The organism is Maritimibacter sp. DP1N21-5, from assembly GCF_019218295.1.
GTDB lineage: Bacteria > Pseudomonadota > Alphaproteobacteria > Rhodobacterales > Rhodobacteraceae > Maritimibacter.
On the sequence record NZ_JAHUZF010000007.1, the window covers coordinates 54,965 to 110,490 of the forward strand.

At 63.6% G+C, this 55,526-nt stretch carries 58 protein-coding genes and 1 tRNA gene (2 of these 59 running past the window's edge); 31 read left to right on the top strand and 28 right to left on the bottom strand.

The genetic code is table 11. From position 1 onward, the window contains the following. Positions 1-588: the 5' portion of a phosphatase PAP2 family protein gene (locus tag KJP29_RS18250; protein WP_218465065.1), read on the bottom strand. It extends 141 nt beyond the left edge of the window; 588 of the gene's 729 nt are visible here — the first part of the coding sequence; its start codon is at positions 586-588; its stop codon lies off the left edge, out of view. 94 nt (positions 589-682) lie between these two features. Here KJP29_RS18250 and KJP29_RS18255 point away from each other — a divergent pair, with 94 nt between their 5' ends. The 4 genes from KJP29_RS18255 (at position 683) to modC (ending at position 3,617) form a co-directional block, all read left to right on the top strand. Further along, on the top strand, positions 683-1,051 hold the full coding sequence (locus tag KJP29_RS18255) for a winged helix-turn-helix domain-containing protein (protein WP_218465066.1): 369 nt from the start codon (positions 683-685) through the stop codon (positions 1,049-1,051). A gap of 63 nt (positions 1,052-1,114) precedes the next feature. Next, positions 1,115-1,870: a molybdate ABC transporter substrate-binding protein gene (gene modA, locus KJP29_RS18260; RefSeq protein ID WP_218465067.1), complete on the top strand. Its 756-nt coding sequence runs from the start codon at positions 1,115-1,117 to the stop codon at positions 1,868-1,870. Beyond that, positions 1,867-2,556, top strand: a complete 690-nt coding sequence (gene modB, locus KJP29_RS18265) for a molybdate ABC transporter permease subunit (protein WP_218465068.1) — start codon at positions 1,867-1,869, stop codon at positions 2,554-2,556. Before modA ends, modB begins: the two co-directional genes overlap by 4 nt. Then, positions 2,553-3,617: a molybdenum ABC transporter ATP-binding protein gene (modC, locus tag KJP29_RS18270; protein WP_218465069.1), complete on the top strand. Its 1,065-nt coding sequence runs from the start codon at positions 2,553-2,555 to the stop codon at positions 3,615-3,617. Before modB ends, modC begins: the two co-directional genes overlap by 4 nt. Positions 3,618-3,623: 6 nt before the next feature. On the opposite strand, the gene KJP29_RS18275 is transcribed toward modC, so the two are convergent. The 5 genes from KJP29_RS18275 to KJP29_RS18295 all read right to left on the bottom strand — a co-directional run bounded on the left by KJP29_RS18275 (position 3,624) and on the right by KJP29_RS18295 (position 13,262). Continuing rightward, positions 3,624-5,396 carry an SLC13 family permease gene (locus tag KJP29_RS18275; protein ID WP_218465070.1) on the bottom strand — a complete coding sequence of 591 codons (1,773 nt, stop codon included), beginning with the start codon at positions 5,394-5,396 and terminating at the stop codon, positions 3,624-3,626. A gap of 105 nt (positions 5,397-5,501) precedes the next feature. Continuing rightward, complete coding sequence (locus tag KJP29_RS18280; protein WP_218465071.1) at positions 5,502-6,395, bottom strand: 2-dehydro-3-deoxygalactonokinase; 894 nt, start codon at positions 6,393-6,395, stop codon at positions 5,502-5,504. Between the two features lie 33 nt (positions 6,396-6,428). Then, on the bottom strand, positions 6,429-10,745 hold the full coding sequence (locus KJP29_RS18285; protein WP_218465072.1) for a calcium-binding protein: 4,317 nt from the start codon (positions 10,743-10,745) through the stop codon (positions 6,429-6,431). A 247-nt stretch (positions 10,746-10,992) separates the two neighbouring features. Further along, the gene (locus KJP29_RS18290) at positions 10,993-11,871 is read right to left on the bottom strand and encodes a methylenetetrahydrofolate reductase (RefSeq protein ID WP_218465073.1); all 879 of its coding nucleotides are present in this window, start codon (positions 11,869-11,871) and stop codon (positions 10,993-10,995) included. Positions 11,872-11,885: 14 nt separating this feature from the next. Further along, positions 11,886-13,262 carry an aminomethyl transferase family protein gene (locus KJP29_RS18295; RefSeq protein ID WP_255553751.1) on the bottom strand — a complete coding sequence of 459 codons (1,377 nt, stop codon included), beginning with the start codon at positions 13,260-13,262 and terminating at the stop codon, positions 11,886-11,888. Between the two features lie 105 nt (positions 13,263-13,367). Between KJP29_RS18295 and KJP29_RS18300 the strand changes: the two genes are divergently transcribed. Continuing rightward, positions 13,368-14,570: a LysR family transcriptional regulator gene (locus KJP29_RS18300; protein ID WP_218465074.1), complete on the top strand. Its 1,203-nt coding sequence runs from the start codon at positions 13,368-13,370 to the stop codon at positions 14,568-14,570. A 5-nt stretch (positions 14,571-14,575) separates the two neighbouring features. Here KJP29_RS18300 and KJP29_RS18305 read toward each other — a convergent pair whose 3' ends face one another. From KJP29_RS18305 to KJP29_RS18340, 8 genes are all read right to left on the bottom strand, one after another. Then, positions 14,576-14,896, bottom strand: a complete 321-nt coding sequence (locus tag KJP29_RS18305; RefSeq protein WP_218465075.1) for a YciI family protein — start codon at positions 14,894-14,896, stop codon at positions 14,576-14,578. After that, positions 14,896-15,579, bottom strand: a complete 684-nt coding sequence (locus KJP29_RS18310) for an alpha/beta fold hydrolase (RefSeq protein WP_218465076.1) — start codon at positions 15,577-15,579, stop codon at positions 14,896-14,898. Before KJP29_RS18310 ends, KJP29_RS18305 begins: the two co-directional genes overlap by 1 nt. A gap of 3 nt (positions 15,580-15,582) precedes the next feature. Beyond that, positions 15,583-16,887, bottom strand: a complete 1,305-nt coding sequence (locus KJP29_RS18315; protein ID WP_218465077.1) for a TRAP transporter large permease — start codon at positions 16,885-16,887, stop codon at positions 15,583-15,585. After that, positions 16,884-17,402: a TRAP transporter small permease gene (locus KJP29_RS18320; RefSeq protein ID WP_218465078.1), complete on the bottom strand. Its 519-nt coding sequence runs from the start codon at positions 17,400-17,402 to the stop codon at positions 16,884-16,886. The genes KJP29_RS18315 and KJP29_RS18320 overlap by 4 nt, the downstream gene beginning before the upstream one ends. Positions 17,403-17,405: 3 nt before the next feature. Then, positions 17,406-18,386: a TRAP transporter substrate-binding protein gene (locus tag KJP29_RS18325; RefSeq protein WP_218465079.1), complete on the bottom strand. Its 981-nt coding sequence runs from the start codon at positions 18,384-18,386 to the stop codon at positions 17,406-17,408. A gap of 222 nt (positions 18,387-18,608) precedes the next feature. Next, positions 18,609-20,012, bottom strand: coding sequence for an aminomethyltransferase family protein (locus KJP29_RS18330; RefSeq protein ID WP_218465080.1), 1,404 nt, complete (start codon positions 20,010-20,012; stop codon positions 18,609-18,611). Positions 20,013-20,137: 125 nt separating this feature from the next. Beyond that, positions 20,138-20,860, bottom strand: coding sequence for a GntR family transcriptional regulator (locus KJP29_RS18335; protein ID WP_218465081.1), 723 nt, complete (start codon positions 20,858-20,860; stop codon positions 20,138-20,140). 111 nt (positions 20,861-20,971) lie between these two features. After that, the gene (locus KJP29_RS18340; RefSeq protein WP_218465082.1) at positions 20,972-22,789 is read right to left on the bottom strand and encodes a feruloyl-CoA synthase; all 1,818 of its coding nucleotides are present in this window, start codon (positions 22,787-22,789) and stop codon (positions 20,972-20,974) included. 144 nt (positions 22,790-22,933) lie between these two features. On the opposite strand from KJP29_RS18340, the gene KJP29_RS18345 reads away from it, so the two are divergent. The 13 genes from KJP29_RS18345 (at position 22,934) to KJP29_RS18405 (ending at position 34,765) form a co-directional block, all read left to right on the top strand. Continuing rightward, the gene (locus tag KJP29_RS18345) at positions 22,934-23,713 is read left to right on the top strand and encodes a crotonase/enoyl-CoA hydratase family protein (RefSeq protein WP_218465083.1); all 780 of its coding nucleotides are present in this window, start codon (positions 22,934-22,936) and stop codon (positions 23,711-23,713) included. After that, the gene (locus KJP29_RS18350; protein ID WP_218465084.1) at positions 23,710-24,177 is read left to right on the top strand and encodes a MarR family winged helix-turn-helix transcriptional regulator; all 468 of its coding nucleotides are present in this window, start codon (positions 23,710-23,712) and stop codon (positions 24,175-24,177) included. Before KJP29_RS18345 ends, KJP29_RS18350 begins: the two co-directional genes overlap by 4 nt. 1 nt (position 24,178) lies before the next feature. Further along, positions 24,179-25,060, top strand: a complete 882-nt coding sequence (locus KJP29_RS18355) for an amidohydrolase family protein (RefSeq protein ID WP_218465085.1) — start codon at positions 24,179-24,181, stop codon at positions 25,058-25,060. A gap of 23 nt (positions 25,061-25,083) precedes the next feature. Further along, complete coding sequence (gene dctP / locus KJP29_RS18360) at positions 25,084-26,172, top strand: TRAP transporter substrate-binding protein DctP (protein WP_218465086.1); 1,089 nt, start codon at positions 25,084-25,086, stop codon at positions 26,170-26,172. 59 nt (positions 26,173-26,231) lie between these two features. Next, entirely contained in the window at positions 26,232-26,756 is a 525-nt protein-coding gene (locus tag KJP29_RS18365; protein ID WP_218465087.1) for a TRAP transporter small permease, read from the top strand. Next, positions 26,746-28,044, top strand: coding sequence for a TRAP transporter large permease (locus tag KJP29_RS18370; protein WP_218465088.1), 1,299 nt, complete (start codon positions 26,746-26,748; stop codon positions 28,042-28,044). The genes KJP29_RS18365 and KJP29_RS18370 overlap by 11 nt, the downstream gene beginning before the upstream one ends. Positions 28,045-28,197: 153 nt before the next feature. Then, positions 28,198-29,457 carry an imelysin family protein gene (locus tag KJP29_RS18375; RefSeq protein ID WP_218465089.1) on the top strand — a complete coding sequence of 420 codons (1,260 nt, stop codon included), beginning with the start codon at positions 28,198-28,200 and terminating at the stop codon, positions 29,455-29,457. A gap of 13 nt (positions 29,458-29,470) precedes the next feature. Next, a complete protein-coding gene (locus tag KJP29_RS18380; protein ID WP_218465090.1) occupies positions 29,471-29,722 on the top strand; it encodes a bacterioferritin-associated ferredoxin in 252 nt (83 codons plus the stop codon). Beyond that, positions 29,706-30,191 carry a bacterioferritin gene (bfr, locus tag KJP29_RS18385; RefSeq protein ID WP_218465091.1) on the top strand — a complete coding sequence of 162 codons (486 nt, stop codon included), beginning with the start codon at positions 29,706-29,708 and terminating at the stop codon, positions 30,189-30,191. The genes KJP29_RS18380 and bfr overlap by 17 nt, the downstream gene beginning before the upstream one ends. Beyond that, the gene (locus tag KJP29_RS18390) at positions 30,151-31,689 is read left to right on the top strand and encodes a di-heme oxidoredictase family protein (protein ID WP_218465092.1); all 1,539 of its coding nucleotides are present in this window, start codon (positions 30,151-30,153) and stop codon (positions 31,687-31,689) included. Before bfr ends, KJP29_RS18390 begins: the two co-directional genes overlap by 41 nt. Further along, entirely contained in the window at positions 31,686-32,663 is a 978-nt protein-coding gene (locus tag KJP29_RS18395) for an imelysin family protein (RefSeq protein WP_218465093.1), read from the top strand. Before KJP29_RS18390 ends, KJP29_RS18395 begins: the two co-directional genes overlap by 4 nt. 1 nt (position 32,664) lies before the next feature. Beyond that, positions 32,665-33,735 (top strand): DUF1513 domain-containing protein, encoded by a 1,071-nt coding sequence (locus KJP29_RS18400; RefSeq protein ID WP_218465094.1) that lies wholly within the window; start codon positions 32,665-32,667, stop codon positions 33,733-33,735. A gap of 244 nt (positions 33,736-33,979) precedes the next feature. Then, positions 33,980-34,765: a hypothetical protein gene (locus tag KJP29_RS18405; RefSeq protein WP_218465095.1), complete on the top strand. Its 786-nt coding sequence runs from the start codon at positions 33,980-33,982 to the stop codon at positions 34,763-34,765. A gap of 79 nt (positions 34,766-34,844) precedes the next feature. Here KJP29_RS18405 and KJP29_RS18410 read toward each other — a convergent pair. The 4 genes from KJP29_RS18410 to KJP29_RS18425 form a co-directional block, all read right to left on the bottom strand. Continuing rightward, positions 34,845-34,920, bottom strand: a tRNA-Thr gene (locus tag KJP29_RS18410). A gap of 117 nt (positions 34,921-35,037) precedes the next feature. Continuing rightward, positions 35,038-36,552 (bottom strand): heme biosynthesis protein HemY, encoded by a 1,515-nt coding sequence (locus KJP29_RS18415; RefSeq protein WP_218465096.1) that lies wholly within the window; start codon positions 36,550-36,552, stop codon positions 35,038-35,040. 9 nt (positions 36,553-36,561) lie between these two features. Further along, positions 36,562-37,896 carry a COG4223 family protein gene (locus KJP29_RS18420; protein ID WP_218465097.1) on the bottom strand — a complete coding sequence of 445 codons (1,335 nt, stop codon included), beginning with the start codon at positions 37,894-37,896 and terminating at the stop codon, positions 36,562-36,564. Between the two features lie 72 nt (positions 37,897-37,968). Further along, on the bottom strand, positions 37,969-38,655 hold the full coding sequence (locus KJP29_RS18425) for a uroporphyrinogen-III synthase (protein WP_218465098.1): 687 nt from the start codon (positions 38,653-38,655) through the stop codon (positions 37,969-37,971). A 100-nt stretch (positions 38,656-38,755) separates the two neighbouring features. Here KJP29_RS18425 and tsaD point away from each other — a divergent pair, with 100 nt between their 5' ends. From tsaD to KJP29_RS18450, 5 genes are read left to right on the top strand one after another with little or no spacing between them, the layout of a single operon-like run. After that, positions 38,756-39,850, top strand: a complete 1,095-nt coding sequence (tsaD, locus tag KJP29_RS18430; RefSeq protein ID WP_218465261.1) for a tRNA (adenosine(37)-N6)-threonylcarbamoyltransferase complex transferase subunit TsaD — start codon at positions 38,756-38,758, stop codon at positions 39,848-39,850. Then, a complete protein-coding gene (locus tag KJP29_RS18435; RefSeq protein ID WP_218465099.1) occupies positions 39,847-40,791 on the top strand; it encodes an NAD(P)H-dependent glycerol-3-phosphate dehydrogenase in 945 nt (314 codons plus the stop codon). The genes tsaD and KJP29_RS18435 overlap by 4 nt, the downstream gene beginning before the upstream one ends. Beyond that, positions 40,792-41,061, top strand: a complete 270-nt coding sequence (locus KJP29_RS18440) for a YciI family protein (RefSeq protein ID WP_218465100.1) — start codon at positions 40,792-40,794, stop codon at positions 41,059-41,061. Next, positions 41,061-41,480, top strand: a complete 420-nt coding sequence (locus KJP29_RS18445) for an EVE domain-containing protein (protein ID WP_218465101.1) — start codon at positions 41,061-41,063, stop codon at positions 41,478-41,480. Before KJP29_RS18440 ends, KJP29_RS18445 begins: the two co-directional genes overlap by 1 nt. Before the next feature lie 59 nt (positions 41,481-41,539). After that, a complete protein-coding gene (locus tag KJP29_RS18450) occupies positions 41,540-41,932 on the top strand; it encodes a DUF1761 domain-containing protein (protein WP_218465102.1) in 393 nt (130 codons plus the stop codon). Positions 41,933-42,177: 245 nt separating this feature from the next. On the opposite strand, the gene KJP29_RS18455 is transcribed toward KJP29_RS18450, so the two are convergent. Further along, on the bottom strand, positions 42,178-42,519 hold the full coding sequence (locus KJP29_RS18455; RefSeq protein ID WP_218465103.1) for a DUF2853 family protein: 342 nt from the start codon (positions 42,517-42,519) through the stop codon (positions 42,178-42,180). Positions 42,520-42,675: 156 nt separating this feature from the next. On the opposite strand from KJP29_RS18455, the gene lysM reads away from it, so the two are divergent. Continuing rightward, positions 42,676-43,089, top strand: coding sequence for a peptidoglycan-binding protein LysM (gene lysM / locus KJP29_RS18460; RefSeq protein WP_218465104.1), 414 nt, complete (start codon positions 42,676-42,678; stop codon positions 43,087-43,089). Positions 43,090-43,141: 52 nt separating this feature from the next. Here the strand turns inward: lysM and KJP29_RS18465 are convergent, their stop codons facing one another. From KJP29_RS18465 to ahcY, 3 genes are all read right to left on the bottom strand, one after another. Then, a complete protein-coding gene (locus KJP29_RS18465) occupies positions 43,142-44,110 on the bottom strand; it encodes a ketopantoate reductase family protein (protein WP_218465105.1) in 969 nt (322 codons plus the stop codon). Between the two features lie 113 nt (positions 44,111-44,223). Beyond that, the gene (locus KJP29_RS18470; protein WP_218465106.1) at positions 44,224-44,958 is read right to left on the bottom strand and encodes a hypothetical protein; all 735 of its coding nucleotides are present in this window, start codon (positions 44,956-44,958) and stop codon (positions 44,224-44,226) included. A 252-nt stretch (positions 44,959-45,210) separates the two neighbouring features. Continuing rightward, positions 45,211-46,602, bottom strand: a complete 1,392-nt coding sequence (gene ahcY / locus KJP29_RS18475) for an adenosylhomocysteinase (RefSeq protein WP_218465107.1) — start codon at positions 46,600-46,602, stop codon at positions 45,211-45,213. Positions 46,603-46,722: 120 nt separating this feature from the next. On the opposite strand from ahcY, the gene KJP29_RS18480 reads away from it, so the two are divergent. Both KJP29_RS18480 and KJP29_RS18485 read left to right on the top strand, forming a co-directional pair. Beyond that, a complete protein-coding gene (locus KJP29_RS18480; RefSeq protein WP_218465108.1) occupies positions 46,723-47,406 on the top strand; it encodes an FkbM family methyltransferase in 684 nt (227 codons plus the stop codon). Next, positions 47,406-47,990, top strand: a complete 585-nt coding sequence (locus KJP29_RS18485; protein ID WP_255553752.1) for an HD family hydrolase — start codon at positions 47,406-47,408, stop codon at positions 47,988-47,990. The genes KJP29_RS18480 and KJP29_RS18485 overlap by 1 nt, the downstream gene beginning before the upstream one ends. A gap of 60 nt (positions 47,991-48,050) precedes the next feature. Here KJP29_RS18485 and KJP29_RS18490 read toward each other — a convergent pair whose 3' ends face one another. Continuing rightward, positions 48,051-48,215, bottom strand: a complete 165-nt coding sequence (locus KJP29_RS18490) for a hypothetical protein (protein ID WP_218465109.1) — start codon at positions 48,213-48,215, stop codon at positions 48,051-48,053. A gap of 9 nt (positions 48,216-48,224) precedes the next feature. Beyond that, entirely contained in the window at positions 48,225-48,383 is a 159-nt protein-coding gene (locus KJP29_RS18495) for a hypothetical protein (protein ID WP_218465110.1), read from the bottom strand. Between the two features lie 106 nt (positions 48,384-48,489). On the opposite strand from KJP29_RS18495, the gene KJP29_RS18500 reads away from it, so the two are divergent. Further along, entirely contained in the window at positions 48,490-49,365 is an 876-nt protein-coding gene (locus tag KJP29_RS18500) for a LysR family transcriptional regulator (protein WP_218465111.1), read from the top strand. 10 nt (positions 49,366-49,375) lie between these two features. On the opposite strand, the gene KJP29_RS18505 is transcribed toward KJP29_RS18500, so the two are convergent. The 4 genes from KJP29_RS18505 to KJP29_RS18520 form a co-directional block, all read right to left on the bottom strand. Then, on the bottom strand, positions 49,376-49,714 hold the full coding sequence (locus KJP29_RS18505) for a hypothetical protein (RefSeq protein WP_218465112.1): 339 nt from the start codon (positions 49,712-49,714) through the stop codon (positions 49,376-49,378). After that, complete coding sequence (locus tag KJP29_RS18510) at positions 49,711-50,265, bottom strand: ActR/PrrA/RegA family redox response regulator transcription factor (RefSeq protein WP_218465113.1); 555 nt, start codon at positions 50,263-50,265, stop codon at positions 49,711-49,713. The genes KJP29_RS18505 and KJP29_RS18510 overlap by 4 nt, the downstream gene beginning before the upstream one ends. Before the next feature lie 95 nt (positions 50,266-50,360). After that, the gene (locus KJP29_RS18515) at positions 50,361-51,035 is read right to left on the bottom strand and encodes a sulfotransferase family 2 domain-containing protein (RefSeq protein ID WP_370630898.1); all 675 of its coding nucleotides are present in this window, start codon (positions 51,033-51,035) and stop codon (positions 50,361-50,363) included. A 92-nt stretch (positions 51,036-51,127) separates the two neighbouring features. Next, positions 51,128-51,751 carry an SCO family protein gene (locus tag KJP29_RS18520; RefSeq protein ID WP_218465115.1) on the bottom strand — a complete coding sequence of 208 codons (624 nt, stop codon included), beginning with the start codon at positions 51,749-51,751 and terminating at the stop codon, positions 51,128-51,130. 92 nt (positions 51,752-51,843) lie between these two features. Here KJP29_RS18520 and regB point away from each other — a divergent pair, with 92 nt between their 5' ends. From regB to KJP29_RS18540, 4 genes are all read left to right on the top strand, one after another. Then, on the top strand, positions 51,844-53,217 hold the full coding sequence (gene regB, locus KJP29_RS18525; RefSeq protein WP_218465116.1) for a sensor histidine kinase RegB: 1,374 nt from the start codon (positions 51,844-51,846) through the stop codon (positions 53,215-53,217). Between the two features lie 79 nt (positions 53,218-53,296). Beyond that, entirely contained in the window at positions 53,297-54,877 is a 1,581-nt protein-coding gene (locus tag KJP29_RS18530) for a PAS domain-containing protein (protein WP_218465117.1), read from the top strand. 63 nt (positions 54,878-54,940) lie between these two features. After that, positions 54,941-55,438, top strand: coding sequence for a tRNA (adenosine(37)-N6)-threonylcarbamoyltransferase complex ATPase subunit type 1 TsaE (tsaE, locus tag KJP29_RS18535; protein WP_218465118.1), 498 nt, complete (start codon positions 54,941-54,943; stop codon positions 55,436-55,438). Then, on the top strand, positions 55,435-55,526 hold the beginning of the coding sequence (locus KJP29_RS18540; RefSeq protein ID WP_218465119.1) for an aminoglycoside phosphotransferase family protein. It continues 928 nt past the right edge of the window; 92 of the gene's 1,020 nt are visible here — the first part of the coding sequence; the start codon lies at positions 55,435-55,437; the stop codon falls past the right edge of the window. The genes tsaE and KJP29_RS18540 overlap by 4 nt, the downstream gene beginning before the upstream one ends.

Sequence of the window (55,526 nt, forward strand, 5' to 3'; positions counted from 1 at the left end):
GAGATAGACCCGGCTGACCCCCACGAGCCCGGCGAGCGTCGCGGCGACCACGACGTAGAACACCCGTAGCCGCACCCGATCCTCGACGCGCGCAAGAAGTACGGCAAGCGTCAGATAGGTCACTGTCGCCATCATCGAATGGCCCGAGGGGAACGAAGCTGTCGCCACCTCGACCCCATGCGGCACGAGATCCGGTCTGGGTCGGTCGAAGAACCCCTTGAAGAAATGCGACAGCACCTGTCCCCCGATCACCGCGACGGCAAGCAGGAGTGCGGAGCCACGACGCCGGCGTAACAGCAGAAAGACGAAGACGAACACGGCCAGAAGAACTTGGACCGTGATACCACCCAGCGCCGTAAGATCGCGCATCGCGGTTTCGACCTCGGTTCCGCCGATCGGATTGTTGAGGTCCCCAGACACCCGAAGAGCCATGAGCACCGCCTCGTCAAAGGCGTGAAGGTCACCCTCGGTCATCTCGCCGGCCAGCGCGAAGAACGCCCAGAGCGCGGCGGCCATCAGCATCAGGACGACCAGCGTGGCCGCTTCGATGCGCTCTGTGACGGCCGCGAGGGTCTGTTTGGGCTTCATGGGCGTTCCGGTGCGTGTCGGGTCACAACGCGCGAACCCTGCCCTTGTTGCACGCGCTTGCCAAGTCCGGCTGCGGCGTGGCAGGTCTTTGTCCATGACAGACGCTCCCTTTCCCCGCCTGCGCCTCAGGCTCTATTTCGCCCCGGGCGAGATGATGGGACCGGGCAAGGCCGAGCTTCTCGAACACATCAGGGACACGGGGTCGATTTCGGCCGCGGGCCGGGCCATGGGTATGAGCTACAAGCGTGCCTGGTCACTGGTCGAGGTGATGAACGCCATGTTCCGCGCCCCCGTCGTGGAAAGCAGCCGTGGCGGACCTAAGGGCGGCGGGGCGCATCTGACCGAAACGGGTGAGGCCGTCCTTGCCCATTACCGCGCGCTCGAAGCCGTCGCCCTGACCGGCGGCGCGCAGGAGATCGACGCAATGGAGCGACTATTGTCGGATATGGTCCACAGGAAATAACGCTTGCCAAACCGCGCGCCCCGCTGCGATATGTTTGGCGAAACATAACAGAACAGGGGTCCCATGCTTCGTCTTGCTCTTGCCTCCGTCGTTTTCCTCCTGCCCCTGACCGCCCGCGCGGGCGAGGTCACGGTGCTTGCCGCCGCCTCGCTCAAGACCGCGCTGGACGAGATTGCGCTGTCGTTCCAGGCTGCGACAGGACACGATGTCGTGGCGAGCTACGCGGGGTCCTCCGCGCTCGCGCGCCAGATCGAACAGGCTATCCCGGGCGACGTCTTCATCTCGGCCAGCCTCGAGTGGATGAACACCCTTGCCGACCAGACATTGATCGACCCTGACAGCCGCACCGACCTGCTGGAAAACGAGATCGTGCTGGTCGCGCACGAAGCACTGGACCCCGTCACTATTGATGGAAACCTCGACCTTGCAGGGATGCTTGGCAACGGCTTCCTCGCCATGGCGCTGGTCGATGCGGTTCCCGCCGGTCAATACGGCAAGGCCGCGTTAGAGACCCTTGGCCTGTGGTCGTCGCTCGAAGACCGCGTCGCGCAGGCCGACAACGTGCGCGCCGCGCTCGCCCTTGTCGCGACCGGCGAAGCGCCCTTCGGGATCGTCTATCGGACCGATGCCAGTGCCGAACCCGCCGTCACCGTGGTCGGCACCTTCCCGACCGACAGCCATCCCCGCATCGTCTACCCCGCCGCCGCGCTCGCATCGTCAGACAATCCGGTGACAGAAGAGTTCCTCGATTTCCTCGAGGGCCCCGAAGCCCGTCAGGTCTTCGAAGCGCAGGGGTTCAAGGTCATCGCCGGCGAATGACCTGGCTCGGCCCCGAGGAATGGCAGGCCGTCGCGCTCTCGTTGCGGGTCTCGGCGGTGGCCACGGTCGTTTCGCTTCCCATCGGTATCTTCATCGCCTATGCCCTCGCCCGCTGGCGGTTTCCCGGCAAGCAGGTGCTGAACGGCATCGTCCACCTGCCGCTGATCCTGCCGCCCGTGGTCACCGGGTACCTGCTCCTCCTGACCTTCGGGACGCAGGGCCCCATCGGCGCGCCTCTCGCCAAGATCGGCATCACCTTTGCCTTCTCATGGACCGGCGCGGCACTGGCCGCCGGCATCATGGCCTTCCCCCTCATGGTGCGCGCGATCCGGCTCTCTATCGAGGCTGTCGATCCCCGGCTGGAACAGGCCGCAGGCACCCTTGGCGCCTCCCGGCTCTGGTCCTTCGCGACGGTGACGCTGCCGCTTATCCTGCCGGGCATCCTGGCCGGCGCGATCCTCGCCTTTGCGAAGGCCATGGGAGAATTCGGCGCGACGATCACCTTCGTGTCGAACATTCCGGGAAGGACACAGACACTTCCCTCCGCAATCTATGCCTTCCTTCAGGTGCCGGACGGAGAAAACGCTGCGCTGCGTCTCGTCCTTGTCTCCGTCGCCATCGCCATGCTGGCCCTGATCGCGTCCGAGGTCCTCGCCCAACGTCTCGCGCGACGGATGCGCACATGAGCCTGTCGGTCGATATCGGCAAACGCCTTGGCGACTTCACCCTCGACGTGGCGTTCGAGGCTCCGGCGGGGATCACCGTGCTCTTCGGGCGCTCCGGGTCCGGCAAGACCAGTGTCATCAACGCGGTTGCGGGGCTTTCCACGCCGGACAAAGGGTCGATCACGGTCGACGGGCGGACGCTTTTCGATGCGGCGACCAACCTGCCGCCCCACACACGCCGGCTTGGCTATGTCTTTCAGGACGCCCGCCTTTTTCCGCATCTTACCGTGCGCCAGAACCTCGACTATGGGCGCTGGTTCCGACCGAAGGCCACGCGACAGGCCGACCCCGCCCGTATCATCGACATGCTGGGGATCGGCCCCTTGCTGTCCCGGCGCCCCGCCACCTTGTCGGGCGGCGAGAAACAACGTGTCGCCATTGGACGCGCGCTGTTGTCCGATCCTGCGATGATCCTCGCCGACGAACCGCTGGCCGCGCTCGATGCCGACCGCAAGGCCGAGATCCTGCCCTACTTCGAGCGCCTGCGCGACGAGTTGCAGATCCCCGTGCTCTATGTGAGCCATTCCGCAGCCGAGGTCGCCCGCCTTGCCACGACGGTCGTGGTCCTTGAAGAGGGCCGGGTCGTGCGCATCGGTCCCGCCGCAGATGTGCTCTCCGACCCGCAGGTCACGCCACTGGGCGTCTCCGAAGCCGGCGCCGTGCTCGACGCGACGGTGACGCGGCATCATGACGACGGGCTGACCGAGCTTGCCGCCGGGCCGCTGAGCCTGCTCCTGCCGCATATCCCCCGCGATCCCGGAACCTCGCTCCGGGTGCGGATCGAGGCGCAGGATGTCATGCTCGCCCTCACGAAGCCCGAGGGTATCTCGGCCCTCAACACCTTTCCGGCCAAGGTCCGGGCGATCCGGCAAGGCTCGGGTCCCGGCGCGCTTGTCCAGCTCGACGCGGGCGGCAACCTCCTGCTCGCGCGCATCACCCGCCGGTCGGCCGAGGCGCTCGCCCTGCGCCCCGGTCAGGATCTTTTCGCCGTTCTGAAAGCCGTCTCGGTCGCGCGCGACTGACAGCGCTCAGAACGGAAAGAAGATCGGGATCACGATGATCGCCATTACGGCGAAGAGGATATTGAGCGGCACGCCGACGACGAGGAAGTCGCGGAACTTGTAGCCCCCGGCGGAGTAGACGAAGGTATTCGTCTGATATCCGATGGGGGTCGCGAAACTGGCCGAGGCCGCGAACATGACCGCCATGATGAAGGGCCGCGGATCGTAACCAAGCTGGAGCGCAAGCGCGATGGCCAGAGGCCCGACCAGCACCGTCACGGCGTTGTTAGACACCATTTCGGTCAGAACCGAGGTCAGCACGTAGACCGCCGCCAAGATCGCGACCGGCCCCATCCAACTGACCCGCGCGACGACCCAATCCACGATCAGCGCGACGGTCCCCGTCGCCTCGAGCCCTTGGCTCAGGCCCAGCATGCCGAAGATGAGGAACAGAATCCGCCAGTCGATCGCCTCGAAGGCATCCTCCGGGTCCACGCAGCGGGTCATCATGACGACCACCGCCCCGATGACCGCGAGCCCGGCAATGGGCATCACGTCGAAGGCCGACAGAAGCATGACCGCAATAATCGCCGCGATGGCGATGGGCGCTTTGTTCCGGCGCAGGGGTTTGTCCGCGGGGGCGGTCAAGTTCACGATCCCGCCGTCTTCCATGAGCCGCTGGATCCCCTCCATGGGCCCTTCGAGAAGAAGCGTATCCGCGAACTGCAAACGGAGGTCCTGCAACTCTTGCGACAGATTCTGATCCTGCCGGTGAATCGCCATGAGGTAGACGCCGTATTTCCTTCGCAGCTTCAGGTCACGCACGAGCCGACCGCGCAGATGCGAATTGGGCCCGATGCTCGCCTCCATGGTGATGGTCTGATCGGCGGTCACGGGCTCGAACCCGGTTTCGTCAAGATCGTTGAACACCACCGCGCCGTCCTCGCGCAGGCCGAGGATTTCGCCGGTATCGGTCTTGATCACGATCCGGTCGCCCGGCTCCAGCACGGTATCCCGCAGCGTCCGACGCAGCGAAACCTCGCCCCGCACGACGTCGAGCACCCGTGCGTTCCCGTTGAAGGGGAGATCGGCGAGGGTCTTGCCCACGTATCGGCTGTCATGGGGGATCAGAAGCCGCGCGAGGAAACGCCGCTTCTGCTGTTGTCCGAGCATGGAGGACAGCGAAGCGCGATCCGGCAACAGAAACCGCCCCGCGAGGATCATGTAGACGACGCCGACACCGGCCATGATCAACCCGGGAAGGGTCATTTCGAACATGGAGATCGGCGGCTGCCCCGCTTCGGTGGCCACGCCGCTCATCAGGATGTTTGTTGAAGTTCCCACGAGCGTGAGCGTTCCGCCAAAGATCGCCGCGAAGGAGAGCGGGATGAGAAGCCGCGACGGTGCGACCCCGACCGACCCCGCGAGCGAGATCATGATCGGGGTGAGCAGAATCACCACCGGCGTATTGTTCATGAAGGCGGAGGCCCCGGCCGTGCCGACCATCATCAGAAGGAGCGATCGCAAGAGCGACCCTCGCGCCTGCTTCTTGAGGAACTCCCCGATCAGCTCGAGCACCCCGGTGCGCTCCAGCGCGGCCGAAAGGATGAACATCATGGCAATGGTGATCGGTGCCGAGTTCGAGAAGACCTTGAGGAAGTCATTCGTGCTGATCACGCCCGTGGCGATCAGAAGCGCCGAAGCGCCCAGCGCCGTGACCTCGGGCGGATAGATTTCGCGAAAGAAGCTGATGAACACCGCGGCCAGCACCAGCAGGACGAGGATTTGATCGAACGACATGATGCCCATGACTCCGCGCGCCGTCCCGGAAACGAGACGCCGCCATTAGGTCAGAATCGCTGCCAAAATCAATCGGGATCTTCGACTGCGAGACACGGGTTTCGATCAGGTCACGCGCGACGAACCCGCCATCACCGTTCGAAAGCCCGCCAGCAGCATTTCACCCTCGTCAAACACCTCTGCTGCGATACCCAACGACGACAGCGCGCCTTGATACAGGTCGCCACCGTCGACAAGCGCCACCCGCTGCCCGAGCCAGTAGGGTTTGGTCGCGGCCAGTTCAGCCCCGACGAAAACCCCCGCAATACGGGCGCGCGCCACGTCCGCTCCGAAGCGGTCCATCATCAGGCCCGCCTCGACCGCGCCGATCCGGGCGGCCATCGCCTGCGGTTTCGACAGCATGTCATCGAAAGCGGCCAGAAAATCATTCGGCGCCTGCGGACCCTGCGGGGAAATGCCCACGGCACGCGCCGTCATGTCCATGAGCTTCCCCGTCAGAACCTGCTGGAAACTCACGATCTCGCCTGCACTGACGTGCACCCAATGAGACACGGGACCAGGCTGGCAGACCACGCCATCGAACCCCGGCGATCCGGCAAGGAGACCCGCGACGCGAAGTGCGTCGGCAAACATGAGCGCGTCCGGCTTGTTCTGCCCGATGCCGCGCACAAGAGACACGCGAAGACGCTCGTCCCGGACCCGCGCTCGCGTCAGGTCACCCGGCCCCGGCGGTTTGCAGGGCACCGTGCGAAGATCGCCCCCACACCAGAGCCCTGGCATCGCCACCGGCCCCGCAATGATGACGTCCGTCTCGGCATCGTCTTGCAGATGACCCGCGATCAGCCGTGCCAACGTCGGCTCGAGGTCACCGGCTCCAAGACCGTCGCTGCCATCATCCGAGGAAAGCTCGTCGAGCACCGTGCCGTCCGCATTCATGATCCAGACGCGCAGTCGGGTTCTCCCCCAATCCACCGCCATCCACTCCGACCCGACACTCATGACACTTTCCCTTCTTGGCCTGCCTTGGCCCCCTTACCGCACGAAAAAGAGGTCGTGAATATCGAAGGTTTGGTCCACGAAGCCCTCGAGCAGGATCGAATCCGCCCCGAACTGGATGAGAGTGTCTTCCCCCTGAACCGAGATTCCCACCGAGCGCGAGGAGATGCTGTGCATGTAGAGCCTTTCGCCCAGTGCGAAATCGCGGATCACGTCGTTTCCATCACCCTTGTAGAAATGGAAATGGTCGGTCCCCTCTCCGCCAAGCAAGGTGTCGTCACCCCTGCCTCCGATGATGACGTCGAGTTCCGCGCCGCCGTCGATCGTGTCGGCATCGTCGCGGCCATAGATCCGGTCCTTGCCCGCGCCGCCAAACAGAAAGTCGGCGCCGCTGCCTCCGTCGATGGTGTCATTCCCGTCGTTCCCCGCGATGGAGTCTGCGCCGCTTTGCCCATAGAGCCGATCATGCCCGGTTCCACCGTAGATCGCGTCGCCCCCGTTTCCGCCGTAGATCAGGTCGTTCCCGTCTTCACCATGAAGGAAATCCATCCAGTCGCCGCCATAGAGACGATCATTGCCGGTCCCGCCATAGAGCGCGTCGCTGCCGGCCTCGCCATAGAGGATGTCGTTATGGTCGCCTCCCCAGATCTGGTCGTCGCCATCGCCGCCCCAGACGCGGTCATCCCAGCTTCCGGCATAGACGGTGTCGTTTCCCGAGCCCGCGGTGATGGTGTCCTTGCCCCATCCGCCCGAGATCAGGTCATCACCGTCACCGCCGTCGATTCTGTCATGCCCGCCTTCGCCATCGAGGGTGTCGTCTCCCGCGCCTCCGGACAGGCTGTCGTTCCCGATGCCGCCGAGAAGGGTGTCGTTTCCGTCATGTCCCGACAAGTAGTCGTTTCCGTCTCCCCCATTGAGCCTGTCATTGCCCAGGCGACCATAAAGCCGGTCGTTGCCGGTGCCACCGTCGAGACTGTCGTCACCCCCATCACCGTAGAGGTAATCGTTCCCGCTTTCCCCGAAGAGCGTGTTGGCCCCGGCCTCGCCATAGAGCCGGTCGTGGCCGCTTCCGCCGTAGAGAATGTCGTCACCGTCACCGCCGTAGAGATAATCATTGGCGCTTTCCCCTTTGAGCGTGTCGTTGCCGCTGCCGCCGTAGAGCTTGTCGTAACCGCTGCCACCGAAAAGGGTATCGTCGCCCTCGTCGCCGTAGAGGGTGTCGTTCTCGCTGTCGCCATAAATCGCGTCATCTCCGCTGCCACCGTAGATCACGTCGTTCGAGGATCCTCCGCGCAGCCTGTCGTTTCCGTCGCCGCCCCAGATCCGGTCCGATCCGCTGTCGCCATAGGCAATGTCGTTACCGGCCCCGCCCCGAAGCACGTCGTTGCCCCACTGGCCGCGCAGTTCGTCGTCGCCCTCGCCGCCGTCTAGGGTGTCGTTGTGCCGCCCCCCCCACATCCGGTCGTTTCCCGCGCCGCCGGAGAGGTAGTCGTGACCATTCTGCCCATGGAGCACGTCGTCCCCGTCATCACCCGCCAGCCGGTCATTGTGGTCACCGCCATAGAGGGTGTCGTTACCCTCCCCACCTGCAAGGTTGTCATAGCCCGATTGGCCATGGATGACATCGTTGCCGGCCCCGGCATGGACCCTGTCGTTGCCCTTGTCGGTCACGATCACGTCGTCGCCATCCTCTCCATGGATGACGTCGTTCCCGGTGCCACCATGCAGATAGTCGTTCCCGGCACCACCCCAGATCTCGTCGTCCCAGGACCCGCCATAGATCCTGTCGTCTCCGTCCCCACCTTCGAGCCTGTCCCGCCCGGAATCGCCGACGATCAAGTCGTTGCCTGCACCTCCGATGACATGGTCATGGCCGGTGCTTGCCCGCAACTCGTCGTCGCCATCACCGCCGTCGAGAAAATCGTTGCCCGACCCGCCGTCCAGATAGTCGTTGCCGATACCGCCATAGAGCCGATCGTTGCCGGAACCGCCCGAGAGTCGGTCCCAGCCCTCGTCGCCATAGATGACATCGTTACCACTTTCGCCCGAGAGCCGATCCGCCTCCGAGCCGCCGTAGATCGTGTCATTGCCGCTTCCCCCGGCGATGCGGTCCGCCCCGGCATCGCCATAGAGCAGGTCATTGCCACCGAGGGCGCGAATGTAATCGTTGCCGTCACCCCCATGCACTTCGTCGGTGTAGCGGTCTTTCTTGTCGTCGTAGAACTTGTCATTGCCCGCGCCGAGCCAGACCCGGTCGGCGCCCAGACCGCCATAGACGGTATCGGCGCCCGCTCCGGAGTGTATGACGTCGTCACCGCTTTCGCCGTAAACCCTATCCGCGCCCTCGCCGGTCTCGATCGTATCGTTTCCTCCCTGCCCGTGTATCTCGTCGCCGTCCGTCGACCCGCTCCCCGCGAGGTCACGGAAGACGTCGTTGCCATCTCCTAGCCAGACACGCTTGTAACCAGCCCCGCCATCGACGACATCGTCACCGGCGCCGGTCGAGACGACGTCCGACCCGGTGGACAGACGGATGCGTTCGGACCGCGAGGTTCCGATGATGCGGTCGTTGCCGGCGGTGTAGTATCTGTCGTAGGGCGGTTCCGGCTCCGGCTCTGGCTCGGTGCCTCCGCCTCCATCGGGATCGTCCGGATCGCCACCAGCGGTGTCGCCCGCGTCCCCGCCCGAGGCATCGCCTGTCCCGCCACCAGACTCACCCCCGGTTTCGCCCCCGGACTGATCCCCCGTACCACCCCCGGTTTCCCCGCCCGTACCACTTCCGCCTTCACCGCCTGTCTCTTCCTCAGGTTCGGACGGAGCAGGAATGGTGAAGTCAGCTAGGTCAATCGCTCGGGCGGGTCCATTGACCACAGCCGCACGGACCTGCGCGACGGACAGGGACCCGCCCGAGGCAGACTGCAGGATCAACACCTCGTCGCGAAACCGCACCTCGGCCCCGTTCGATGTCGGCGTAATCAAAAGTGATGCCGCATCGTAGAAGAAGGGCCAGGATGAAAGATCAAGCCTGTCCTGAGCCGGATCGAAATCGAGGATCCTGTCCTCGACCCTGTCAAACCGAAGGACGAAAACATCTGCACCGGACCCACCGGTCATGGTGTCGAGACCCTTTCCATCAATCAGGATGTCCCGGCCACCCCCGCCGATCAGATTGTCGTCTCCCGCGCCGCCCACAAGGATGTCGTCGAGCGCTGTGCCCGACAGGGCGCCCCCTCCGGCCGGTGCCTGAAGCTGCGCGCCCTGCGCACTCACGTCCCACGTCAGTTGCGACACCCCGGCTACATCGCCGCTCGACACGAAGAACCGCAGCTTGTTCCCGATCTCGGCCGCCGCGATCGCCACAACGTCGGCCAGAGCGGCCTGCCCGGAAGCGCCGGTCGTCCAATTGTCCGCAATCGTGGCGAGGTGCTGCAACTGCCCGCCCGGCACGAGAACGAACAGCGAGAACCCGTCGTCGGCCCCCCCGGCACCGAGATAGACCCGTCCGTCCACCTCGACCGTGGCCATCGCGGTGATCGCGCCGAACCGGGTTTCCTGCGTATCCATAATGTGGTCGGCCCGGGTCAGGCTGCCGTTTTCAGCGACATGCAGCACCGTAAGCGCACCATTGTCGCCCTGCGCCGATCCGATGATGGCATAGAATTGCCCCGCGACACTGACGATCTCCACCGCGGTCGGGTCCATGATACCGATTCCTCCCGCGAGGCTATCAGCCTGCTGAAGTCCACCGGGGCCGACGATGAAGCTCGTCACGCCGTCCTCACCAGCATCCCCGGCGATGAGAATCCGATGGCTTCCGACCGTCGCCGTGGCAACGGCTGTCACATGCGCCAAATGGTTCGTTGCAGTATCGGCATAGGTCACGACCGGTGTGATCGCGCCGTCAGTGCCCCTTACGGCGAAGCCGAGCGTGCCGTTGGTGTCGACCATGGCAAGGCCGAATCCCGTGTCGACATAGTCGAGAACCCGCCCGAACGCTGTTCCCAGACCGGCCCATGACGTGGCAGAGCCAATCTGTCCGTCGACCCCGAGGGAATAGCCGGTCAGCGCCCCGAGCGATGCGGACCCGACAAGGACCTCATAGCCCCCGCCTGGCCGATCCACGATCTCGATGTCGGACGCGGTACGCCCAACCCAGCTTTCGCCGAACACCACCGTATCGACCGCCGCAACGGAGCCGGCCGATCCCACGGTCCAGGTCGAAAGTCCGCCGTTCTGCCCGGACGAGGCGACCAGCGTGAGCGACCCGCCCCGGTCGATGATCTTGAACGCTCCAATATCGGTATCAAGGACCGGATCCCCGGTCAGGAAATGCCCCGCGATCTGAATGGCCATGACTTACCCCTGCATCGTTCCACGAGCAGGGGTAGGAAACCGCCGGGACGCCGAGGGGCATCAGAATGGGGCACATCAGGGAAGATCCCGGTCAATTGGACCGATGATCAACGCTTCGTAAACCAAGATTCTGGGGAGGTGGGGGAGGGTCAGGCGGATCCGGGAAATCCGCAAACCTGTGCTTCGCGCGTCAGCACAGCAAGTCATCGGCGACCTGAAACCGCCGATGTCCGTCTTTCACTTGCCATCAGGCCTTGGAGTGGTCCCGGATGTAGTCCGCGGACGCGTTGATGCCGCCCAGCGGGAACACGTGGATCTTGTCGATCAGGCTGTCCGGATGCTCGGATTTGTAAACCGCAAGGTCGGTGAGGACTTCGGTCGGCTCGAACGGTTTGAGGAGCTTCGTCAGATCCCGCGCGCGTTTTTGAAGGACCGTCAGGGACGGGCCCACGCCGCAGGCGATGGCGTATTTGATCAACGTCTGAAGCTTGGCCGGACCGGCAACACCCACATGGATCGGCATCGTGATCCCAAAAGCGGCCAGACGTTCGGCCCAGTCGGTCACGGGCTTGGCGGCAAAGGCGAACTGGGTCGCGATCGCCATCTTGGCGCCCGAACGGTCCTTGTAAGCCTGCTTCCAACGCAGCGCCTCGTCCACGTTCACGGTCGCGCCCTTGGCGTCGATGTCGTTGTTGCCTTCCGGGTGACCTGCGACATGCAGGCGTTTGAACCCGTCGAAGTAACCCGTCTCGATCAGTTGGATCGAGCTGTCCAGCGCACCGAGCGGCGTGGTCGGCGAACCACCCAGAAGCAGGGCCGACGAGACCCCCGCCTCGCTCACGTAACGGTCGATCCAGTCCTTAAGCTCGGCGTCGTTCTTCATGATCCGGGCCGGGAAGTGCGGCATGACCTCGAACCCGCCAGCGGCCAGACGTTTGGCGGTGTCGACCATCTCCTGGATCGGCGTGCCCTCGATATGGGCGATGTAGACCCGAGTGCCGGCAGGAAGGATGGCTGTGAAATCCTCGATCTTCGACGCGGTGCGCGGCATGACCTCGATGGACACGCCATCGAGCAGGGCCGCCATCGGCGCAGGGCTGTTCTTCATCATGGAAACCACGGACATCCTCTTTCCTCCGATTACTTCTGTTGACGATACGTCAGACGCGACGCTTCGTGAATGGGCCACGGGTGCACTTCCGCGCGAACATCGGCCTGCCGGTGCCGCTCGACCGTGGGTTTAGACGATCCGCCGTCCGGCTCACCCCACGTTACCGTCACTTCAGTGCCGATTTCCGCCACTTCGGGGTTCAGGATGGCGAGAGAGATCCATGCCTTTTCGTTGGCCGAATAGGCGGGCGCGATGGAAATACCGACCTGCTTGCCATCCTTGGTGACGAGGTCATGGGGATAGCTCGCGTAATGCGCCGCCGGGAAATCCATGTTCTTGGTCGGCAGGTCCTTGTGACCCAGTTGCCCGGCATAGATAGCCTGCACGTCGTCATGATCCCAGACCAGCGTCACCTTCTTGCGATGCGGGCCGTCGGCCATTTTTTCGAGCGCTTCACGACCGATGAAATCGTGGTCGAATTTCACCACGCGGCCATAGTCCACGTCCCAGGGTGTCAGGTAGTAGTCTTCGATGTTACCGGTCTTCATGGACCCGCCGAGGGTCGAAACCGCCTCGAACGACGTTGCCTTCAACCACTCGCGGTAGGGCTTCATCTTCTCGCCGGTGTAGATCGCGGGAAGGACCGAGGGGACCCAGCCGGATTCAGCGGCAGCGGAGGCATAGGCCCGCGAACCGACAAGACGCATGCCGAATTCCTTGCCAGCTTCGATCAGCGCGGCCTTCACCTTGTCGCCGTCATCGAAGGGACCGACGATCTCGAGCCCCTGAGCGCCGCCCATACCATGCGACAGCGTATAGGCCTTGGACCCCGCGATGGTGATCTCGCCCATGTTGAAGAACTTGGTGGTGAGCGACCCACCCTCGTTCACCTTGTTCAGCAGGTCGAGCGCCAGCGGTCCCTGCACCTCGAACCGATAGGTCAGGCGGCGGTTGTCGGGATCGTCGAGCTTGCGCTCGTCGCGGGTCACAGTGACGTCGTAGCCACCGGTCTCGGCGTTATACTGCACCCAGTTCGGGATGATCGGGCGACCAACGATGACGACCTCGTCCTCTTCGAGACCGAAGATGATCGAATCGCCGATCAGGTAGCCATCATAATTCACGCAGACGATCTGCTTGGCCTTGCCTTTGCCGAATTTGGCATATGAGTTCACCGAGACCGCTTCGAGCAGCTTCATCACGTCCGGACCTTTGACGTAAAGGTCGGTCATGTGGAAGCTCTGGTTCATCAGCGCGACGCCTTCGCGCCATGCCTTCTGTTCCTCGGCCCAGTGGGTGTATTCCGGCTCGATCGGGAACGGATAGCGGCCCATCTGGTTCTCGTAGAGCATTGCGAACGGACTGGCGTAATTCTTGAGCCGCTCTTCAAGCGTCTTGGCGCACATGACGCGTCCTCCCTCTGGGTGTCCTGGCATCCATATAGGGACTTGCAGACTGGCTTGCATATGCGCAGCTTGTATAACTCTGTTCATTCTACTTATATCTTTGCCATGCAAGAGCATCTGCCCCGTCTTTCGGCCCGCCACGTCAGGGTCATCCGCGCCTTGTCGGAGCGCCGGAGGCTGTCGGACGCCGCCGACGCGGTGGGCCTGTCACAACCCGCATTCTCCCGCGCGCTTCACGATGCGGAACAACGCCTTGACGCCGTCCTGTTCCAGCGCGGCTGGTCCGGGTCGGAACCCACCACGATGGGCGACATTCTCATCCACCGTTGCCAGCTCATCATGACCGAGGTCGAGACGGCGGAGCGGGGCGCCCTGGGCAATTCCGGGCCGCTGCGGCTGGTGAACTTTGTGCGATGGCGGCATCTCATCGCGCTTTCCGCCGTGGTCAGGCATGGCAGCGCTTCAGCGGCGGCCAAGGCGCTCGGCATCAGCCAGCCTGCGGTGAGCCAGTCGCTCCTTGCCTGTCAGGATCACGTGTCACCACAGCTCTTCACCCGCCGGCGCGCCGGACTGGAACCGACCGACGCGGCCCGTGCGCTTGCCGCGCTTTGGGACCGGATCGACGGCATGATCCGCGAGATCCCGGCCCTCATGGCCGCGACAGGCGATGCGCTGGTGGGGCGGGTATCGGTCGGGATGCTGCCGTTTTCCGGCCAATCCATGGTGCTCGACGCCTTCGGCGAGATCACCCGACGCCATCCGCTGGTGCATCTGGTGGCCGTGCCCGGGGGATACGAGACACTGGCAGAGGCGATGAAACGGGGGGAAATCGACCTCATCATCGGTGTGTTGCGTGACCCCACGCCCTATGCCGGCTTCGTGGAAGAGCATCTCTATCACGAACGCTACATGATGGTCGCGCGGGCGGATCACCCCGTTCATGAACGAGAGGTTACTGTGCGGGACCTTGCCCGTGAACAGTGGATCGTCGCGCCTCATGGCACCCCGATCCGATCGTTCTTCGACCGCGTGTTTCGTCAAGCGGGCGCGGTGCCGCCCGCCCAATCCGCCGAGATGTTCAGCTTTTCGAATGCCGAACAGATGATCGAAGCGAGCCAATCCATCGCGATGCTTTGCTACGGGCGATCCGGGCTCGCGCGGCTCAGGCCAGAGCTACGGCCCGTCGACATCAACCTTCCCGGGTCCGAAGTGTCCATCGGTGTGACGCGCATCGGTGAACCGGGACCGGCGGTGGTCGAATTTCTGCGGATACTGCGAGAGCGTATTGTGGTATCGGGCGAGGTTTAGGAAGATCAGCCCGAAACGGTCATCCGTTCGGAAATCCGCGACGCCTGGAACCCGTCCGCGAGCCGCGTGAGGTTGAGCTGCCGGACCACCCCTTCGGCATGGAAGGGGTCGCCTTCGGAAAAGGCTCGAGCATCCGCCTCCGTCTCTGCCTCCAGCACGCCCCAATGGCCGATCGCACCCCCGTCGGCATCCCAGAGCGCCGAGCCGATCAAAACCGAGCAAAGCCCCTCTCCCCCCGACTTGACCCAATCGCGATGCGTGGCGCGCAGGCGGTCGCGCTCGGCGTCCTTGTTCGGGTGATGCAGGTTTTCCATCAGAAAGAACATCAGGCGTCTCCTTTCAGAAATGACGCGACCATCGGCCCGACCACATCCGGCTGTTCCACCGGCGCGAAATGGCCCGCGTTCTCGACGATCTCCATCCGCGCATTGGGCAGGAGCGCCATGATCTCTTCATGCTGTTCCGGCGGCGACCATTGGTCCTGTCGCCCGACCACGACCAGTGTCGGACAGGCGATCCGCGGCAGATAGGCTTCCGCATCCGGCCGCGTCACGAGCGCGTGGATTTGCCGTTCGTGACGCTCGGGATTGGACCGGAGCACCATATCGGTGAGCGCCCCCATCAGCTCCGGCGTCTGGTTCGGCTCATGGACCATCGGCGGGAGCCACCGAGCGGCCAGCGCCTCCATCCCGTGTTCGTGTCCGAAAGCCACGATCTCGGCACGCTTTTCGACCTCGCCATCCTTCAAGGGTTTGAAGCCCGTGTCCATCAGGACCAGCCTCTGCACCCTATTCGGGGCGAGACGGGCCATTTCCATGGCGACCCTCGCCCCCATGGAATGCCCCGCGACCTCCAGAAGGCCCTCCGACAGCGCGAGGCAATCGGTGGCCATCTGGGTGATGCTGTCCTGCGAGCCGACATCAGCCACCGTCGCCTCGGACAGGTGATCAAGGACGGGTTCCCAGCAATAGCGGTCACAGAGCAGACCGGGGATCAGGACAATCGCCATGGATCAGTTGATCATCGTGTTGGGCAGGAACAGCGAGATCTGCGGGAAGGCCACGAGCAGCACCAGCGTGATGAACATGGCGATCCAGAACGGGATCACGCCCCGGAACATCCGGGCCAGGCTCACGTTCGGCGCGACACTTTTCACGATGAACACGTTCAGACCGACAGGGGGCGAGATCAGCCCCATCTCCAGCGTCAGCACCACGAGCACTCCGAACCAGATCGGATCGATGCCAAGTTGCATGACGACCGGGAAGAAGATCGGCATCGACAGAACCATCATCGCGAAACCTTCGAGGAAGCAGCCCAGGATGAGGTAGATCGCCAGCATGATGCAGAGCACGCCCAGGGTCGAAATGTCGGTCGCCTGAAGGAAACCGCCCAGCGCCTGCGGGATATGCGACAGCGCGAGGAAGGTCTTGATCATATAGGCCGAGATCAGGATCAGCATGACGGTCGCGGTGGTCACGACGCTGTCCTTGGACGCGCGCCAGAACTTCTCGAACGTCAGTTGCCGCATGACGATGCCGAACAGGATGATAAGACCGGCGCCGACGGCCGAGGCCTCGACCGGCGAGAAGATACCCGTATAGATCCCGCCGATGGTCAGGACGATAACCAGCAGGATCGGTGCCGCGCCGCCTGTCGAGCGCATCTTCTCCGAGAACGCCGTCTTGGGTCCCTTGGGTCCCATCTCGGGCTTCCACCAGGTGATGAGCGTGATGGTGAGAAGAAACATCGACAGGAGCAGGAGGCCTGGCAGAACGCCCGCAAGGAACAGCCGCCCGATGGATTGCTGGGTCAGCAGCGCGTAGATGACAAAGCCCGTCGAGGGCGGAATGAGGATGCCGAGCGTGCCGCCCGCGGCGACCACGCCGGTCGACAGGCGGTTGTCATACTTGAAACGCTCCATCTCGGACAGCGACACGCGACCGATGGTCAGGGCCGAGGCGACCGAGGACCCCGAGAGCGCCGCGAACCCGCCACAGGCTACGACCGTTGCCGACGCCAGACCGCCACGGATCGCGCCGATCCAGGCATAGGCGGCGTCATAGAGCTTGCGGCTCATGCCCGTTTCGGTCGCCACGTTCCCCATCAGGATGAAGAGCGGCACAACGACAAGGTCGATGCTCGCCGACAGCGAAAACGCGTCCGACGCGAGCTGGCTCATCGCCGCCGTGGGGCTGTTCAGGATCATGTTGCCGATGAAGCCGACCGCGAACATGGCAAAGGCCACGGGAATGCGCAGCCCCAAAAGGACGAAGAGGGCCAGAAGCCCCACGAGGCCGATCATTTCGTTGCTCATGAGTGCCCCTTGGACGCCTGCCCGTTGTCGCCTGTGGTGACCAGCGTGATCAGCCTGAGGAACATGCCGAGCGCCGTGATGATCGAGGCGACGATGATGAACCCTTTGAACCAGTCGAACTGCAGGTCGATGATGTTGGTCTTCTGAATGACGCCAAGCTGGAACCGCATGAGTTGCACCGAGGTCCAGGTCGTCCAGGCGATCCCCGCGAAAATGATCATCCCGATCAACGCCGAGGCGAAATCACCGGCCCAGATGAGCCAGCGCGGCATCATGCCCTCGAACAGGTCGACGTTCACATGGCCGCCGATCTTGTCGCAGAGCGCCATACCACCAAAGACGATGAGCACCATCGCCATCTGCGTCATGTCCTGCGCCCCCGTCAGCGGCGAGCCGAAGAACCGGCCTACCACGTCGACGAGGATCACGGTCACGGCGACCAGAAGGCCGATGGTGCCGAGCAGGGCAGACAGGCGGATAAGCCAGTCTGCCCCTTTGTTTACCGTTGCGAGCAAAGCTTACTGGCCCTGCATCGTGGCGAGGACTTCCGAGCCGCCCACTTCGCCCACGACTTCGTCGCGGATCGGATAGGTGAGGGCTTCGAAGGCCGCGCGCTCTTCGTCGGTGAGCGTGTAGACGGTGTTGTCGCCGGTGTTCGAGATTTCCTCGATCACCTGATCGGCACGGGCGTTCCAGCCCTCTTCCGCCGACTGGGACAGCGGACGGCCCTTGATCGCATCGAGCGCGGCTTTCTGCTCTTCCGGCAGCGCGTCATACTTCGCTTTGTTCATCACCACGTAGAACGAGATATGGCCGAGCGGCGCGTTGAGCGTGTAGCTGTTGGCCACTTCGTCCAGTTTGAAGTCGCCGATGGCCGAGGCCCCGGTGATCACGCCGTCGATGAGACCGGTCTGCAGCGAGTTGTAGATCTCGCCCGCGGGCATCTGAACCGGAGTCGCGCCCAGCGATTCCACGGCAGCGGCAGCCGCCGAACCCGACACGCGGATCTTCAGACCGGCAAGGTCTTCGGGCTTGCGGATGTCGTGGTCCTTCATGATGAACACGTTGGGTTCCGAAAGCCACAGGGCGAGCGGCACCGTGCCCGGAAATTCTCCGTCGAGCTGGCCGGCCTCATAGGCGTTCCACAGCATGTCGTAGCCGGTCATGCCCTCGGGCAGCGCGCCCGGAAGCTCGGAGATCATGGTCAGCGGGAACTGAGCCGACGTGTAGCCCTGAAGACCCCACACCATGTCAGCGACGCCCTGCACGACGCGGACGTATTGCTCGAGCGGCCCGGCACCGAGCTCGCCACCCGGATAGACCTCGATTTCGAGACCCGAGTCGGCCACGGCGGCCTGAAGCGGCTCGATGGTCGAGGCGGTCAGCGTATGTGCCGGCGGCACCCAATGAGCGAATTTCATGGGTTCAGCCATCGTGGCGCCAGCAGCGAGCGAAAGCGCGGCGGCGGCAACGGCGGAGCGTAGCATGGTCTTGATCATTCTGTTTGTCCTCCCAGAAAGTTTGATCGTTCCATTTGGCCCGGTTGGGCCGATGCGGGCAAGCTAGGATGTGCCCGGAAACGATCAAATCACATTCGCGTCCCTTGCCATAACCTGCGGCTATAGCCCGACCCGGCGACGCCCCGACGCGGGAGGGCGTAACGGGCAGAAAATGCGGCCACCTGCACAGGGCGGCCGCATTCAATTTTTCGTAAGCCGACCTTACTTCGTCCGCCAGCTGTCGGCGTAGTTGGTGCGGGCTTCGGTCGAGTAGGGCGTCGGCGACACGCGCACGCGGATCGTCGTCTGCTCATGCGGTTCGACCGAGGTCTTCTTGGAGCCGCCATCGGGTTCGCCCCAGACCATTTCGAGCACATCGCCGACTTCGACCGACTGATCCACGACGCCGAGCGACAAAAGGCAGCGCTCGTTGAAGGAATAGCCGTTGAACATCGACATGCCGACCATCTTGTCGCCCTGCATGACGCGGTCAGCGGTGGACGAGGCATAGTTCGGCTGCGGGAAGTCGATCCACTTGTAGTTCTTCTCGCCGGGCGCGAAGCACGACGAGATGACCTTCATCACGTCTTCGGCGTTCCACTCGAAGGTGACTTTCTTCCGGTTGGAGGACGCGCCCTTCATCTTGGTCAGGGCGTCCTTGCCGATGAAGTCGTCTTTCTTCCAGCCGATGTAGAAGCCGTAGCCCAGCTCGAAGGGGTTCACGTAGTAGTCTTCGATGTTGTCGGAGACGAACGAACCACCGATCGAACCCGCCGCTTCATAGGACTGTTCGGTCAGCCACTCGCGGTAGTCCTTCATCATGCCGTCGCCGGTGTAGATGCCGGGCAGCGGCGAGGGGATCCAGCCGGATTCGACGGTGTTGGTCGAATAGGCGCGCGAGCCCACGAAGTGCATCTCGACGCCGACTTTCTTCGCGGCTTCCGCGATGGTCGACTGGATGTAGGACTTGTCGGCGTAGGGGCCCCAGATTTCGAGACCCGGCGCACCGGCCATACCGTGACGCAAGGCCTGCACCTTGCGCGACCCGATGTTGATCGTGTCGACGTGGAAGAACTTGATCTCCGGAACCGGACCACCGTTGATCTCTTCAAAGATCTTGTCGGCGTCGGGACCCTGGATCTGGAAGCGATAATGCGTGCGGTAGATCGCCTTGCCGTCCGGGCGAGAGTCCGAGCGCGGATCGTAGGAGACCTTGACGTTCCACTTGCCGATCGCGGCCTGGAACATGATCCAGTTCGAGGTGGGCGCACGGCCGACGGTGACGTATTTGTTCTCGTCGAGGCGGAAGATGATGTGGTCGCCGATCACGTGGCCGGCGGGGGTCACGGGCACGAAGTGCTTCGCGCGGCCCATGTCGAAGTTGCCGAAGTCGTTGATGCCGACGTGGGCGAGGAACGCCTGCGCGTCCGGGCCTTCGACGGTGACTTCGTCCATGTGGTGGGACTGGTCGTAGACGACGACCGAGTCGCGCCATGCCATCTGCTCCGAACGCCAGTTCGTGAATTCCGGGGCGACGCCCGGATAGATGTACATGCCGATTTTGGAATTGCGCAGGTGGGTGACGATGTTCGTCTCCTGCATGATTTGCTCAAGGCTCTTCGCCATGACAACCTCCCTAAAGCCATTCGATGTATACATCTGTCGGATCACGGGGGTGGATTGCAAGGAAAAATCACTTCGTTCCCCGAAATCTTCGCCAGAATGTATGCGCCGCGGCTGTTTTTCGTCGCCTATTCCACGATGAGGGCCAGCGCCGGGTGCCCCTCTTCCGCTGATTTCGCCCGTGCCTCGAGGTTGGCCCGAGCGATTCGCGCATGTTCGCGGGCCAGAGCCTCGGCCCGAAATCCTTCCCGGGCCTCGATGGCGTCGATCATCGCATGATGTTGCGCCTGTGCGATGACCAGCGAGTTGATCATGGCGGGCGAATCCAGCCGCTTGAACACAAAGGCCGAGGGCGAGGCGAAGGGAAGCGACTTCACCCGATCCAGCTCGCGCCGGACGATCCCTGAGGGACAAAGCGCCGCCATTTCCTCATGAAACAAGGCATTCAGCTCGGCATAGGGGTCGAGCATCGCCACGTCACCGGTGGCCAGGGCGGTGTCGATCCGCGCCAGAACCTGCCGCGCATCGGTGATGGCCTTGTCGCTTGCCCCGGCTTCGGCGGCGAGCCGCAGCGCGGTGCCTTCGAGCACGCCGCGCAGCTCGATCGCGTCCACCACATCGGCTTGGGAAAATGACCGCACGACGAAGCCCCCGCCCCTGGCGCGCTCCAGCAGACCTTCTTCCGCAAGGCGGCTCATCGCCTCGCGCACCGGCGTCCGGGAAATGGCAAGCTCCTCGGCGAGCGCGACCTCGTAAAGGCGCGTTCCACCAGGCATTTCACCCTTTACGATCCGCTGGCGCAGGTCGTAAGCGGCCCTTTTCGCATGGGTGCTGCCCCGTTCTTCGCTCATGCGGTCCTCCATGTATACATAACGATGTATACATCCTGCAGGCGGGACGGCCAAGTGCAACGACGCGCGACGCCACGCTTCAGCCGTCCAGGCCCTGAGAACCGGGGCCGACTATCGGATCACGCGCGCATCGTCCGTGAAGAGCGCCTCGACCAACTCCGGACGTTCGCGCAGCACCGCGCGCTGGTTGACCGAGCCCTTGTCGGTGACCTCGCCCTTGTCCATGTCGAGCGGCTCTTCAAGGAACATCACGGCGGGAATCCGCATGGACGACCCGGTCGCATGAGCATTGTACCCCGCCAGCCGCTCGGAAATTGCCTTCCGCAGCGCGGGATGCGCGAAGAGGTCCGCGTCGCTCATGTCATGGCCGCCGGGCACGATGCGTTCCATCGCAGGGCGGAAAGGAACCAGCAGGGCACCAAGGCTGTCGTGCCCTTCGCCGGCCAGAACCACGTCCCGCGCAATCCCGCCCAGCGCGTCGGTCAGCTTGGCACGAAGCGCCCCGACGGACACCCATGTCCCGGTCCCGAGCTTGAAGTTTTCGGCGACGCGACCGTCGAAGAAGAACCCCTTGGACGGGTCACCCGGCACCGCGAACCGCAGCGCGTCGCCCAGCTTGTAGAAGCCTTCCTCGTCAAAGGCCTCTTCAGTCAGCTTGTCGTCACGCCAGTAACCCGGGGTCACGTTCGGGCCCTTCACCCGCGCCTCGAGCTTGCCTTCGTTCGGGACGAGCTTGAGCACAATGCCCTTGGCGGGCACACCGATGTTGCCGGGGTTTGCCTGCGGTTCGGTCTGAAACAGCGCGAAGGGTGCGGTTTCCGTGGCGCCGAGCCCGGTGGCGAGAAGAATCTCCTCGCCGGTCGCACGCACCGAGGCCTCTTTCAGCTCGTCCCATGTGTGCTGCCCCATGGCGGCACCGGCGTAATACATGATCTTCATCTTCTCGAAGAAGGTCTTGCCGAAGTCGGGGTCCTTTTCCATTTCGGCCATGATCATTTCGAACCCGGCGGGCACGTTCCAATACCAATTGGTCTGAACCTCGCGCAGGTTGCGGATCGTCTCGCCGATCATCGCCTTGGTGGGCCGCCCTGCATCGAGGTGCAAGGTGCCCCCGTTCCAGATCGCGAAGTTGAAGATCAGGTTGCCGGCCGCGACGTGGTTCCACGGCGCCCAGTCGAGGATGATCGGCGGCTCGTCACGCGCGAAGGCATAGCAATCGGTGACCTGCTCCATATTGGTGGCGAGCATCCCGTGGGTCTGGATCACCGCCTTTGGATTGCCGGTGGTGCCCGAGGTGAACATGAACTTGGCCACGTGATCCGGCGTGACCTGCGCATTGGCGTGGTCCACGGCGTCAGTCACCGGGGTGCGGACGACGCTGGCGAAGGTCAGCTCCCAATTTTTCGCGGCGATGACGGTGTTCTCGGGGAACACAGCGGACAGCGCTGGCAGGAATGGCTCGGCGTCATCGACATAGACCGCGCCCGGCGTGATCTGATCGCGCACGCCCTTGAGCTTGCCGTAGCCTTCGGAAATCAGGGAGTAGGCCGGGGCGATGGCGGCGCTCGCAATGCCGACATACTGGGCACTCAGCGCCATCAGCGCATGTTCGATGGAGTTTTCGGACAGAATCACCAACGGCCGATCCACGGAAAGTCCGAGATCCAGCAGGAATTGCCCGATGGAACGGACCTTTTCGCGCATCTCACCGTAGGTCACGCGATGCCACTCCGTCTCGCCGACCTCGCGCGATGCCATCCACACACGATCCGGGTCGACACTGGCCCAATGGTCGATTCGGTCGCTGATCTTTTCCGGATGCGGCGCCAGAGGGTCGTTCTGCCAGACGAGCATGCTGCCATCCTCGCGCTCGTCCCAATGCACATCGGCTTTCCACAGCGCCACAGGGCGCAGATTCGCGTTCGTCATATGATCCTCCCACGGGCGTTCCGGATGGCGCCCCTTCACGGTTCCTCGACGCCATTCAGAATTTAGTTTACGCGGAAACTAAATACATGGATAGTGGTTTCAACGACTCGTCAGACCATCGACCAGTCGGATGGGAGGATAGCTTTGGAATTGACGTACCTGACTTACGAAGTCCGGGGCGACGTCGCGATCTTGGGTCTCAACCGGCCCGAGAAACGCAACGCCATCTCCGATGCATTCGTGGAGGAACTGGCCACGCTCGTGCGCCGCGCGGAAGGCGAGGCGAAGGCGGCTGTGATCCATGGACACGGGCCGCATTTCTGTGCGGGCCTCGATCTTGCCGAACATGTCAAGAAGACGCCTTTCGAGGGCGTGCATGGCTCGCGTCGCTGGCACGAGGTTTTCGGCTGGATCCAGAAAGGCAAGCTGCCCTGGTTCGCGGCGCTGCACGGCGCGGTCGTCGGCGGCGGGCTGGAACTGGCCTCCTCCGTCCACGTGCGCGTGGCGGACAGCACCGCCTTCTTCGCGCTCCCCGAGGGCCAGCGTGGCATCTTTGTCGGCGGCGGCGCCTCGGTGCGATCCGCCCGCCTGATGGGTCTGGCGCGGATGACCGACATGATGCTCACGGGCCGGTCGGTGGACGTGGACACGGCCGAGCGCTGGAACCTCGTGCAGTATGTGGTGAAGGAAGGTCAGGCGCTCGAGAAGGCCGTCGCCCTCGCCGCCCATGCCGCGACCAACGCCGAAATCTCGAACTACGCAATCATCAACGCTCTGCCCCGCATTCAAGACATGGGCAGCGACGATGGCCTCTTCGTGGAAAGCTTCATCGCCTCTTTCACCGCCACCAGCCCGGAGGCGGAGGAACGGCTGAAGGCCTTCCTCACGAAAAAGGCCGGCAAGGTGACCAACCCGAACGCATGAAGCCGGAAGCGATCATAGAGCAGGCGGACGACGAGACCGTCGAATTGGGCGACATCACGAAGTCGCCCGGCTTCCTGCTGCGGATCGCGCAGGTGAAAGCATTCGAGAGCTTCTTCGAGCAGGTCAGCGGGCTCGGCATCAAGCCCGGCGAGTTTACCGTGCTCTGGGTGATCTCGCTGAATCCCGGGTTGAAACAGGGCACCATCGCCCGCACGCTGCACATCAAGCCCGCGCATATGACCAAGCTCGTATCGCGGCTGGCGGCGGAAAAACTGCTCGAACGGACGACGGATGCCACGGATCGCCGCGCGGTGCGCCTCGCCCTGACGGACAAAGGCGAAGATTTCGTTGCGCGAAACCGGAGCAAGTTCCTCGACACGGACCTTGCCCAGCGCGTCGCCCTGACCGCAGAAGAGGCAGAGACGCTGAACGCGCTCCTTAGAAAATTCACTGGACTGGACTGATATGCCCCTCAATGTAGACGACCTGATCGCCATCGACATCCACACCCACGCGGAAGAGCCCTGCAACCATTCGCGCGACGACGGATACAACGAATTCCAGCAGGGCATGGCGAAGTACTTCGGCAACCCCGCCGGGGCCGAGGGAATGCTGCCGACGGTGCAGCAGACCGCCGAGTATTTCCGTGAGCGCAAGATCGGTGCCGTGATCTTCCCTGTCGATGCCGAACGCGAGACCGGTTTCCACCGCTATTCGAACGAAGAAGTGGCCGAGCTTTGCGCCGCGAACGACGACATCCTCATTCCCTTCGCCTCGATCGACCCCTGGAAGGGCAAGATGGCCGCCCGAGAGGCGCGCCGCCTGATCCGCGATTTCGGCGTGCGCGGGTTCAAGTTTCACCCGACCATGCAGGGCTTCTGGCCCAACGACCGGATGGCCTATCCGTTCTATGAAGTGCTCGAGGAAGAAGGCGCGATCACGCTGTTCCACACCGGGCAAACGGGCGTCGGTTCGGGGATGCCCGGCGGTATGGGGATGCGGCTCAAGTATTCGCACCCGATGTCCATCGACGACGTGGCCGTGGATTTCCCGGATCTCAAGATCATCATGGCGCACCCCTCCTTCCCCTGGCAGGAAGAGGCGCTTGCCGTGGCCCAGCACAAGCCCAACGTCTACATCGACCTGTCGGGCTGGTCGCCGAAGTATTTCCCCGAGATCCTCGTGAAATACGCGAACTCGATGCTGAAGAAGAAAATGCTGTTCGGCTCCGACTGGCCCGCGATCACGCCGGACCGTTGGCTGGCCGACTTCGAAAAGGCACCATTCAAGGATGAGGTGCGTCCTCTCATCCTCAAGGAAAACGCGAAGCGTCTTCTGAACCTCTAGGACGTGACAAGGGAGGAGAACCCATGAAACTGTGGAAAGTCACCGGCGCGGCCACCGCTGTCGCGCTCACCATGGCAGGCGCAGCGGTTGCGCAAAGCTTCATCGCCGCGCCCGCCGCTCCACCGGTCCACCCGGCGGCCTATATGTACGACAAGTTCGTCGGCTTCCTCGACGAGGAATCGGGCGGCACGATGTCGGCCAACGTGGTCGGCCCTGAGGTCGTCTCGCTGCCGCAGATGAAGGACGCGCTTCAGACCGGCCTCGCCAGCGTCGGCAACTCGCTGCCCCTCTACTTCGCCGCCGACTTCCCGCAGACGGGCGTGGCCGGTGACCTCGCGCTCGCGGGCCGCAACCCGCATGCCATGGGCTGGGCGATGACCGAATTCGTTGTCAACTGCGCCCCCTGTCAGGAAGAATACAAAGCCTTCGGCGGCGTGTTCCTCGGCTCGGGTTCGTCGGACCCCTACGTGCTCATGACCACCAAACCGGTGACGACCATCGACGACCTCAAGGGTCTGCGACTTCGCTCGGGCGGTGCGCCCTACTCGCGTTGGGCCGAAAACTTCGGCGCGACCCCGGTGAACCTTCCGGTGGGCGAGACCTTCGAAGCGATGAGCCAGGGCACCATCGACGGCTCCATGGCCTCGATCGCCGACATGCTGTCCTATCGTCTCGTGGACGTGGCGAAACACGTCCTGCGCGTCCCGCTGGGCACCTATCACGTCACGTCGAACTTCACCGTGGCCGCCGATGCCTGGGCCGACATGACGACCGAACAGCGCGTTCAATTCGCCAAGGCTGCCAACCGGGGCGACCCGCAGCTGACCGACCGCTGGGCCGTTCAGATGCCGAACGAAGCGAACGAAGCCGTCGCCGCCGCCGGGATCGACGACCAGGAACCCTCCGCCGAGTTCCTCGCTGCCTCGGAAGAGTTCGCTGCCGCCGACGTCCAGTCGCGCGTGGATTCGAACCCGCTCGCAGCCGACTTCGCCGCGCTCGTGACCAAGTGGGAAGGCATCGTGGACGAGGTCGGCACCGACCCCGAAGCGCTCGCCGCCCGTGCCTGGGACGAGATCTGGTCGAAAGTCGATTTCGAGACCTACGGCATGTAATCGACATCGGTCCGGTCCCTTTTCGGGGCCGGACCGAACCATTTCGGGTGACTGGGGCAATGACTTCACTGATCGTGTTCGTGCAACGCATCGCACGGATCATGGGATACATCGGCGCGCTCGCCGTCATCGCGATGATGTTGCACATCTCGCTCGACGTGCTCCTGCGCAACCTCTTCCGCTACTCGATGAACACCGTCCCCGAGATCGTGGCACGTTACTACATGACCGCGGTGGCGTTCCTGCCCCTGGGCTGGCTCGAGTTCCGCCGGCAGATGATCTCGGTCGAGGTGATCGAATTCGCCCTCACGCCGCGCCTGCGCCGCTTCTCCGATGCGAGCGTCATGGCAATCGCCGCCGTGATCTATGGCTACCTCGCCTATACCAACTGGGACAAGGCGCTGTCCGAGACCCGCGTCGGCACGCTGGTCGAAATCGCGACCTACAAAATGCCGGTCTGGCATTCGTTCTATTTCGCCCCCGTCGGCTTCACCCTTGCAACCATCGTCTCCGTGCTGATGGCGCTGGGCTATCTTTTCAACACCACCGCCACTCAGATCCAAGAGGCCGAGAATGAGCATTGAAATCGGCTTCTATGCGGTCGGGATCCTTGCCCTTCTGCTGGTCCTGCGCGTGCCGGTGGCTCTTGCGCTGATCATGGTGAGCTTCGGCGGCATCTGGGCCATGATCGGCATTCGCCCGGCGCTGGGCATCCTCGAGAACACACCCTACAGCTTCGTCGCCTCCTGGACGATGAGCGCGGTGCCCATGTTCCTGCTCATGGGCTTCGTCGCCTATCACACGGGGCTCACGGCAGGGCTATTCGACGCGGCCAAGGTGTTCCTGGCACGGCTTCCCGGCGGGCTTGCGATTTCCTCGATCTTCGCCTGCTCGGGCTTCGCGGCTCTCTCCGGCAGCTCCATCGCGACCGCCGCCGCCATGGGCCGCATTGCCATCCCCGAGATGATCCGCGCGGGCTACAACCCCTCCATCGCGACCGGCTCAATCGCGGCCGGCGGTACCATCGGCGCGCTCATTCCACCCTCGATCCTCATGATCATCTACGGGATCATCGCGGAAACCTCGGTCACACAGGTCTTCATGGGCGGCATCTCCATCGGGATCGCCACCGCCATCGCCTATTCGCTCGTCGTGCTGATCATCAGCGTGACCCGCCCCGACATCATTCCACCGCGCGTCAAGGTCGATCCCGGTCAGGGGGCGAAGGTCTTCATCCAGCTCCTGCCGGTTCTCTTCCTGATCCTCGTCGTCTTCGGCGGGCTCTTCTCGGGCCTGTTCACCGCGACCGAAGCCGGGGCCATCGGCGCGCTCGGAACCTTCATCGTCGCGGGCCTGACCGGCAAGCTTACGCGCGTCGCCATCTCCCGTTCTCTCATCGAAACCGTGACGACGACCGGATCGCTCCTCATCATCGGCATCGGCGCGACGATGTTCACCCGCTTCCTGGGGCTCTCCGGTCTGCAAAGCTTCATCGCGAATACCGTGGCGGGGGCCGACATCGGCTATGTCCAGCTCATGATCATCATCGTGCTGATCTATCTGGTCCTCGGCATGTTCATGGAGCCCTTCGGCGCGATGCTGGTCACGCTTCCGGTGTTCCTGCCCGTGCTAGAGGCGCAGCAGGTCAGCCTCGTGTGGTTCGGCGTCTTCGTGGTCAAGATGCTGGAAATCGGGATGATCACGCCGCCAGTGGGCCTCAATGTCTTCGTGATCCGAAACGTCGCGAGCCAATACGCGACCGTAGTGCAGATCTTCAAGGGCGTGATCCCCTTCCTGATCGCCGACATGGCCGTCATCGCCTTGGTGATCGCGGTTCCGGCCATCGTACTGTGGCTTCCCGGATTCCTCTAGGCAGGCCTTCAGGTCCGGAACAGGGGCGGCTTCGGCCGCCCCTTTGCGTTCCAGGTGTCCGGGATCGGCGCAATTCCGACTATTTTGCTCGGTATTCTTGACTTACCCGAGTAATTCGCTCAGTTATCCATCAAACCGACAAAAGGGATGGATATGACTCGTACTTGCCTGACCGCTGCCGCGCTGATCCTTGGCACCGTTCCCGCCTTCGCCGCCGACAAGGCCGCGATCGTGGACACCTATGCCGACATCGCGCATGCCGCCTACTCCGACAGCCTGTCCACCGCCGAAACGCTGAAGAGCGCCATCGACGCGCTGGTCGCCGATCCGTCGCAGGAGACGCTGGACGCGGCGCGAGAGGCCTGGATCGCCGCCCGCGAGCCTTATCAACAGACCGAAGCCTATCGCTTTGGCAACGCGATCGTGGACGACTGGGAAGGCAAGGTGAACGCCTGGCCGCTCGACGAAGGCCTCATCGACTATGTCGACGCCTCCTATGGCGGTCCCACCGACGAAAACGAGCTGGCCGCGCTGAACGTGATCGGCAATCCGCAGGTGACCATCGCCGGGAGCGAGGTCGATGCCACCGAGATCACGCCGGCGCTCATCGCCGACACGCTCAACGAAGCGGACGGTATCGAGACCAACGTTGCCCGTGGCTACCACGCCATCGAGTTCTTGCTCTGGGGTCAGGACCTCAACGGGACCGAACCGGGCGCGGGCGACCGCCCCTACACCGACTTCGCCCAGGGCGACAATTGCACCAATGGCAACTGCGACCGCCGCGCGGATTACCTCGTCGCCGCAACCGACCTTCTGCTGACCGACCTTCAGGAAATGGTCGACGCCTGGGGCGAAGGTGGCGACGCTCGCGCAGAAGTGACCGCGAACCCTAACGCCGGGATCGTCGCCATGCTGACCGGTATGGGCAGCCTTTCCTACGGCGAACAGGCGGGCGAACGCATGCGCCTTGGCCTCATGCTGAACGACCCTGAAGAAGAGCACGATTGTTTCTCGGACAACACCCACCGGTCACATTACAACGACGGGCTGGGCGTTCAGAACGTTTACCTGGGCACCTATACCCGAGTGGACGGCTCGGTCGTCGAAGGGCCGTCGCTCTCCGATCTGGTGGCTGAAACCGATCCGGCGCTGGATGACGAGATGAAGGCCAGGCTCGACACCACCATGGCCGCGCTCACGGCCCTTTCGGACGCTGCCGAAGGCGGTTTCGCCTATGACCAGATGCTCGAAGCCGGCAACGCCGAAGGTGAAGCGCTTGTGATGGCCGGCGTCGACGGCCTGATCGACCAGACCCGGTCCATCGAGCGCATCGTCACGGCGCTCGAGCTCGACTCGATCCAGTTCGAAGGCTCCGACAGCCTCGACAACCCCGACGCCGTTTTCCAGTAAGGACCCCGAAGAGATGATCGTCTGCTCCTGCCAGAACATCACCGACCGCGACATTCATGCCGCCATCGACTGGATGCGGGCGGCAGATTCGGCGACGATCATCACGCCCGGGCGCGTCTATCACGCGCTCGGGAAGTCGGCCGACTGCGGCGGCTGTATGTCCCACTTCGTTGCAACCATGCGAAAAAACGATAACCTCCACGTACCCAGTGAGCTGCGCAACCTGCGCAAGGCAAAGGAGAATAGGCATGAAGGGCAACGATAAGGTTATTGAGTACCTTAACACGGCGCTGCGTCACGAACTGACCGCCGTGAGCCAGTACTGGCTTCACTACCGCCTGCAGGAAGACTGGGGCCTGAAGAACATGGCCGCCAAGAGCCGTGAGGAAAGCATCGAAGAGATGCAGCACGCCGACAAGTTGATCGAGCGTATCATCTTCCTCGAAGGGCACCCCAACCTTCAGAAACTGGACCCGCTCAAGATCGGGGAAACACCGCGCGAAACCCTTGAAGCCGACCTTGCCGCCGAACATTCTGCCGCCAAGCTCTATCGCGAGGCGCGTGGAGTGTGCCAAGAGGCCGGCGACTATGTCAGCATGAAGCTGTTCGAGGAACTCCTCGCCGATGAAGAAGGCCACATTGATTTTCTGGAAACCCAACTCGACCTCTACGACCGTATCGGCGAAGCGAATTATGCCCAGCTTAACGCGGGCAAGATGGACGATAGCGAGTAACCTCGTCGCGCTTTTTCTGGCCAGCTCGGCCTTCGGGTTCGAGCTGACCGACGACCACCTGCAGGCTACGCCCCGCACGGCGGAAGAAATCGCACGGATCGCCGCCGTCACGACCCCGACCGACGATTTTTCCGCACCCGAGGCCTTCGAGGAACGACCGGGCGGCGCAACCACCGTGCGCGCCCGCGCCAATGCTGATGCCTTCAGCCAGCCATCGGCCAACATCGGCTTCGACGGCGAGCTCGAATTCAAGGTCGGCAACGGCCTTTTCCGCAAGATCTGGGTGACGGCCCCCTCCTCCACCATCGCGTCGGACGGTCTGGGACCGCTCTACAACGCCCGCGGCTGCCAGAACTGCCATTTCAAGGACGGCCGCGGCCATGTGCCCGAAGGGCCCGACGACAATGCCGTTTCCATGTTCCTGCGCGTGTCCATTCCCGCCGACACGGCGCTGGAGCTTCAGCAGATCGAGGACTTCATCGGCACCGCGGAAGAACCGACATACGGTGGCCAGATTCAGGATTTCGCCACCTCCGGCCTCGACGCCGAGGCGCGCATGGTCATCCGCTACCGGAACATGCGGGTGAAACTGGATGACGGGACCGTCGTGACCCTGCGCAAGCCCCGTTATTCCCTCAAGGATCTGCGCTACGGCCCGCTGCACAAGGAGGCGATGCTCTCGCCCCGTGTCGCGCCGCAGATGATCGGTCTTGGCCTGCTCGAAGCCATCCCGGCAGAAGACATCCTGGCCCATGCCGACGAGGCGGACGAGGACGGGGACGGCATTTCCGGGCGCCCCAATCTGGTCTGGTCGATCGAGCATGAGAAGGTCATGCTGGGCCGCTTTGGACTGAAGGCCGGCACACCCACGATCCGCCATCAATCCGCCGCTGCCTTTTCCCGCGACATCGGCATCTCCAATTCCCTCTTCCCCGATCCCGGCGGCGACTGCACCGAAGCGCAGGTGGACTGTCACACCGCCGTTCACGGCGACGATGCGGAGCACGGCGGCTTTGAGGTGGATGACGCCGGGCTTGATCTCGTCACCTTCTATTCCCAGCACGTCGCGGTCCCGGCCCGGCGCGGCGTAGAGGATCCCGAGGTCCTGCGCGGCAAGGAGATGTTCTATGGCGCGCGCTGCACCGCCTGCCACGTGCCGAAGTTCGTCACGGCCCGCATGGAGGACCGCGAGTCGCAGTCGTTCCAGCTGATCTGGCCCTATACCGACATGCTGCTTCATGACATGGGCGAAGGGCTCGCCGACCACCGGCCCGAGGCCCGGGCGACCGGCACCGAATGGCGCACCGCGCCTCTGTGGGGCATCGGACTGACCGAGCTTGTGTCGGGTCACGAAAACTATCTGCACGACGGGCGCGCTCGCACGCTTGAGGAAGCGATCCTCTGGCATGGGGGCGAGGCGCAGGCCGCCCGCGACGCCTATGCCGCGATGCCGGCCACGGATCGTGCCGCCCTGATCAAGTTCCTGGAGTCCCTATGATCCGAACGACCCTCGCCGCCTTCCTGATCGCCACTTCCGCGCAAGCGGGGGTGGACGAAGCGCTGGACGAGGTCATCCACCCCGGCCTCGATAACTTCGCGGCCACCGCGCAGGAGTTCGCGGGGGCGGCGCAGGAAAGCTGCCTGCCGGCCAACCTCACGATTCCCTACGACGGCCTGATGCAGTCGTGGATGCGCGTGGGCGACCTTCGCATCGGGCCTTCGGAACACGGCGCCCTTTCCATCGCGTTCTGGCCCGACACGCGCGGGTTCACCGACAAGACGCTCTCGCGCCTCATCGCCGACGAGGACCCGGTGGTTAACGACCCCGCCGCGATGACGGACCTGTCCATCGCCGCCCGCGGGCTGTTCGCGCTCGACATGCTGCTCTTCGACCCGGAATTTTCGGACTATGACACCGGCAGCTACACCTGCCGGCTCGTGACCGCGCTCGCTGAAGATCTGTCGGCTCAGGCCGTCGCGCTTGCCGACGACTGGACATCCTTTGAAGACACGCTGCGCAGCGCTGGTGCCTCCGGAAACGTCACCTATCTGTCCGAAGACGAAGCCACGCGCGCCATCTATACCCAGATCCTGACCTCGCTCGAATTCACCGCCGACACCCGCCTCGGCCGACCCCTTGGCGAAGTCACCAGACCCCGGCCCGCCCGGGCCGAGGCGTGGCGGTCGAACCGCTCACTGCCCAATGTCGTAACCTCGGTGCAAGCTGCCGTCGCCCTGGCCGAGGCGCTGTCCGATGACCCCCTGCCCCAGACTCAGGCGGCGCTCGAGGGTTTTCTCGATGCTGCCTCCAAAGTGACAGACCCCGGCTTTCAGGACATCGACGACCCGTCCGCCCGGCTTCTCCTCGAAATAACCGAACAGCGCGTCGACGCGCTTCGCCAAGCGATCGAGGTCGAGGTCGGCGCACCCATGGGCCTCACCCCGGGTTTCAACTCCTCGGACGGCGATTGAGATGGCAACGCGGCGCGGTTTCCTCGCGGGTTTCCTCGCGGCATCAGCCACGCCTCGTCTCGGCTGGGCCTCGGTCGGCTCTCCATCCTTCCTCGCGGCCGCCGGGCGACCGGACGGGTCCTATTCGCTGCACGGTTTGACCTCGGCCGGATTGGAGACGTTTTCCATCCCGCTTCCGGCCCGTGGGCACGCCGCCTGCGGACACCCGACACGGGCCGAGGCCATCGGGTTTGCCCGGCGACCCGGCACCTTCGCGCTTGTTATCGATTGTCCGACCGGGAACGTGACGCATGAGCTTGCCACACCCAAGGGGCGGCAGTTCAACGGACACGGTGCCTACTCCGCCGACGGTGCGCTCCTTTTCACGTCCGAACAAATGGCCGAAGGGTCCAAAGGGCTTATCGGCGTCTGGGACACCAGGGATTTCGCCCGGATCGACGAGGTGCCCAGCCACGGAATCGGCCCGCACGAGATCCTGCTCATGCCGGACGGCAAGACGCTTGTCATCGCCAACGGCGGGATCGAAACCGACGGCTGGGACCGGGAGAAGCTCAACCTCGACAGGATGCGTCCGAACCTGACCTATCTCGGGACGGACGGACGGCATCTGGAAACGTTGGAGCTAGCGACGGAGCTGCACAAGAACTCGATCCGTCACATCGCCATCCGCAAGGACGGCCTCGTCGCCTTTGCCATGCAGTGGGAAGGCGAGCCGGGCGCAGCGACGCCACTTCTGGGCCTTCATCGGCGGGGCGAAACACCTCTGCTTGCCGAGGCTCCTCTCGCCGACGAACTGCTCATGCAGGGCTATGCGGGATCCATCGCCTTTGCGGGCAGTGGCGCGGAAGTCGCGATCACCTCACCCAAAGGCGGGCGTGTTCATCGGTTCTCGGTAGACGGCAGTTTCCTCGGCGCGGTCAGCCGCGCAGAAGTCTGCGGGCTCGCCCCGCTGGAAGAGGGCTTTCTCGCCACCGATGGACTGGGCGGCATGATCGCCCTCGGCCCCGACGGCCCCACCTTTCTCGGACGGTCCGATGTCGCCTGGGACAACCATCTGGTGTCCCTGGCCTGATCATCCGACCGCTGTCCTCAAATTAGTCTTCTGAAATCAGGATACGGGAACCGCAATATCCGAAGCTGTGGTAGACTTGGGTGGGACTCAGGACTCACCCGGTAACGCATCGGGCTCACCGCGGCTAGTTCTGTTGTTTCCATGAGATAGTTACCGATGGCCGTCTTGGGTTGACTGGCAGCAATCCACGTGGTCCGACCCTGCCATAGCAAATCCGCTTCTCTCTCCAAAGGGGGTAACGACAATGCTGAAGTCTATTCTCACCACCGCCCTGATTACTCTGGCTATGCCTGGAACGAGTGTTGCTGATGAAACGATGGACGCGCGGAACACGCCAATATCTTCGCTGGATTTCAAGGTGATGCAATCGAAGGACATCGCAAGATTGGCCGGTGATCTTACCGCATTCGCCAAGGGCGAACGGCGTGCCGCCCAAGATCTGGCTATGGAGACAATCACTCACGAACAGCGCTTTGGCGCGCCAGACCCAAAGGTACGGTTCGTTATTCTGGCCGACCTCCTCTGCGAGCATTGCACAACGCTCATGCGTACGTTGGTGACGCAATCCTCGGCCTTTGACGAATCTGGCATCCAGATCGTCCTGAGAGGCATTCCTGCTACCGAATGGGGTACGTTGCCGTTGAACGGTCTCCTCTACTGCCTCGCCGACGGTGATGGCACCCGTTACGCGCAGCTTTTCACCCATATCGGCGACAACATTGCTGATCTCGCAATTGGCGACAATCTGGCCCAGTTCTTTACGATGGCGGGGTTTTCCAGAGATCACTTGGAAAACTGTGCGGGTCACATCGGCTGGTATCAGAAGGCCGTTTCGGACATAGACAACTTCATCGCGGGTTGCGAGGCACTCGGCTGCAACCGCGTTTCTTCAGACGCCGCCTCCCTGCAAGTGCCTGTCATTATCCGCGACGACTCGCCAAGAGGCGTTGGCCCGATCCGTTTCTCCGCGGTCGGAATCGGTGCTGCCAGTTTCGATCAGCTGCTCGAGGAGTGGATGTCGAAACAGTAATGCGAGGTTCGCGCTCACATAACTGCGGCACCCCTCGGAGAGGTTTCCTGGCCGCAGAAACACTTGATTGACCCCGAAGTGGTGCCGGTGAAGGGACTCGAACCCCCGACCCCATCATTACGAATGACGTGCTCTACCAGCTGAGCTACACCGGCACACCGCTTCGGTGGGCGGGACATAGCACCGGCCAACGGGCGTGTGTAGACCAAAAATGACGTCCGCAGCGACGACGTGGCAATGGGCGGCAAGATCCCCTCGACAGGCGACCGGGATCAGCTTGCCCGTTTCGCCTCGGCGGATTCCTTGGGGTCCTGATCAAGGACTTCGACCGCCGCCGCCTGTGTCTCGGGCTGCATGTCGATCCCGGATTCGCCCGCGTGCAGGACATCGCCGGGCTCGGGCCCGATCTCGGGACCACCAACAAGAAGTGCGTCCATCTTCGCACCGCCGGGCATCTTCACGGCCTTCTCATCCGGTTCTTTCCACGACAGCGTGTCGAAGGCCCCGCAGTTCACGCAGACCGGCGTCCAGTCGCCGTGCACCTGGTGGCACTTGTCGCAAACCCACTGGAACCCGCGCGGCGCGACGACGGCGCGTGCGAGGATGGCACGCACTTCCGCGTCGGCAGTCCCCATGCCGCGTTCTGCGGCTGCCAGAAGCGACAGGTTCCGTTGCGTCGGGTGCACGTCCGGCAGATCGCCCAGCGCCTTCTTGGCCTCCACGAAATCCTCGGCGGCGAGGTGGAGCTCTGCTTTCAGCATCTTGGTTTCCGGATGGTCCGGATGCGCCTTGAAGAATGGGGCGAAGCGTTTGATCCGCGCCTCCGGGGTCTCGTTCGGCTCGATCTCGGCAAAGGCTTCGGCAATGTCGGGATGCGGATTGACTTTCCAGGTCTTGGTCAACACCCGTGCAGCATAGCGCGGGTTGTCCTGACCGAGGTAGGATTTCGACGCCAGAACCGCACCGGGAATGAGGTCGGGCGACTTCTTGTTCGCCTCGATCGCCGCCTCACGGGCCCGGATGGAATTGCCGTCCTCGAAGATCCCCTTGGCCTCCTGCAAAGCCAGCACTGCATCGCGCCGCTTGCCCACATCCTTCGGAAGCGCGCCGGTCTTCACCTTCTTCCCCAGTGTCTCCCGCGCGCCGTGCCAGTCGTTCTGTGTCGCTTGCAAGGCCAGAAGCACATCTCCCGTCTCGGCATGCTGCGGCTTCAACTGGAATGCCTTCTCGGCGAGCTTGAGCGCGGTGCCCGTGTCACCTTCTTCCAGTTTTTGCTTCATGAGTCCGCGCACCCCGACGAACCGGGTCCGTTCGTCCGCAAGCAACCGCTTGTAAACCTCGGTCGCCTTGCGCCGGTCGCCGGCCATTTCTGCGGCCTGAGCCGTGATGAGGTTGGTCAGTTCCGGACGACGCAGGTAACGCTCGGCCTTGGTCGCCTTGGTAATCGCGACGCGCTCTTCACCCGACGCGAGCGCCATCATTCCCTCCGCGAGCGCCTCGTAGCCCTTGCGTTCGCGGTTACGGTCGAAGGCCCGCGAAATCGCCGTCTCGTCCCCGTTCAGGAACCGTACGATGGCCACGATCAGGCTTGCGAGCTTCAGGAAAAGGTAGAGCACCACCACCAGAACGATCAGCGCAATCGCGGCCTGCAGGGCGCCGAGGTTGAACTCCTGCGCACCCACGTCGATGCGGATGCCGCCATCCGTCTCCAACAGGTAGACGGCGCCCATCGTGGCCGCGCCGATCAGGACGACGAACAGGACGATCTTGAAAAGGGACCAGAGCATCGCGTCCTCCTATTGATTGAGACTGTCGGCCAGCGCGGACCCGGCCGCGATGGCATCCCGACGGGTTTCCGCTAGGTCCACCCACTCCGCCATGGCGGGTTGCGCGGCATCGGGAAGCGTGGCGACTTCGGAAAGGGCTTCGTCCAACCGTCCGTTGTGCAGAGCGAACTCCGCACGCGACAGGATCGCGTCAGGGTCATCGCCTTCTTTCGGCTCGAGCGATCTGGTTCCGAACTGCACCCGGAAGAACGCTTCGCCGCGACCGATCGTTCCGTCCTCCACCGCTTGACGCAGCGCGGCATCCAGCGCGGCACGGGCGCTTTCCGGGAACTGCTCCTGAAGCGTTGCAAGCGTCGGGACGCCGTCACTCGCGACAGAAGCCAAGGCCTGTGGCGCTTCTTCACCGGTTGCCGTCGTCAGTTCGGACAGGGACTCGTTAAAGGGCTGGCCTGTGTCCAGCGCCGCCATGATACGCGACAATGCCGCACGGGCCGAAGCGGCCTGTGCATTGGCCGCGGCCTGCGCTTGGAGCTCTTCGGCCGCCGCCTGATTTTCCCGGATCGTGTTCAGTTCGCTATCGAGCATTGCCCGCATGTCGGCCAACTCGCGCTCATAAGCTGCGGCAGCCGCCTCGGCAGCCTCCGCACTGTCGCCCGGCGCCATCTTCTCGAGCGCGTCGAGCCGTCCGGCCATGGCATCGAGACGCTCGGACAGATCGGTCACACTGCCCTGCACAGCCTCTAGGTCGCCCCGCAGCGCCTCTCCCGCGTCCAACGCGCTGGTGTCCGCCTCCAGCGCCGCGATGGCGCTTTCCGCCTGCCCAAGCTGGGCCGTCAGGTCGTCGATCCGCCCCGCGTTCTGCGCGATGGCGTCGCCGGTCGGGTCCTGATCCGATCCGAAGGGCCAGCCGCCGTTCGCATATTGCGCCGCCCCGAAGCCGAGGATCCCGGCGATAAGCCCACCCGCGACGAGCCCGGCGAAACCACCCGTTGATTTCTGCTGCACGACGACGGGCGGCGGGGGGCTGACTTCGGAGTCTCGCTCGGCTTCGACGGAACCATCCTCGGTCTCCGCCTTCGACCACGGGGCCGTAGGCGGCGTGTCTGTGCCGTCGGCAATCCCGTCGGCACGACCAGCGGCGTCGTCGTGGGTGGGGTCCACTGTTTCCAGTCCGCTTGGCGTATCAGCCGCCTCGGGAATTGCTGTCTCTTCAGTATCCTTTGCGCTGTCTTCGACGATCTCGGCGTCCTCGATATCGTCCGGCAGCTTCGACTCGGTCCCATTCCCCTCGTCGACGGAGTTCTGATCGTCACTCTCCCGGCCGGGTTTCGGAGTTTTCGCCACAGCGTGCCCTTTCGATTCTCTGCGCCGGAAGGCGTCGAGTTTTCCTGACCTTAGCTAGGGGCCCTCCGGGTCTCAAGCAACCTCCCCGCTCAGCGCCGCGACAATCCGCGCGAACATCTCGTCCCCATCGGGTCGCGCGCAGACCTCGCAATCGCGGCCGGTCGCTTCAAGCCAGGCGCGCGCCACCGCCGGGGACAAGGCTATCACTTGAACACTTAACCCCAGAGCGGGCACTTGCGTTCCGACCAATGTCGCCGACCGAGGGGACCACAGCGGCAGCACGGCCGGCTCGTCACCCATGAGCGTCTCAACCGTGTGGGCGGACAGGTCCAGCGCGCGCTGGTCGTAGACGACGGCATCATGCGTCTCTATTCCAGCGGAACTAAGCCGTTTCGCGATGTCGCCGACCGTTACCGCACCATGCGGATGCAGGAGCGGTCCCTCGGCATCGAGCCGCGATACGAGGTCATCGGCGTCTTTCGCGATCAGACGCACATCGGCCCCGCATCCGGCCGCCGTCCGGGCCCCCACGACATAGGCCGGGACGCCCGCGAGCGAGGGCAGGAACGGCGCAGCGTTCTGCGAGGTCAGGATCACCCCGCGGTAGGCGCTCAGATCGACAGGCGCTCCCGTCGCCATGATCTCGAGGACCGGCGACGTCAGGATCCTTGCGGCCGGCAGAAGACGGGACACGCGGTCCGCGACCTGAGCGGACTGCGCTGCGGGCCGCGTCAGAACAAGGGTCGGGGCTTTTGTCATGGCGCGGAGCTACCTTGGCTGCGGTCGCGGCTGGGCCTCGGGATGGACGGCGACCAGTGTCGTTGCTATCCCGTCACTGACATTCACACAACTGGCCAGCATGACCGACACCCTGACCATCCTCGGACTGGAAAGCAGCTGCGACGATACCGCCGCCGCGATCGTCCGCGCGACGGGCGACGAGGCCGTGATCCTGTCGTCAGTGGTGGACGGACAGATCGACCTCCATGCGGATTTCGGCGGCGTGGTCCCGGAGATCGCGGCGCGCGCGCATACCGAGAAGCTCGATCTCTGTGTCGATGCCGCGCTGGAGCAGGCCGGTCTGACGCTCTCTGATATCGACGCCATCGCCGTGACGGCCGGGCCCGGCCTGATCGGCGGCGTGCTTGCGGGTGTCATGCTGGCAAAAGGACTGTCGGCCGCGACTGGCAAGCCGATGATCGGCGTGAACCACCTTGCCGGGCATGCCCTGACGCCGCGTCTGACGGAGGGGGCGGGGTTCCCCTACCTCATGCTGCTCGTGTCCGGTGGACATTGTCAGTTCCTGATCGCCAAGGGCGCGGACGACTTCGAGCGCCTTGGCGGCACGATTGACGATGCCCCCGGCGAGGCCTTCGACAAGACGGCGCGGCTCCTTGGGCTTGCTCAACCCGGCGGCCCCTCGGTCGAGGCCGAAGCGGCAAATGGCGATCCCAAGCGGTTCCGGTTGCCCCGCCCGCTTCTGGACCGTCCCGATTGCGACATGAGCTTCTCCGGCCTGAAGACCGCGCTCCTGCGGGAACGTGACCGGCTGATCGAGGCGCAGGGCGGGATCACGCGGCAGGACCGCGCCGATCTTTGCGCGGGCTTCCAATCCGCCGTGGCCGATGTCCTCGCCGCCAAGACGCGCCGCGCCCTCGCATCCTATCTCGCGCTTGCTCCCGCGACACCGATGCTCGCCGTCGCCGGTGGCGTGGCCGCGAACAAGCAGGTTCGCGCCGCGTTAGAGACTGTTTGCGCGAAGGCCGGCGTCACCTTCACGGCACCCCCGCTCGCGCTCTGCACCGACAATGCGGCGATGATCGCCTGGGCCGGCGCCGAGCTGTTCCGGCTTGGACGGCAAGACGACCTGACGCTCGCCGCCCGCCCGCGCTGGCCGCTGGACAGGGGGGCGATGCCGATGCTCGGGTCTGGAAAAAAAGGGGCAAAGGCATGAGTGTTTCAATCCTTGGCGCTGGCGCTTTCGGCACGTCCCTGGCCATCGCCATCGCGCGCAACGGGACCCCGGTCACGCTCTGGGCCCGCGATGCCGGCGACATGGCGACCCGCCGCGAAAACACGCGCCGGTTGCCGTCTTTTCCCTTTCCCGAGGGACTGACAGTTACCGAGGATCTGACCGAAGGCTTGGCCGACCTGGTGCTGCTCGCGGTGCCGATGCAACAGCTTCGCGGGTTCCTCGCCGAACACTGCGACGTCCTGGCAGGGCGCACGTTGATCGCCACTTGCAAGGGGATCGACCTGACCACCCACCAGGGTCCGGCGGAAATCATTGCCGAACGCTGCCCCACCGCGACGCCCGCACTTCTGTCCGGGCCCAGTTTTGCCGTCGATGTCGCTGCCGGGCTGCCGACCGCGCTGACCATCGCTGCTGCCGATCCCGAACCGCTGCAACGGCGGCTGAATGGCGGCAACTTGCGGCTCTATCGGTCGACCGATCTTGTCGGCGTGGAGACCGGTGGGGCGATGAAGAACGTCATCGCCATCGCCTGCGGTCTGGCCATTGGGGCCGGGCTTGGCGAAAGCGCGCGGGCCGCTCTCCTGACCCGGGGGTTCGCCGAGATGAACCGCTTCGCGATCTGGCGCGGCGCGGAACCCGACACGCTCGCGGGGCTGTCGGGTTTTGGCGATCTCGCCCTGACGTCGACCTCGGAGAAATCCCGTAACTATGCCTTCGGTCTGGCACTCGGGCGCGGTGAAACCCCCGGAAGTGCCGGCACCGTGGAAGGCCGCGCGACGGCCAGAGCGGTGTCGAACGCCGCCCGCGACGCAGGCATCGAGATGCCGATCACCGATATGGTCGTCGCCGTCATCGACGGAAAACTGTCCATCACCGAGGCGAGCGAGATGCTCCTGGCCCGCCCGCTCAAGGAGGAATGAATGTACGCTCTCATCTGCACCGACAAACCCGGCGCTCTCGACATCCGCAAAGCCAACCGGGACGCCCACCTTGCCTATATCGCCGATACTGGAGTCGTGTTTCAGGCGGGCCCGTTTCTGAACGCGGAAGGTGACATGTCCGGGTCTCTGGTGATCCTGAACGTCGAGGACCGGGACGCGGCGCAGAACTGGGCCGAGAACGACCCCTACGCCAAGGCCGGGCTATTCGACAAGGTCCGCATCGAGGCCTGGAAGAAGGTCGTCGGCTGATGCGCTACTGGCTGTTCAAATCCGAGCCCAACACATGGGGTTGGGACCATCAGGTCGCCAAGGGCGACGAGGGCCAGGAATGGGACGGCGTCCGCAATTACCAGGCGCGGAATTTCATGCGCGAGATGGCCGCCGGCGATCAGGGTTTCTTCTACCATTCGGTGGACGAGAAACGGGTTGTGGGCATCGTCGAGGTCTGTGCCGAAAGCCACCCTGACAGCACAACAGACGATGAGCGCTGGGACTGCGTCGATGTCCGCGCACTGCGACCCTTGGCGTCGCCCGTTACGCTGGACACGATCAAGTCGGACCCTCGGCTCGCCGAGATGGTGCTGGTCAAGAACTCCCGCCTGTCCGTGCAGCCGGTGACCGAGGACGAATGGAACGTCGTCCTCGAGCTCGCCGGTGAAAAGATATAGCCGCGACAACCTGACGCATGCCAGAATGATCCCAGGGTAACAACGAAGGGGGAAACCTCATGGGAATTCTGAGTGTGATCGTGGCTGCGGTGGCCGCCTGGGTCTTTGGCGCCGTATGGTACATGCTGCTGGCGACACCCTGGCAACGGGTGTCCGGTGCGAACATGAACAGGGAAGGCAAGCCCCTGGGCGGCGCGCTTCCGTTCATCCTGTCCTTCATCGCCATGATCGTGGTCGCGGGCTTCATGCGCCACATCTTCGCGATGTCCGGCATCGACACGGTGGGCAAGGGTCTGTTGTCCGGGCTTGGCGTCGGGCTGTTCTTCGTCAGCCCCTGGATCGTCATCAACAACGCATACCCGGATCGGCCGTTCCTGCTGTCTGCCATCGACAGCGGCTATGCCGTGGGCGGATGCACGATCATGGGCGTGGTTCTCATGCTCTTCGCATGAGGGAGGACGCCTGAAAAAACGAAGGGCCCGACCACCCCGATCGGACCCTTCTTCCACCCCACGTGCTCCCTCAGCACCGCACGTGTCTCTGAAATTTGGTCCGACCGTCCTGGCCGTGGTTTGGGTATAGCTTGCCGCGCTGGGCCGCTCAATCTTTCCTTGCTTCGACTTTTCGTCAAAACCGCGCGACCCATGCACAGAGGGCCGGCCCATATGCCAGCCCTCCTGCGTTCAAACCGGTGCCGTCAGACGTAGACCGCTTCCTTGCCGAAATGCTTCACGAGCATGTAGTAGACGACCGCCCGGTATTTGTTGCGGTTCGACGTGCCATAGGTCTCGATCACGGCGTTGATCGCGTCCATGAGCTGCGGCCCGTCGGTGAGACCGAGCTTTTTCACAAGGAAGTTGTCCTTGATCGTTTCGAGTTCGGAAGCCTGGCTTCCCGCGACCGTCGACGCGTCATCGTTATAGATCGCCGGCCCACAGCCGATGGTGACCTTCGTCAAAAGGTCCATATCGGCGGACATGCCGCATTTTTCCTTCAGATCGGCCGCATACTTGGCGATCAGATCGTCACGTTTTCCCATGATTGTCTCCCGTGCCATCAGAGGTCGAGCGCCTCCTGCAGGAACCCTAACCCGTGCTTGCTGAAATCCAAGCAATTAATTGAATGGTTAATGAGACTTGCCCTGTTCAAGGCCTCGCGTCACCATGTCAGGGCAGACAAACGACAGGAGGGGCCCATGGGTCTTTGGAGTTTCGTAAAAGGCGCCGGAAAATCGCTCTTTGCCGGTGAAGACGCAAAGAACGAAGATGCGCTCAGGAAAGAAGTCGAAGACCTTGGCGTCTCTACCGAAGGACTGGACATCAAGGTCGACGGCGACAAGGTCACCGTCAAGGGCGGCTCGATGACCACCGAAGAGAAAGAGAAGGTCATCCTCGCGGTCGGCAATGTGGAGGGAATCTCCGAAGTCGAAGCCGACGTGGAAACCGAGACCCTCTTCCACACCGTCGAAAAGGGCGACACGCTCTGGGCCGTCGCGCAAAAGACCCTCGGCGACGGGAAGCGCTACAACGAGATCTTCGAAGCGAACAAGCCGATGCTCAAGCACCCCGACAAGATTTATCCGGGTCAGGTCCTGCGCATTCCTTCGTGATCCTGAACCGATAGGGAAGACAGGCCGCCGATCATCCGGCGGCCTTCTGTTCTCAAGACGCGACTTCGCGCATCAGGTCGTCGAGAGTCAGGTCCCCCGGCTTCAGCCCTTCGCGCACCATCCGTGCACCGATCCGGGTGCAGGCGTCGTTTGCCGGTGTCGCGATCCCGTGCAGGCGCCCCAGAAGCGAAACCTCGCCATTCAGCCAGTCTGTTTCGAGACTTCCCGTGCCCCGGACGAGGCTTTGCGCGGTCGAGGTGCCGACCCCCTTGAACCCGGGCACGCTGCCCGGGCGCAGGTAGGTCTTCCGATCCGGATGGTCCGCACCGACCTCCTCCCACTCGATCCCAACGGCGCGAAACACGGCTTCGGCCTCGGCCCTCAGGTCCGACCGCAGGCTGCCAACGTCCGCCCCGGGACCGAGCGCAGCGCCAAGGATGTTGCCAAGGTTCAGGATAAGCTTGCCGTATTTCGACGCCATGACATTTTCGCGCGGGAAACAGGCGATGTTCGCTGCTGACAGGATGCTCGCGAGTGCTTCGTCTTCAGGCCCTGCCCCGCCGGGATAGCGCCCGGTGTAGAAGATCCCGAAGGCGGGCGAGGCTTCCACGACAACCTCGCCTGCGGTCACGAAGGTCGTCGGCATGATCACCGTCACTCCGTGCACATTGGGAAACAGGCGCAGCGCCTTGCCTTCGTTCGCCACGCCGTTCTGAAGGCAGAAGATCGGCTGGGTGGTCGCCCCCGCGTCCCGCAGTTGTTCGAGAGCGGCCTGCGTATGCTGGCCTTTCATGGTCAATAGGATCGCATCGTCGGGACCGATCTTCGCTTCTTCCGGAGACCCGACGACGTCGAACTGGATCACTTCATCCATCTCCGGCGTGCGAAGCCGCAATCCCCTCTCGCGGATCGCGTCAAGCTGGGTGCCGCGGGCGATGGCCGTCACATCCGCACCACTGCGCGCAAGCGCCGCCGCCACAGCACCCCCGATGGCACCTGTCCCGAATACGATCACCCGCATGTCCGCTCCCTCCGTTTCGCGGCGATCCTGTCGCGAGGAGCCGGGACATGCAACCGCACATGAAAAAGGGCGCGCCCGAGATGGACGCGCCCTGATTTCGGTGAAGGATCGACTTATTGAACGGTCGATTCTTCTTCGGTTTCAACCGGCTCTTCGGTTTCGGTGGCGACATCGGTGTCGAGCTCTTCTTCGCTCTCCGTCGCGGTGTCGTCCGACGCCATCGGCTCTTCTTCAGCCATCGGCGCTTCCTCGGTCGCATCGTCCGTCGCGGCCGGTGCTTCCTCGGTCACAGCCGGTTCTTCGACCGGCTCAGCCGCGGCCAGGAGCTGACTGATCGGCGTTTCATCCGGAAGGCCTTCGATATTGGCCTCGTCGATCTCCGGACGCTCCTTGAGCATCTCCTTGTCGGCGTTGAGCTGGAAGCTCATGCCGTCTTCACGAAGTTCGAAGTTCGACAGCGGCACACCGGCGGTGTGTTCACCAAGGCCGAGGAACCCGCCGATACCGAGAACGGCTTCCGCTTCCGCATCAGCCGACGCCTGGATCACATAGTCGATCTCGGCGATCCGGTTGCCTTCGGGGTCATAGGCGACAAAGCCCACGACATCGCCAACAGTCATCTCTTCGAGCGACGTGAAGGTCGGCTGCATCGCCTCGCCTTCAGCGGTCGGATCAGCCATCGGGTCGGCCGGGGAAGCCATGTCGTCCGCCATCGGTTCGGCCGGGGTCATCGGCTCTTCGGCCGCGACCGCGTCGTCTTCGGGTTCGACAGCGGTGTCTTGTGCGAACGCCCCGCCAGCCACAATAGCCGCGATACCAGCGCTCATGAGGAATTTATTAAGTTTCATAACGTGCCTCCTTCTCAGTCACGAATTGCAGGTCCAACGGCGCTGAAGCCCCCTTGGTTCCTGCGCTCATCGCTGAATTCGCGAGGCACCGACGCCGTTGGCGAAAGGGCGCCGGTGGAAGGTCCCCAACAGGCCGTTGTCCGCCAATGGCCGCAACCCTGGGAACCTTCTTGAGACTTCGTAAACCACTGATCTAAAATGAAAAAGGCCGGTCGATCGACCGGCCTTCCGCAACGACGGTATGGATTCCCATCAGTAGCGATAATGTTCGGGCTTGTAGGGCCCATCCACTGTCACGCCGATATAGCTCGCCTGTTCTGGCTTCAGCTCGGTCAGCTTCACGCCGATGCGACCGAGGTGCAGACGCGCGACCTTTTCGTCGAGGTGCTTGGGAAGAATATAGACCTCGTTCTTGTAGTCGTCGCCACGGGTCCAAAGCTCGATCTGCGCAAGCACCTGGTTGGTGAAGGAGGCCGACATAACGAAAGACGGATGCCCCGTGGCATTCCCGAGGTTCAGAAGGCGCCCTTCGGACAGAAGGATGATGCGGCTGCCCGAGGGCATCTCGATCATGTCCACCTGGTCCTTGATGTTGGTCCATTTGTGGTTCTTGAGCGCGGCGACCTGAATTTCGTTGTCGAAATGGCCGATGTTGCCGACGATCGCCATGTCCTTCATCTCGCGCATGTGCTCGATGCGGATGACGTCCTTGTTGCCGGTGGTGGTGATGAAGATATCCGCGCTCGCGACGACATCTTCCAGCGTCACGACCTCGAACCCGTCCATCGCCGCCTGAAGGGCACAGATCGGGTCGATCTCGGTGACTTTCACCCGCGCCCCGGCCCCGCGCAGGGACGCCGCCGAACCCTTGCCCACGTCGCCGTATCCGCAGACCACGGCCACCTTGCCAGCCATCATGGTGTCGGTTGCGCGGCGGATCCCGTCGACGAGCGATTCCTTACAGCCGTACTTGTTGTCGAACTTCGACTTCGTCACGCTGTCGTTCACGTTGATCGCCGGGAAGGGCAGAAGACCTTTCTTCATCAACTCGTAGAGACGGTGAACGCCCGTGGTCGTTTCTTCCGAGACACCCTTGATCTTGTCACGTTGCGCGGTGAACCAGCCCGGCGAGGCCGCCAGACGTTTCTTGATCTGGTTGAAGAGACAGACCTCTTCCTCGCTCGTGGGCGTTTCGATGATGTCGGTCTCGCCCGCTTCGACGCGCGCACCGATGAGGATATACATCGTTGCATCGCCGCCGTCGTCGAGGATCATGTTGGCGCCGTCTTCGAACTGGAAGATCTTGTCGGTATAGGTCCAGTATTCCTCGAGCGTTTCGCCTTTTACCGCGAACACCGGCGTGCCCCCGGCCGCAATCGCTGCAGCCGCGTGATCCTGCGTCGAGAAGATGTTGCACGACGCCCAGCGCACATCAGCGCCCAACGCGACAAGCGTTTCGATCAGGACGGCCGTCTGGATCGTCATGTGAAGCGACCCGGCGATCCGCGCCCCGGCAAGCGGCTGCGACGCGCCGAATTCCTCGCGCAGCGCCATGAGGCCGGGCATCTCGGTCTCGGCGATATCCAGCTCCTTGCGGCCGAAATCGGCGAGCGAAATGTCCTTCACGATATAGTCTTGCGTCACGGTCGTTCTCCGTCGAATTCAAAGTTGTCTGGTGACTAGCACCCGAAGGATAAGGGCGCAACGACGCCCGCGTTGACTTTGCCGGTCGTTGTCGCGACTTTGGCCCAAAAAGGCAGGGACATGGACCAGACAGAGATATTCCAGAACGAATATGGCCGCTATTCCGTGCCCGACGGGCTCGACGCCCGTCCCGCCGTGCGGCTCGTCAAGGCCGGGGACGTCTATGAACCCGGGACCATCGCCTTCATGCGCGAACACGCAGGTTCGGGTGACATCATCCACGCTGGCACGTTCTTTGGTGATTTCCTGCCCGGGCTGTCCTCGGCCATGGCACCCGACGCGCGGATATGGGCCTTTGAACCCAACCCCGCGAGCCACCGCCATGCCCGTGAAACCATCGCTCTGAACGACCTCTCGAACGTCACGCTGACGAATGCCGCCCTCTCCGACCGCAACGGGGCGATCCACTTCCGCACCCACAAGGAAGACGGCGAAGCGCTCGGGGGCCATTCCCATTTCGTCGAGGGTCCGGGTGCAGGCGTGGAAAAGGTCGAGGCGCTCATGCTCGACTTCGTGGTTCCGCTTGAGCGTCCGGTGTCGATCCTGCAACTCGATGTCGAGGGGCACGAAGGCGAGGCCTTGCTGGGCGCCTATCACATCATCAACAGGTGGAAGCCGATCATCATCCTTGAAGAATTCGATCGCCCCCGCTGGCTAAAGCGGAACTTCCCGCGCGTGAACTATGACCGGGTCAGCCGGATTCACGGCAACCTGGTCTACCTGCCCGAGGGGCGCTCGATCTGATGGCACGGGCCTGGCAGCGCATGTTGTCCGGTCGCAGGCTCGACCTGCTCGACCCGACGCCGATGGACATCGAGATCGAGGATATCGCCCATGGGCTCGCCTTTGTCGCGCGCTGGAACGGACAGACCAAGGGAGACTTCGCCTATTCGGTGGCGGAGCACTCACTTCTGGTGGAAGAGCTTTATGCGCGCATGAACCCCAATGCGCCCGTCAAATGGCGTCTGGCGGCGCTGCTTCACGACGCGCCCGAATACGTGATCGGCGACATGATCTCGCCGGTGAAGAACGCGGTCGGGCCGGGATACGGTGACCTCGACGACCGCCTGACAGCGGCAGTGCACCTGCGCTTCGGCCTGCCTGCCAAGATCCCTGCGCCGGTGAAGAAGGCGATCAAGAAAGCGGACCGCGTCTCGGCCTGGCTCGAGGCGACCCAGATCGCCGGGTTCACCATGGCCGAGAGCGACAAGTTCTTCGGTCACCCTGACGAGGGCCTGATTGCGGACCTCCGGATCGTGCTGCGCCCGCCTGTCGAGGTCCGGCACGACTTCGTCGCACGACACAATACGCTTCTCGCCGCCCTGTAAAAAAACCCGCCGCGCGGTGAACGGCGGCGGGTCAGTCGGGGAGTGTCCTGTGGCGCTCGATCACAGATTGATCCGGCGCCGAAGCTGGCGGTGAAGCTCTGCTTCCGCATCTCGGCGACGGACGAGGTCTTCGTGGCGGATGTGATACTCCCGCTCGAAATGCGTCTCTATTCCGGCCGAAAGATGCGATCCGGTGTGCAGAAGACGGTTCAGGATCCGGGTCATGCTCGCCTCCTATCCCTTGTATTGGTCGCGGAAATCCCGCATGGACCGCCGCGCAGCGTCACGCTCGCGTTCCTCGAACGCGATCCGGCGCTGGCGCTGCGCGAAGCTCTCTTCCCGGCGGTAGCCACCGGTGGCGATACGACAAACGTCGCCGAAAATGCCCAACATGGTGTTTCTCCTTCAGGTCAAAGGTCCTGCCGTCAACATGCGTCACAGGACCGAGTCGGGCCAGTTTCTAATGTTTCAGAAATGTAAGCTGTGCTAACAGTCATCCATGGACTGGTCCCGCCTCCCCTCCCTCGCTGCCCTGCGCGCCTTCGATGCACTCGCCCGACACGGGTCGCAGTCCGCCGCCGCCCGTGACCTGAACGTGACGCATGCCGCCATTGCCCAGCATTTGCGCAAGCTGGAGGAACACTTCGGAGAAAGCCTTGCGTCGCGAGAAGGGCACCAGATGCGCCTGACGGAAGCCGGGACGGAATTGGCCAGCGCGCTCGCCGAAGGGTTCGACAGGATCGGCGAGGGTGTGACCACGCTCCTTGACCGCAACCGGCTCCGCCCCGTCACCGTGACGATGACGCCGAGTTTCGCCGAAACATGGCTGATCCCGCGGATGGGGCGGTTCTGGGCCGAGCATCCAGAGGTCGAACTGCGGCTGGTGCCGTCGATGACCCTTTCCGATCTTCGCCGCGACGGCATCGACATCGCGATCCGCTTCGGTGACGGGAACTGGCCCGGCCACGACGTGGAACCTCTCGCGGTGTCGCAATTCGTGCTTATCAGCGCACCGGGCTACACCAAGGCGCGGCGGATCGAGGACCTGCGCGACCTGTCGCAATGGGATTGGTTCTTTTCCCAGGCCGCACGGGAACAGCGCATCTGGGGCAAGACCATCGGCGTCGATTTCTCCAAGGTCGGGGCGCAGGAGATGCCCAACAACTCGATGGTGCTCTCCGCCGTTCGCGCCGGTCTTGGCCTGTCGATCCAGTCGCGGGCGCTCGTCGAGCCGGATCTCGCGAATGGTCAGCTCGTGTCGCTGTTCGAGGGTGACGCCGAAGGGCTGGGCTATCACCTTGTCACGCGACCCACGGTCCTGTCCCCGGGCGCCAAGACATTCCGGACGTGGCTGCGTCGCACCGCCAACCCGTAACAGTCTCTATTCAGGCGCAAGTCTGCCCGGCGGAAGCATCGTCTTGGCGCCAGCCGACGAACCGTTCGTCGCTGAACGAAAGCTCGAGACCGGCATAATCCACGACGCGCACTACGCCACTCGGGCAATTGGCCAAGGGCTTGTCCCGGCCCTGCCCCACCTCGCGCTCCATCACGGGGATGACGCCGCTGGGCGAACGGCCGAAGTCGATCCGGGTGCTGCGTCCGGCGACGCCCAGTCCGTTCGCATCCGGCACGAAGGTGACGCCCTGCCGCGCCGGCGTCGTCGGCACCGTTCCTGCCGCTCCGCAGCCTGCGAGCAGGAGCAACGCGAAAGCGGCCAACCTCACTTCGGTGACCGTTTGGCGAGGATACGTTGCAGGGTCCGCCGGTGCATGCCAAGCCGCCGCGCCGTTTCCGACACGTTGCGGTCGCAAAGCTCATAGACCCGTTGGATGTGTTCCCACCGCACCCGGTCCGCGCTCATCGGATTGTCGGGCGGCTCGGGCAGCTCGTCGCCCTTGGCGAGCAACGCCTTGATCAGGTCGTCGGCATCCGCAGGCTTCGACAGGTAATCGGTCGCCCCGATCTTCACCGCCGCGACCGCCGTCGCAATGGCGCCATAGCCAGTCAGCACAACGATCCGCGCATCGGGCCGCCGTTCACGCAGCACTTCGACCACGTCGAGCCCGTTGCCGTCGCCGAGCCGCAAATCCACCACCGCGTAGGCGGGCGGCCGCGCGGTGGCGATGGCCTTGCCACCAGCGACGGTATCGGCCATCTCGACCGAGAAGCCGCGCTTTTCCATCGCGCGCGCAAGACGTTTCAGAAACGGCTCGTCATCATCGACAAGCAAGAGCGAGACATCCGGACCAAGGTCCAGTGTGGCTTCATCCGACATGGGGCACCTTGATCACTGTTCGCATTCGCAAGACCTTATGCATCACCGTTAATCTGGTCAAATTGATGCATGTCAAAAGGCCGCAGCAAATCGTCTCAGGCGGCACCGTAAACTTGCCGCTCGAAGGGATTGTCAAAATACCCGTCAAGTTCAGCGTATTCCGGGGCGAGCCTGTCACGAAGCGCATCGACCGTTTCGGGCTTCAAGGTGTCCAGCGTCAGCCGCTCGCCACTGGTGTTGAGTTTGGGCAGCACGACCTCCTGCCCGGTCCTGTCCGCGAGGTCATGGGCAAACGCGGACAATTCGTCGACGCGGTAGACCCGGTCGAATTGCAGGGGGGCAGGACCGGTGAACAGATAGGTCGGCAGGGCGTGGTGTTTTATGACGGAGGAGTTGTCGATATAGGCTTGGAGATTCTGGAAGAAAAAGTCTGGATCGGGATCGACGGGCAGCGCATCGGCCTCCCGCACCCGAGGGGAGTTTTCCAGTTCGTTGAAGTCACGCACCCGGTTTGAGTAGACCGACAGGAGCCGGCGCAACGGATCGCGCACCACGGTGAAGCGCCACCATTCGCCCCCGGCGTATTTTTCCCAGCGATGCGGGCGGAACCGGCGCGTCGGATAAAGGGCATGCACGTAGGTCTGCGAACGCCGCGCCCGCCGCCAGCGGTAGGTCACATCGGGATCGACCTGAGCCAGTGCCGCCTTGACCGACGAACAGGCGGCCTTGGGCACCGGCATATAGGCGATCTTCAGTTTTTCCAGTGCCACGCTCAACGATGGCTCCGTTTCTGCCCGCATTTACCTCGCAGGAATCATTCCGAAGCGAGCCGCCCCTGTCAAACGGTCCGGGTCATCGAACCCTAACTTGATGCGTCAATGAAACAGGACGTCGTCTCGGCGATCTTTTCGGCACTGTCGTCGCGCTTGAAGAACTCGACGAACCCAACCTCGGGAAGAACGAGATAGGTGAAGGTCGAGTGATCCACGAGGTAGTATTCCGGATCACCCTCCTGCTTGCGGTAATAGGTCTTGTAGGCCTGCGAGGCGGCCCGAACCTGTTCCGGCGAGCCGGTCAGACCGATCATGTCGTCATGCAGATAGGAGGTGAAGTCCTTCATCTGCTCGGGCGTGTCGCGCTCCGGGTCAATGGAAATCATCGCCATCTGCGCATCGCGCCCCTGCTCCTGCAAGAGATCGAGCGCTTCCGCATTGCGCGCATTGTCGAGCGGGCAGACGTCGGGGCAGAAGGTATAGCCGAAATAAAGCAGGGTCGGCTTGGTGAACACGTCCTGATCCGTGACGGTTTCGCCATCCTCACTGACCAATGTAAACGGCCCGCCAATGCTCCCCGGACCTGTCGCGACCGCCGATCCCCGACAGGCCGCGAACTGATCGTCCGACTGGTTCGCCACGACATAGACGGCGGTCCCGCCGATCACCAGGGCCAGCAGGGCGACCCCGCCAAGAGCTATCGTTCGTGTCATTTCGGTCTCCTGTCCTTCGCGCCGCATTGATCGGCCAACCGCCCCCCTCTAACAAGGGGTGAAATCGTCGCAACCTTTCACGAACGGGACAGATGTCGGACACCAGCGAGCTTTTCGCGAAGAACCCGAGCCGCCACTGGGTGCGTCTCCAGACACTGACCCTGCTCCGGTGGGTCGCCGTCGCCGGACAGGCCGGGGCCATCGCGGTTGCGGTATGGGTCTTCAAGTTGCAGGTCGAAATCGGGTTCGCGGCCATCATCGTCGGTCTGTCCATCATCGCCAACCTTGCCATCCACGCGGTCTTTCCCAAGAACAGGCGGTTGTCCGAACGGGAAGCGGCTTCGATGCTGCTGTTCGATACGCTGCAATTGTGCCTGCTCATCACGGTGACAGGCGGGCTGAACAATCCCTTCGCCGTGCTTGTCGCCGCCCCGGTCACGGTGTCGGCGACCGCCCTGTCCCTGCGGTCCACCATGCTCATCGGAGGTGCCGCGATCCTGAGCGTCACCCTGTCGACCGTCTTTCACATTCCGCTTCTCACACAATCAGGCGAGGTGCTGCGCCTGCCAGACGTCTATCTTTTTGGCATGTGGGTCGCGATCGTGGTCGCCATCGCCTTCATCGCCGGCTACGCCCGGCAGATCGCGAAGGAAACCCAGACGATGAGCCAGGCGCTCCTCGCCACCCAGATGGCCTTGGCGCGGGAGCAGAAGCTGACCGACCTTGGCGGGGTGGTCGCCGCTGCGGCACATGAACTTGGCACCCCCCTCGCGACCATCAAGCTCGTGTCCTCCGAAATGGTCTCCGAACTGCCTGAGGGCAGCGACCTTCGGGACGATGCCGCGTTGATCCGGGATCAGGCGAATCGCTGTCGCGACATCCTGCATTCCATGGGCCGGACCGGAAAAGACGACCTCCACTTGCGCACCGCACCGCTGTCGGCCGTGATTGCCGAGGCCGCCGCCCCCCACATCGGACGCGGCAAGACGATCCTGCAGGACGAGGGCGACGAAGACGAACCGACGATCCTGCGCCAACCCGAATTGATCCACGGGTTGCGCAACCTGATCCAGAACGCCGTCGATTTCGCGAGCGAGACGGTCTGGATCGAAACGGCCTGGTCCGATCACGGCGTGTCCGTGCGGATCCTGGACGACGGCACCGGCTATCCCCCGGCCCTTCTGGGGCGCATCGGCGACCCTTTCATCCGCCGACGCCGCAACCGGCGGGACGACCAGAGACCGGGCTACGAGGGCATGGGCCTTGGCCTCTTCATCGCCAAGACACTTCTGGAGCGGACCGGCGCCGAACTGACCTTTGCCAATGGCAGCGAGCCCTTCGACGGCTCTTCGCATCCGGGACGTCCCGAAGGTGCGATCGTTGAGGTCGTCTGGCCGCGCCCGAACCGGATCGAGAGCACGCAAGGATCGACCGCCCTGCCCGAGAACACGCGCTTCGACGCCTGAGCGCATTAAGCGTTCGTTAACCAAACGTCCCTATCGCTGGTACACGCTTACAGTCGTTCACGCACGCGGGTCCGCCAGCATGACATTGATCCTCGCCGTCGGCATTGTCCTGACCGCCTTCATGATCGCCTTCTCGGCGCTCATGCTCGCGGGTTGGCTTCGTGAACGTCTCCCCTCGAAGCTCTCACTGGCATCCGATGCCGAAGCCGACGCCATCGTCTTTCTCTTCCGCAACGAACGGCTCCTTGATGCCAGCCCTTCGGCGCGAGCCTTCATAGGGCGCGATCCGGGCTGGGGATCGGACTGGCTGCGTCTGGAAACGCGGCTGTCGCGGGATTTTCCCGATCTGAAACGTTGGTTCTCCGACCTCGCCTCGGCCGGGGAGAAAGACCGGCTCTCCGAGGATGGCGCCACGATGCTTCATGCAAGGTGGCGCGAAGGACTGGCACGGATCTCGCTCCTGCCGGTCGAACCGGAGGCGGCGGTGCAGGGCCCGGATCGCCACGCCTATGCGGCGCTGGAACAAGAGGTCGACGGTCTGCGCCGTGTGGCAGACCACGCCCCGCTCCCGATCTGGCGGGAAGCGGCCGATGGCACCGTCGAATGGTGCAACCTTGCCTATCTCGACATGGTCGAGCGGCTGGCGCAGGACGCCCGTCCGAGCTGGCCACCCGCGCGCCTCTTCGATCTCGCCCCCGCCATGGACGGTGGCGCCCCGGCGACGACCCGCCATTCTGTCGCCTTCCCCGACCGGGAGACGCGCAATTGGTTTGACGTCGACGTGGTCGCGGACCTTTCAGGACAGCTCTGCGTCGCGCGGCCCATCGACGACCTCGTTCGCGCGGAACGGTCGCAAAGCGAATTCGTCGTCACCATGTCCAAGACCTTCGCCTCCCTCCCGATCGGACTGGCCATTTTCAACCGCAGTCGGGGATTGACCATGTTCAACCCGGCGCTGCTCGACCTGACCGGCATCCGCCCGGATTTCCTCGTCACTCATCCGACCGTGGGGGCGTTCTTCGACCGTCTGCGCGAAATGAAGGTGATGCCCGAACCCAAGGATTACCGGGAATGGCGTCAGCGGATTTCCGATCTCACGACACAGGCAGAGGACGGGACATTCGAGGAAACCTGGACCCTGCCGCATGGAGAAACCTACCGGGTGACGGGCCATCCGCACCCCGATGGGGCCATCGCCTTTCTCTTCGAGGACATTTCCGACGAGATCACCGTCGAACGCCGCTTCAGAACTGACATGGAAACCGTGCGGGCCGTTCTCGACGTCATGACCAGTGCGATCGTCGTCCTGTCCGACAGCGGCAACATCTTGCTCGCCAACGAAGCGCACCGTGCACTCTGGGCCGAAGATCGCAGCGAGACCGAACAACCGGGCGACATTTCCCAGCTCGTGAGAACCTGGCAAGACGCCTGCGCCCCCTCCGCCCTCTGGTCGGACCTCGAATCCTTCGTGCTTCATCAAGCCTCCCGGGACCCCTGGAGCGCGCCGGTGGCACGCCTCGACGGACGACGCCTCGGGCTCAACGCCATTCCCCTGCTGCGCGGCGCCACGATGGTCGAATTCGTTCCGCTTTTCACGGGCGAGGGCCGCATGACGGAGCTGTCGGAACTGGATGAACTCCCTGCCATCGCGGCACAGTAAACGAACCGTCGTCGCGCCCGAAATCATGCTTGCCGCCCGGAGTCGGGCCGTTACAAGAGACCCATGATCTCCCACGCGCCCGACATCCTGCTCGACCTCGCGTCTCCCGACGAAACGCGCGCATTGGCCGACGCCGTGGCGCCAGTCCTGCGGCCCGGGACCGTTCTGCTTCTCTCCGGGGCGATCGGCGCCGGAAAAACCCATTTCGCGCGTTCGGTCATTCAGACCTTGCTGGCCGCTGCGGGCAAACCGCCGGAAGACATCCCCTCGCCCACCTTCACGCTGGTCCAGACCTACGACGCGGGCACCCTCGAGATCTGGCACGCGGACCTTTACCGGCTCACCAGCCCGGACGAGATCGAGGAACTTGGCCTGATCGACGCATTCGATACCGCGCTTTGCCTTGTCGAATGGCCCGACCGTCTTGGCGACCTCGCACCGGAGCATGCCGTTCAACTTAATTTCACGGCGACAGGTGACGACGGACGGAGCCTTGTGATCACAGGTGCGCCGCCCGATCTTCGGACAATCCTTCAAGCCTTCGGCAGTGAGCGCCCATGACAGAACGCGAAGTGGCCATAACGGCCTTCCTCGACACCCACGGCTGGTCAGACGCCACGCAAACCCACCTTGCGGGCGACGCATCCAA

Excerpts from the sequence above, each read along its gene's own strand:
- KJP29_RS18255 (WP_218465066.1), top strand. The coding sequence starts at position 683 with ATGACAGACGCTCCCTTTCCCCGCCTGCGCCTCAGGCTCTATTTCGCC.
- modA (WP_218465067.1), top strand. The coding sequence starts at position 1,115 with ATGCTTCGTCTTGCTCTTGCCTCCGTCGTTTTCCTCCTGCCCCTGACC.
- modB (WP_218465068.1), top strand. The coding sequence starts at position 1,867 with ATGACCTGGCTCGGCCCCGAGGAATGGCAGGCCGTCGCGCTCTCGTTG.
- modC (WP_218465069.1), top strand. The coding sequence starts at position 2,553 with ATGAGCCTGTCGGTCGATATCGGCAAACGCCTTGGCGACTTCACCCTC.
- KJP29_RS18275 (WP_218465070.1), bottom strand. The coding sequence starts at position 5,396 with ATGTCGTTCGATCAAATCCTCGTCCTGCTGGTGCTGGCCGCGGTGTTC.
- KJP29_RS18280 (WP_218465071.1), bottom strand. The coding sequence starts at position 6,395 with ATGAGTGTCGGGTCGGAGTGGATGGCGGTGGATTGGGGGAGAACCCGA.
- KJP29_RS18285 (WP_218465072.1), bottom strand. The coding sequence starts at position 10,745 with ATGGCCATTCAGATCGCGGGGCATTTCCTGACCGGGGATCCGGTCCTT.
- KJP29_RS18290 (WP_218465073.1), bottom strand. The coding sequence starts at position 11,871 with ATGTCCGTGGTTTCCATGATGAAGAACAGCCCTGCGCCGATGGCGGCC.
- KJP29_RS18295 (WP_255553751.1), bottom strand. The coding sequence starts at position 13,262 with ATGTGCGCCAAGACGCTTGAAGAGCGGCTCAAGAATTACGCCAGTCCG.
- KJP29_RS18300 (WP_218465074.1), top strand. The coding sequence starts at position 13,368 with ATGCAAGAGCATCTGCCCCGTCTTTCGGCCCGCCACGTCAGGGTCATC.
- KJP29_RS18305 (WP_218465075.1), bottom strand. The coding sequence starts at position 14,896 with ATGTTCTTTCTGATGGAAAACCTGCATCACCCGAACAAGGACGCCGAG.
- KJP29_RS18310 (WP_218465076.1), bottom strand. The coding sequence starts at position 15,579 with ATGGCGATTGTCCTGATCCCCGGTCTGCTCTGTGACCGCTATTGCTGG.
- KJP29_RS18315 (WP_218465077.1), bottom strand. The coding sequence starts at position 16,887 with ATGAGCAACGAAATGATCGGCCTCGTGGGGCTTCTGGCCCTCTTCGTC.
- KJP29_RS18325 (WP_218465079.1), bottom strand. The coding sequence starts at position 18,386 with ATGATCAAGACCATGCTACGCTCCGCCGTTGCCGCCGCCGCGCTTTCG.
- KJP29_RS18330 (WP_218465080.1), bottom strand. The coding sequence starts at position 20,012 with ATGGCGAAGAGCCTTGAGCAAATCATGCAGGAGACGAACATCGTCACC.
- KJP29_RS18335 (WP_218465081.1), bottom strand. The coding sequence starts at position 20,860 with ATGAGCGAAGAACGGGGCAGCACCCATGCGAAAAGGGCCGCTTACGAC.
- KJP29_RS18340 (WP_218465082.1), bottom strand. The coding sequence starts at position 22,789 with ATGACGAACGCGAATCTGCGCCCTGTGGCGCTGTGGAAAGCCGATGTG.
- KJP29_RS18350 (WP_218465084.1), top strand. The coding sequence starts at position 23,710 with ATGAAGCCGGAAGCGATCATAGAGCAGGCGGACGACGAGACCGTCGAA.
- KJP29_RS18355 (WP_218465085.1), top strand. The coding sequence starts at position 24,179 with ATGCCCCTCAATGTAGACGACCTGATCGCCATCGACATCCACACCCAC.
- dctP (WP_218465086.1), top strand. The coding sequence starts at position 25,084 with ATGAAACTGTGGAAAGTCACCGGCGCGGCCACCGCTGTCGCGCTCACC.
- KJP29_RS18365 (WP_218465087.1), top strand. The coding sequence starts at position 26,232 with ATGACTTCACTGATCGTGTTCGTGCAACGCATCGCACGGATCATGGGA.
- KJP29_RS18370 (WP_218465088.1), top strand. The coding sequence starts at position 26,746 with ATGAGCATTGAAATCGGCTTCTATGCGGTCGGGATCCTTGCCCTTCTG.
- KJP29_RS18375 (WP_218465089.1), top strand. The coding sequence starts at position 28,198 with ATGACTCGTACTTGCCTGACCGCTGCCGCGCTGATCCTTGGCACCGTT.
- KJP29_RS18380 (WP_218465090.1), top strand. The coding sequence starts at position 29,471 with ATGATCGTCTGCTCCTGCCAGAACATCACCGACCGCGACATTCATGCC.
- bfr (WP_218465091.1), top strand. The coding sequence starts at position 29,706 with ATGAAGGGCAACGATAAGGTTATTGAGTACCTTAACACGGCGCTGCGT.
- KJP29_RS18390 (WP_218465092.1), top strand. The coding sequence starts at position 30,151 with ATGCCCAGCTTAACGCGGGCAAGATGGACGATAGCGAGTAACCTCGTC.
- KJP29_RS18395 (WP_218465093.1), top strand. The coding sequence starts at position 31,686 with ATGATCCGAACGACCCTCGCCGCCTTCCTGATCGCCACTTCCGCGCAA.
- KJP29_RS18400 (WP_218465094.1), top strand. The coding sequence starts at position 32,665 with ATGGCAACGCGGCGCGGTTTCCTCGCGGGTTTCCTCGCGGCATCAGCC.
- KJP29_RS18405 (WP_218465095.1), top strand. The coding sequence starts at position 33,980 with ATGCTGAAGTCTATTCTCACCACCGCCCTGATTACTCTGGCTATGCCT.
- KJP29_RS18415 (WP_218465096.1), bottom strand. The coding sequence starts at position 36,552 with ATGCTCTGGTCCCTTTTCAAGATCGTCCTGTTCGTCGTCCTGATCGGC.
- KJP29_RS18425 (WP_218465098.1), bottom strand. The coding sequence starts at position 38,655 with ATGACAAAAGCCCCGACCCTTGTTCTGACGCGGCCCGCAGCGCAGTCC.
- tsaD (WP_218465261.1), top strand. The coding sequence starts at position 38,756 with ATGACCGACACCCTGACCATCCTCGGACTGGAAAGCAGCTGCGACGAT.
- KJP29_RS18435 (WP_218465099.1), top strand. The coding sequence starts at position 39,847 with ATGAGTGTTTCAATCCTTGGCGCTGGCGCTTTCGGCACGTCCCTGGCC.
- KJP29_RS18440 (WP_218465100.1), top strand. The coding sequence starts at position 40,792 with ATGTACGCTCTCATCTGCACCGACAAACCCGGCGCTCTCGACATCCGC.
- KJP29_RS18445 (WP_218465101.1), top strand. The coding sequence starts at position 41,061 with ATGCGCTACTGGCTGTTCAAATCCGAGCCCAACACATGGGGTTGGGAC.
- KJP29_RS18450 (WP_218465102.1), top strand. The coding sequence starts at position 41,540 with ATGGGAATTCTGAGTGTGATCGTGGCTGCGGTGGCCGCCTGGGTCTTT.
- KJP29_RS18455 (WP_218465103.1), bottom strand. The coding sequence starts at position 42,519 with ATGGGAAAACGTGACGATCTGATCGCCAAGTATGCGGCCGATCTGAAG.
- lysM (WP_218465104.1), top strand. The coding sequence starts at position 42,676 with ATGGGTCTTTGGAGTTTCGTAAAAGGCGCCGGAAAATCGCTCTTTGCC.
- KJP29_RS18465 (WP_218465105.1), bottom strand. The coding sequence starts at position 44,110 with ATGCGGGTGATCGTATTCGGGACAGGTGCCATCGGGGGTGCTGTGGCG.
- KJP29_RS18470 (WP_218465106.1), bottom strand. The coding sequence starts at position 44,958 with ATGAAACTTAATAAATTCCTCATGAGCGCTGGTATCGCGGCTATTGTG.
- KJP29_RS18480 (WP_218465108.1), top strand. The coding sequence starts at position 46,723 with ATGGACCAGACAGAGATATTCCAGAACGAATATGGCCGCTATTCCGTG.
- KJP29_RS18485 (WP_255553752.1), top strand. The coding sequence starts at position 47,406 with ATGGCACGGGCCTGGCAGCGCATGTTGTCCGGTCGCAGGCTCGACCTG.
- KJP29_RS18490 (WP_218465109.1), bottom strand. The coding sequence starts at position 48,215 with ATGACCCGGATCCTGAACCGTCTTCTGCACACCGGATCGCATCTTTCG.
- KJP29_RS18495 (WP_218465110.1), bottom strand. The coding sequence starts at position 48,383 with ATGTTGGGCATTTTCGGCGACGTTTGTCGTATCGCCACCGGTGGCTAC.
- KJP29_RS18500 (WP_218465111.1), top strand. The coding sequence starts at position 48,490 with ATGGACTGGTCCCGCCTCCCCTCCCTCGCTGCCCTGCGCGCCTTCGAT.
- KJP29_RS18510 (WP_218465113.1), bottom strand. The coding sequence starts at position 50,265 with ATGTCGGATGAAGCCACACTGGACCTTGGTCCGGATGTCTCGCTCTTG.
- KJP29_RS18520 (WP_218465115.1), bottom strand. The coding sequence starts at position 51,751 with ATGACACGAACGATAGCTCTTGGCGGGGTCGCCCTGCTGGCCCTGGTG.
- regB (WP_218465116.1), top strand. The coding sequence starts at position 51,844 with ATGTCGGACACCAGCGAGCTTTTCGCGAAGAACCCGAGCCGCCACTGG.
- KJP29_RS18530 (WP_218465117.1), top strand. The coding sequence starts at position 53,297 with ATGACATTGATCCTCGCCGTCGGCATTGTCCTGACCGCCTTCATGATC.
- tsaE (WP_218465118.1), top strand. The coding sequence starts at position 54,941 with ATGATCTCCCACGCGCCCGACATCCTGCTCGACCTCGCGTCTCCCGAC.